Source organism: Streptomyces zaomyceticus (genome assembly GCF_014656215.1).
Lineage (GTDB): Bacteria > Actinomycetota > Actinomycetes > Streptomycetales > Streptomycetaceae > Streptomyces > Streptomyces zaomyceticus.
The window spans coordinates 1-54,594 of record NZ_BNBZ01000006.1 but is presented as its reverse complement, the minus strand read 5'-3'; the positions used below and the strand labels follow the sequence as shown (position 1 = coordinate 54,594).

59 protein-coding genes, 1 rRNA gene and 1 riboswitch (1 of these 61 only partly in view) are annotated in these 54,594 nt (G+C 72.0%); of the genes, 19 read left to right on the top strand and 41 right to left on the bottom strand.

Features of this window, described 5'->3' with window-relative positions:
* Positions 1-362 carry the start of a Gfo/Idh/MocA family protein gene (locus tag IE311_RS10500; protein WP_189831347.1) on the bottom strand. 544 nt of this gene lie to the left of the window's left edge, so the window shows 362 of its 906 coding nt (coding positions 1-362); it begins with the start codon at positions 360-362; the stop codon falls past the left edge of the window.
* Positions 363-421: 59 nt separating this feature from the next.
* Positions 422-1,636 (bottom strand): FAD-dependent monooxygenase, encoded by a 1,215-nt coding sequence (locus tag IE311_RS10495; RefSeq protein WP_189831346.1) that lies wholly within the window; start codon positions 1,634-1,636, stop codon positions 422-424.
* A 92-nt stretch (positions 1,637-1,728) separates the two neighbouring features.
* Here IE311_RS10495 and IE311_RS10490 point away from each other — a divergent pair, with 92 nt between their 5' ends.
* From IE311_RS10490 to IE311_RS10480, 3 genes are all read left to right on the top strand, one after another.
* On the top strand, positions 1,729-2,421 hold the full coding sequence (locus tag IE311_RS10490) for a TetR/AcrR family transcriptional regulator (protein WP_189831345.1): 693 nt from the start codon (positions 1,729-1,731) through the stop codon (positions 2,419-2,421).
* A 59-nt stretch (positions 2,422-2,480) separates the two neighbouring features.
* Complete coding sequence (locus IE311_RS10485; protein WP_189831344.1) at positions 2,481-3,008, top strand: DinB family protein; 528 nt, start codon at positions 2,481-2,483, stop codon at positions 3,006-3,008.
* Between the two features lie 231 nt (positions 3,009-3,239).
* Entirely contained in the window at positions 3,240-3,743 is a 504-nt protein-coding gene (locus IE311_RS10480) for a hypothetical protein (RefSeq protein WP_189831343.1), read from the top strand.
* Positions 3,744-3,809: 66 nt separating this feature from the next.
* Here the strand turns inward: IE311_RS10480 and IE311_RS10475 are convergent, their stop codons facing one another.
* The 7 genes from IE311_RS10475 to IE311_RS10445 form a co-directional block, all read right to left on the bottom strand.
* Complete coding sequence (locus IE311_RS10475; RefSeq protein ID WP_189831342.1) at positions 3,810-4,283, bottom strand: hypothetical protein; 474 nt, start codon at positions 4,281-4,283, stop codon at positions 3,810-3,812.
* A gap of 70 nt (positions 4,284-4,353) precedes the next feature.
* Entirely contained in the window at positions 4,354-5,037 is a 684-nt protein-coding gene (gene ung / locus IE311_RS10470; protein WP_189831341.1) for a uracil-DNA glycosylase, read from the bottom strand.
* A gap of 82 nt (positions 5,038-5,119) precedes the next feature.
* The gene (locus IE311_RS10465) at positions 5,120-6,700 is read right to left on the bottom strand and encodes an ABC transporter substrate-binding protein (RefSeq protein WP_189831340.1); all 1,581 of its coding nucleotides are present in this window, start codon (positions 6,698-6,700) and stop codon (positions 5,120-5,122) included.
* 148 nt (positions 6,701-6,848) lie between these two features.
* The gene (locus IE311_RS10460; RefSeq protein ID WP_189831339.1) at positions 6,849-7,616 is read right to left on the bottom strand and encodes an SDR family oxidoreductase; all 768 of its coding nucleotides are present in this window, start codon (positions 7,614-7,616) and stop codon (positions 6,849-6,851) included.
* Positions 7,617-7,642: 26 nt separating this feature from the next.
* Complete coding sequence (gene fabG, locus IE311_RS10455; protein WP_056555413.1) at positions 7,643-8,404, bottom strand: 3-oxoacyl-ACP reductase FabG; 762 nt, start codon at positions 8,402-8,404, stop codon at positions 7,643-7,645.
* A gap of 193 nt (positions 8,405-8,597) precedes the next feature.
* Entirely contained in the window at positions 8,598-8,981 is a 384-nt protein-coding gene (locus IE311_RS10450) for a DUF3037 domain-containing protein (protein ID WP_189831338.1), read from the bottom strand.
* Entirely contained in the window at positions 8,978-9,823 is an 846-nt protein-coding gene (locus tag IE311_RS10445) for a HipA family kinase (RefSeq protein ID WP_189831337.1), read from the bottom strand. Before IE311_RS10445 ends, IE311_RS10450 begins: the two co-directional genes overlap by 4 nt.
* A 162-nt stretch (positions 9,824-9,985) precedes the next feature.
* Here IE311_RS10445 and IE311_RS10440 point away from each other — a divergent pair, with 162 nt between their 5' ends.
* Positions 9,986-10,444, top strand: a complete 459-nt coding sequence (locus IE311_RS10440; RefSeq protein WP_189831336.1) for a group II truncated hemoglobin — start codon at positions 9,986-9,988, stop codon at positions 10,442-10,444.
* Positions 10,445-10,487: 43 nt separating this feature from the next.
* On the top strand, positions 10,488-11,207 hold the full coding sequence (locus IE311_RS10435) for an adenosylcobinamide amidohydrolase (RefSeq protein ID WP_189831335.1): 720 nt from the start codon (positions 10,488-10,490) through the stop codon (positions 11,205-11,207).
* 104 nt (positions 11,208-11,311) lie between these two features.
* Here the strand turns inward: IE311_RS10435 and IE311_RS10430 are convergent, their stop codons facing one another.
* The 8 genes from IE311_RS10430 to IE311_RS10395 all read right to left on the bottom strand — a co-directional run bounded on the left by IE311_RS10430 (position 11,312) and on the right by IE311_RS10395 (position 17,063).
* Positions 11,312-12,073: a MerR family transcriptional regulator gene (locus tag IE311_RS10430; protein WP_189831334.1), complete on the bottom strand. Its 762-nt coding sequence runs from the start codon at positions 12,071-12,073 to the stop codon at positions 11,312-11,314.
* Positions 12,074-12,226: 153 nt separating this feature from the next.
* Positions 12,227-12,874, bottom strand: coding sequence for an alpha/beta fold hydrolase (locus IE311_RS10425; RefSeq protein ID WP_189831333.1), 648 nt, complete (start codon positions 12,872-12,874; stop codon positions 12,227-12,229).
* Positions 12,875-13,104: 230 nt separating this feature from the next.
* Positions 13,105-13,806 carry a DUF6230 family protein gene (locus IE311_RS10420; protein WP_189831332.1) on the bottom strand — a complete coding sequence of 234 codons (702 nt, stop codon included), beginning with the start codon at positions 13,804-13,806 and terminating at the stop codon, positions 13,105-13,107.
* Positions 13,803-14,384 (bottom strand): hypothetical protein, encoded by a 582-nt coding sequence (locus IE311_RS10415; protein ID WP_189831331.1) that lies wholly within the window; start codon positions 14,382-14,384, stop codon positions 13,803-13,805. The genes IE311_RS10420 and IE311_RS10415 overlap by 4 nt, the downstream gene beginning before the upstream one ends.
* Positions 14,385-14,488: 104 nt before the next feature.
* Positions 14,489-14,887 carry a DUF6114 domain-containing protein gene (locus IE311_RS10410; protein WP_189831330.1) on the bottom strand — a complete coding sequence of 133 codons (399 nt, stop codon included), beginning with the start codon at positions 14,885-14,887 and terminating at the stop codon, positions 14,489-14,491.
* Positions 14,881-15,690 (bottom strand): DUF6230 family protein, encoded by an 810-nt coding sequence (locus IE311_RS10405; protein WP_229901842.1) that lies wholly within the window; start codon positions 15,688-15,690, stop codon positions 14,881-14,883. Before IE311_RS10405 ends, IE311_RS10410 begins: the two co-directional genes overlap by 7 nt.
* The gene (locus tag IE311_RS10400; protein WP_229901841.1) at positions 15,687-16,262 is read right to left on the bottom strand and encodes a DUF6114 domain-containing protein; all 576 of its coding nucleotides are present in this window, start codon (positions 16,260-16,262) and stop codon (positions 15,687-15,689) included. The genes IE311_RS10405 and IE311_RS10400 overlap by 4 nt, the downstream gene beginning before the upstream one ends.
* A 120-nt stretch (positions 16,263-16,382) precedes the next feature.
* Entirely contained in the window at positions 16,383-17,063 is a 681-nt protein-coding gene (locus IE311_RS10395; RefSeq protein ID WP_189831329.1) for a DUF6230 family protein, read from the bottom strand.
* Positions 17,064-17,253: 190 nt separating this feature from the next.
* Here IE311_RS10395 and IE311_RS10390 point away from each other — a divergent pair, with 190 nt between their 5' ends.
* Positions 17,254-17,889, top strand: coding sequence for a TetR family transcriptional regulator (locus IE311_RS10390; protein WP_189831328.1), 636 nt, complete (start codon positions 17,254-17,256; stop codon positions 17,887-17,889).
* A gap of 77 nt (positions 17,890-17,966) precedes the next feature.
* Here the strand turns inward: IE311_RS10390 and lepB are convergent, their stop codons facing one another.
* Both lepB and IE311_RS10380 read right to left on the bottom strand, forming a co-directional pair.
* A complete protein-coding gene (lepB, locus tag IE311_RS10385) occupies positions 17,967-18,575 on the bottom strand; it encodes a signal peptidase I (protein ID WP_189831327.1) in 609 nt (202 codons plus the stop codon).
* 149 nt (positions 18,576-18,724) lie between these two features.
* The gene (locus IE311_RS10380) at positions 18,725-19,822 is read right to left on the bottom strand and encodes an AraC family transcriptional regulator (protein ID WP_189831326.1); all 1,098 of its coding nucleotides are present in this window, start codon (positions 19,820-19,822) and stop codon (positions 18,725-18,727) included.
* A 274-nt stretch (positions 19,823-20,096) separates the two neighbouring features.
* On the opposite strand from IE311_RS10380, the gene IE311_RS10375 reads away from it, so the two are divergent.
* Positions 20,097-20,504, top strand: a complete 408-nt coding sequence (locus IE311_RS10375) for a Rieske (2Fe-2S) protein (RefSeq protein WP_189831325.1) — start codon at positions 20,097-20,099, stop codon at positions 20,502-20,504.
* A 48-nt stretch (positions 20,505-20,552) separates the two neighbouring features.
* On the opposite strand, the gene IE311_RS10370 is transcribed toward IE311_RS10375, so the two are convergent.
* Positions 20,553-21,245: a cysteine hydrolase family protein gene (locus IE311_RS10370; RefSeq protein ID WP_229901840.1), complete on the bottom strand. Its 693-nt coding sequence runs from the start codon at positions 21,243-21,245 to the stop codon at positions 20,553-20,555.
* Between the two features lie 78 nt (positions 21,246-21,323).
* Between IE311_RS10370 and IE311_RS10365 the strand changes: the two genes are divergently transcribed.
* Positions 21,324-21,791, top strand: coding sequence for a pyridoxamine 5'-phosphate oxidase family protein (locus tag IE311_RS10365; RefSeq protein ID WP_189831324.1), 468 nt, complete (start codon positions 21,324-21,326; stop codon positions 21,789-21,791).
* A 96-nt stretch (positions 21,792-21,887) separates the two neighbouring features.
* On the opposite strand, the gene IE311_RS10360 is transcribed toward IE311_RS10365, so the two are convergent.
* Positions 21,888-22,790: a LysR family transcriptional regulator gene (locus IE311_RS10360; protein ID WP_189831323.1), complete on the bottom strand. Its 903-nt coding sequence runs from the start codon at positions 22,788-22,790 to the stop codon at positions 21,888-21,890.
* Between the two features lie 73 nt (positions 22,791-22,863).
* Between IE311_RS10360 and IE311_RS10355 the strand changes: the two genes are divergently transcribed.
* Positions 22,864-23,907: a DMT family transporter gene (locus tag IE311_RS10355; protein WP_229901839.1), complete on the top strand. Its 1,044-nt coding sequence runs from the start codon at positions 22,864-22,866 to the stop codon at positions 23,905-23,907.
* A gap of 135 nt (positions 23,908-24,042) precedes the next feature.
* On the opposite strand, the gene IE311_RS10350 is transcribed toward IE311_RS10355, so the two are convergent.
* Positions 24,043-25,377: an aminotransferase class I/II-fold pyridoxal phosphate-dependent enzyme gene (locus IE311_RS10350; RefSeq protein ID WP_189831322.1), complete on the bottom strand. Its 1,335-nt coding sequence runs from the start codon at positions 25,375-25,377 to the stop codon at positions 24,043-24,045.
* Between the two features lie 35 nt (positions 25,378-25,412).
* Between IE311_RS10350 and IE311_RS10345 the strand changes: the two genes are divergently transcribed.
* Together IE311_RS10345 and IE311_RS10340 are read left to right on the top strand one after the other, a co-directional pair.
* A complete protein-coding gene (locus tag IE311_RS10345; RefSeq protein ID WP_189831321.1) occupies positions 25,413-26,084 on the top strand; it encodes a pyridoxamine 5'-phosphate oxidase family protein in 672 nt (223 codons plus the stop codon).
* A 41-nt stretch (positions 26,085-26,125) separates the two neighbouring features.
* On the top strand, positions 26,126-26,770 hold the full coding sequence (locus tag IE311_RS10340; protein ID WP_189831320.1) for an FMN-binding negative transcriptional regulator: 645 nt from the start codon (positions 26,126-26,128) through the stop codon (positions 26,768-26,770).
* Between the two features lie 156 nt (positions 26,771-26,926).
* On the opposite strand, the gene IE311_RS10335 is transcribed toward IE311_RS10340, so the two are convergent.
* From IE311_RS10335 to IE311_RS10325, 3 genes are all read right to left on the bottom strand, one after another.
* Positions 26,927-27,892 (bottom strand): DMT family transporter, encoded by a 966-nt coding sequence (locus tag IE311_RS10335; protein ID WP_189831319.1) that lies wholly within the window; start codon positions 27,890-27,892, stop codon positions 26,927-26,929.
* Positions 27,893-28,067: 175 nt separating this feature from the next.
* A complete protein-coding gene (locus tag IE311_RS10330; RefSeq protein ID WP_189831318.1) occupies positions 28,068-29,066 on the bottom strand; it encodes an EamA family transporter in 999 nt (332 codons plus the stop codon).
* A gap of 41 nt (positions 29,067-29,107) precedes the next feature.
* Positions 29,108-29,764 carry a Clp protease N-terminal domain-containing protein gene (locus IE311_RS10325; RefSeq protein WP_189831317.1) on the bottom strand — a complete coding sequence of 219 codons (657 nt, stop codon included), beginning with the start codon at positions 29,762-29,764 and terminating at the stop codon, positions 29,108-29,110.
* Between the two features lie 196 nt (positions 29,765-29,960).
* On the opposite strand from IE311_RS10325, the gene IE311_RS10320 reads away from it, so the two are divergent.
* Both IE311_RS10320 and IE311_RS10315 read left to right on the top strand, forming a co-directional pair.
* Positions 29,961-30,185: a hypothetical protein gene (locus IE311_RS10320; RefSeq protein ID WP_189831316.1), complete on the top strand. Its 225-nt coding sequence runs from the start codon at positions 29,961-29,963 to the stop codon at positions 30,183-30,185.
* Between the two features lie 69 nt (positions 30,186-30,254).
* The gene (locus IE311_RS10315) at positions 30,255-30,683 is read left to right on the top strand and encodes a type II toxin-antitoxin system Rv0910 family toxin (RefSeq protein ID WP_189831315.1); all 429 of its coding nucleotides are present in this window, start codon (positions 30,255-30,257) and stop codon (positions 30,681-30,683) included.
* A gap of 79 nt (positions 30,684-30,762) precedes the next feature.
* On the opposite strand, the gene IE311_RS10310 is transcribed toward IE311_RS10315, so the two are convergent.
* Entirely contained in the window at positions 30,763-31,374 is a 612-nt protein-coding gene (locus tag IE311_RS10310) for a PadR family transcriptional regulator (protein ID WP_189831314.1), read from the bottom strand.
* Positions 31,375-31,714: 340 nt separating this feature from the next.
* Between IE311_RS10310 and IE311_RS10305 the strand changes: the two genes are divergently transcribed.
* Positions 31,715-32,116, top strand: coding sequence for an SMI1/KNR4 family protein (locus IE311_RS10305; RefSeq protein WP_189831313.1), 402 nt, complete (start codon positions 31,715-31,717; stop codon positions 32,114-32,116).
* A 35-nt stretch (positions 32,117-32,151) separates the two neighbouring features.
* Here the strand turns inward: IE311_RS10305 and IE311_RS10300 are convergent, their stop codons facing one another.
* Positions 32,152-33,360, bottom strand: a complete 1,209-nt coding sequence (locus IE311_RS10300; RefSeq protein WP_189831312.1) for an MFS transporter — start codon at positions 33,358-33,360, stop codon at positions 32,152-32,154.
* A gap of 417 nt (positions 33,361-33,777) precedes the next feature.
* Between IE311_RS10300 and IE311_RS10295 the strand changes: the two genes are divergently transcribed.
* Both IE311_RS10295 and IE311_RS10290 read left to right on the top strand, forming a co-directional pair.
* Positions 33,778-34,860: an alpha/beta hydrolase family protein gene (locus IE311_RS10295; RefSeq protein ID WP_229901838.1), complete on the top strand. Its 1,083-nt coding sequence runs from the start codon at positions 33,778-33,780 to the stop codon at positions 34,858-34,860.
* 228 nt (positions 34,861-35,088) lie between these two features.
* Positions 35,089-35,898 (top strand): PhzF family phenazine biosynthesis protein, encoded by an 810-nt coding sequence (locus tag IE311_RS10290; protein ID WP_189831310.1) that lies wholly within the window; start codon positions 35,089-35,091, stop codon positions 35,896-35,898.
* 67 nt (positions 35,899-35,965) lie between these two features.
* Here the strand turns inward: IE311_RS10290 and IE311_RS10285 are convergent, their stop codons facing one another.
* Positions 35,966-36,748, bottom strand: a complete 783-nt coding sequence (locus IE311_RS10285) for a CPBP family intramembrane glutamic endopeptidase (protein WP_189831309.1) — start codon at positions 36,746-36,748, stop codon at positions 35,966-35,968.
* A gap of 194 nt (positions 36,749-36,942) precedes the next feature.
* The gene (locus IE311_RS10280) at positions 36,943-38,442 is read right to left on the bottom strand and encodes a glutamate--cysteine ligase (protein ID WP_189831308.1); all 1,500 of its coding nucleotides are present in this window, start codon (positions 38,440-38,442) and stop codon (positions 36,943-36,945) included.
* A gap of 479 nt (positions 38,443-38,921) precedes the next feature.
* Here IE311_RS10280 and IE311_RS10275 point away from each other — a divergent pair, with 479 nt between their 5' ends.
* Positions 38,922-39,518, top strand: a complete 597-nt coding sequence (locus IE311_RS10275) for a hypothetical protein (RefSeq protein ID WP_189831307.1) — start codon at positions 38,922-38,924, stop codon at positions 39,516-39,518.
* A gap of 331 nt (positions 39,519-39,849) precedes the next feature.
* A complete protein-coding gene (locus IE311_RS10270) occupies positions 39,850-40,056 on the top strand; it encodes a DUF5999 family protein (protein ID WP_189831306.1) in 207 nt (68 codons plus the stop codon).
* Between the two features lie 116 nt (positions 40,057-40,172).
* Here the strand turns inward: IE311_RS10270 and gcvP are convergent, their stop codons facing one another.
* On the bottom strand, positions 40,173-43,058 hold the full coding sequence (gene gcvP, locus IE311_RS10265; RefSeq protein ID WP_189831305.1) for an aminomethyl-transferring glycine dehydrogenase: 2,886 nt from the start codon (positions 43,056-43,058) through the stop codon (positions 40,173-40,175).
* Between the two features lie 175 nt (positions 43,059-43,233).
* Positions 43,234-43,333, bottom strand: a riboswitch (glycine riboswitch).
* Between the two features lie 113 nt (positions 43,334-43,446).
* Here gcvP and IE311_RS10260 point away from each other — a divergent pair.
* Positions 43,447-43,821 (top strand): PRC-barrel domain-containing protein, encoded by a 375-nt coding sequence (locus IE311_RS10260; RefSeq protein ID WP_189831304.1) that lies wholly within the window; start codon positions 43,447-43,449, stop codon positions 43,819-43,821.
* A 135-nt stretch (positions 43,822-43,956) separates the two neighbouring features.
* On the opposite strand, the gene IE311_RS10255 is transcribed toward IE311_RS10260, so the two are convergent.
* The 11 genes from IE311_RS10255 to rrf all read right to left on the bottom strand — a co-directional run.
* Positions 43,957-45,336, bottom strand: coding sequence for a DNA polymerase IV (locus IE311_RS10255; RefSeq protein WP_189831303.1), 1,380 nt, complete (start codon positions 45,334-45,336; stop codon positions 43,957-43,959).
* A gap of 155 nt (positions 45,337-45,491) precedes the next feature.
* Positions 45,492-46,157: a MerR family transcriptional regulator gene (locus IE311_RS10250; protein ID WP_189831302.1), complete on the bottom strand. Its 666-nt coding sequence runs from the start codon at positions 46,155-46,157 to the stop codon at positions 45,492-45,494.
* Between the two features lie 192 nt (positions 46,158-46,349).
* A complete protein-coding gene (locus IE311_RS10245; RefSeq protein WP_015032172.1) occupies positions 46,350-46,823 on the bottom strand; it encodes a bifunctional nuclease family protein in 474 nt (157 codons plus the stop codon).
* Between the two features lie 144 nt (positions 46,824-46,967).
* On the bottom strand, positions 46,968-47,708 hold the full coding sequence (ftsR, locus tag IE311_RS10240; protein ID WP_189831301.1) for a transcriptional regulator FtsR: 741 nt from the start codon (positions 47,706-47,708) through the stop codon (positions 46,968-46,970).
* Between the two features lie 29 nt (positions 47,709-47,737).
* Positions 47,738-48,670, bottom strand: a complete 933-nt coding sequence (locus IE311_RS10235; RefSeq protein WP_189831556.1) for an FHA domain-containing protein — start codon at positions 48,668-48,670, stop codon at positions 47,738-47,740.
* A gap of 85 nt (positions 48,671-48,755) precedes the next feature.
* Positions 48,756-49,778: a DUF881 domain-containing protein gene (locus tag IE311_RS10230; protein ID WP_409351066.1), complete on the bottom strand. Its 1,023-nt coding sequence runs from the start codon at positions 49,776-49,778 to the stop codon at positions 48,756-48,758.
* A gap of 5 nt (positions 49,779-49,783) precedes the next feature.
* Positions 49,784-50,116, bottom strand: coding sequence for a small basic family protein (locus IE311_RS10225; protein WP_033211936.1), 333 nt, complete (start codon positions 50,114-50,116; stop codon positions 49,784-49,786).
* Positions 50,113-51,039 (bottom strand): DUF881 domain-containing protein, encoded by a 927-nt coding sequence (locus IE311_RS10220; RefSeq protein WP_229901835.1) that lies wholly within the window; start codon positions 51,037-51,039, stop codon positions 50,113-50,115. Before IE311_RS10220 ends, IE311_RS10225 begins: the two co-directional genes overlap by 4 nt.
* Before the next feature lie 101 nt (positions 51,040-51,140).
* Complete coding sequence (locus IE311_RS10215; RefSeq protein ID WP_189831300.1) at positions 51,141-53,636, bottom strand: mannose-1-phosphate guanyltransferase; 2,496 nt, start codon at positions 53,634-53,636, stop codon at positions 51,141-51,143.
* 116 nt (positions 53,637-53,752) lie between these two features.
* Entirely contained in the window at positions 53,753-54,361 is a 609-nt protein-coding gene (locus IE311_RS10210) for a CDP-alcohol phosphatidyltransferase family protein (protein WP_189831299.1), read from the bottom strand.
* Positions 54,362-54,511: 150 nt separating this feature from the next.
* Positions 54,512-54,594 (bottom strand): 5S ribosomal RNA (gene rrf / locus IE311_RS10205); the annotation flags it as partial.

The window sequence follows — 54,594 nt, the reverse complement described above, 5'->3', positions numbered from 1 at the left end:
AAGCCGACGGCGAGGCCGACCGAACGCTTCTCGGCGAGCTCCACGATCCGCTCGGAGTCGGCGTACTCGTACGCGAGGGGCTTGTCGACGTAGGTGGGGACGCCCGCGTCGAGGAGCCGGCCGACGATCTCCGCGTGGGCGGCGGTCGGGGCGTGGACGAACGCGGCGTCGAGTCCGGCGGAGAGCAGCGAGTCGAGATCGCGGTGGCGCTGCGCGGCGGGCAGGTGGAGGGTGTCGGCGACCTTGTCGAGCGTCGCCGCCGTCCGGGTCTGGAGGTGGAGTTCGACCCCGGGGAGGGTGGCGAGGACGGGCAGGTACGCCTTCTGCGCGATGTCGCCGAGTCCGATGCAGCCAACCTTCACGGGGTCTCCCTTGTCGTCTCCACAGGCCCTGGACGCGTGGGCCGTTCGCGCTGGTCAGCTTACGCGGACCGGGCCGGGGCCACCGGCGGGTGCCAGTCCGCGATGCCGTCGAAGCCGCGGAGGACGAGGCCCGGGCCGAAGCGGGAGACCGCGCCGACGAGCGTGGAGCGCAGGGCGACGGCGGGGCGGGCGGCGAGCATCGTGAGGGCTCCGGTGCGGGCGGCCTTGCGGACGATGGCGGTGGTACGCGGCAGCCGGTCGCCGGTGTAGGCGGCGAGCGCGCGACTCGGGAGGAATCCGGGCGCGGCACGGGTGGGGTGGACGGCGGGTGCGGGGCCGGCGTGATGGGCGAGGACGACGGCGTCCTCGATCGCCTGGTTCCCGCCCTGGCCGAGGCTGGGCATCATCGCGTGCGCGGCGTCGCCGAGCAGGGCGACCCGGCCCCGGTGGAAGGCCGGCAGCGGGTCGGGCAGGTGGTGGACGTCGTGGCGCAGGACCTGGTCGGGGTCGACGGCGGAGAGGATCTCGGGGACGGGGTGGTGCCAGTCGCCGAAGAGGCGCAGGAGTTCGGCCCTCTCGTCGTCGGCGGCTCGACCGCCGGCGGGGGCGGTGGCCATGGCGTACGCGTAGATCCTGCCGTCCTTCAGGGGCTGGGTGCCCCACAGGCGTCCGGCACCCCAGGTCTCGTGCGGGGCGAAGGGGCGCTCGGGGGCGGGGACGACCACCCGCCAGGTGGTGCAGCCCGCGTAACGGAGACCGGGGTGTTCGGGGAAGAGGGTGTGCCTGGTCGCGGAGCGGATGCCGTCGGCAGCGACGACGAGCGCGGCCTCGATCTCGCCGTCGGGGGTGGCGAGCCGGGCGGGGCGCCGGTCGTCGCCGGGGTCGACGATCGTGGCGGCGGCTCCGGTGCGGACGGCGCCGTCGGGGAGGGCCGAGGCGAGGATCTCGACGAGGGTGGCGCGGTGGAGGAGGACGAGCGGTCCGCCGAAGCGCGCGGCGGCGGCCTTGGCGTCGGTACGGGCGAGCCAGCGGCCGCCGGGGGCACGCATCCCGCCGTCGCCCTGCCAGGCCGCGAGATCGCGGACCCGGTCGCCGAGGCCGATGACATCGAGGGCGCGCTGGGAGTTGGGGGCGAGGCCGATGCCGGCTCCGACGGGGGCGAGGTCGGCGGCGCGCTCCAGGACGGTGACCTGCCAGCCCTTCAGGTGGAGGGCGACGGCGGCGGTGAGGCCGCCGATGCCGGCTCCGACGACGACGGCACGGTGCTGTTCCATGGCTGCTCCTCGGATCAGGGAACTACAGGTGTAGTGCGACCGATGTCTTGACCGTACTACAGCCGTAGTCGCCTGCGGAGTAGGTTGTCCCCATGACCGCATCACCCCTCTCCGCCGCCCCGGGCCCGGACGCGCCCCGGCCCTCCCTGTCCCGTGGCGAGCTGATCGGGGACGCCGCCCTGGACCTCCTCGTGGAGCGCGGCATGCGGGGCCTGACCCATCGAGCGGTGGACGAGCGGGCGGGACTGCCGCAGGGGTCGACGTCGAACCACGCGCGCACCCGCCAGGCCCTCCTGGAAACGGCCGTGCGACGCCAGGTCCAGCTGGAGTCACGGGTCCTGACCCCGGACGAACTGCCGGGCGCCCACCCCACCGCGCCGACGGACACCGGCGGACACCGCGGCCCCGACGGACGTGAGGACTCCGCCGGACGCCCGGACACCGGCGCGCTCGTGGACGCGCTCGCCCTCGCCCTGCACCGCTATCTCACCGACCACCGGGCGCTGCTCGTCTCCCGCTACGAACTGGCCCTGGAGGCCACCCGCCGCCCCGAGCTCCGTACCTTCTTCGACGCGGCGGGTTCCGCCTTCCGCGACCCGCTGATCGCGATGACGGCGGCGGCCGGCTCGGCGGAGCCCGAGCGGCACGCGCTCTCGCTGGTCGCCTGGTGCGAGGGGCTGATGTTCTCGTGCGCCGTCGGCTCGTTCCACTCCGCCGTGCCGAGCCTCGATGAACTGCGCACCGGTTTCGACGAATTGCTCCGGGGGATGCTCGGGAGCCGGTGACCACCCGGGCACCCGGCAAAGCGGTGGCGCACATGGCGACCGTGGGGGACGATGCCGCGATGACCACCGAACGCATCGCATCCGTCCCCCGCGTCGACCCGTCCACCACCTCGGGCGAGCGCGAGGCGCTGGAGCAGTGGCTCGACTTCCATCGCGCGACCCTCGCGAGGAAGTGCGAGGGGCTCGACGACGCCCAGCTGCGCACCCCGTCCGCACCGCCCTCGGACCTCACCCTGCTGGGCCTCGTCCGGCACATGGCGGAGGTCGAGAACGGCTGGTTCCGCAACGTCCTGGCCGGCGAGAAGGCGGGCTGGGTGTACTCGACCGAGGAGGACCGCGACCGGGACCTCCACATCACCGACGAGGACACCTACGCGGAGGCGTACGCCACCTGGCAGGCGCAGATCGCGCACGCGCGCACCGTGGCCGCCGGGCGCGGTCTCGACGACCTGGCCACCGGCAGCCACCACAGCGGAAGGCCCTTCAACCTCCGCTGGATCTATCTGCACATGATCGAGGAGTACGCCCGCCACAACGGGCACGCGGACCTCGTTCGGGAGCGGATCGACGGCGCGACCGGCGACTGAACGGGAACCGCCGGAAGACCGACGGGCGGCCGACCGAGCGGCGGCCGGGCCGGTCGACGCCGGCCCCGGGCGGTCGCTACGAGCCGACCGGTGGGCGCGCCGACCGGCGGCGGGCCCGCGGCAGGTCGACGCCGGGCCGGTCAAGGCCGGGGCGGTGGCGGCTCACCCGTGCGGGGCATTCCCCGCCGGTAGGGGCGCGAAGATCGCCACCGGGCCAGCAGAGTTGCGCGGGTGCATGGAACCCGAACCCGAACCACAGCGAAGATCCTGGTCGGGGCGGCCGTGGCCGCCCTCACGGGCTGCGTATCGGTGGACGCCCCGCCGACGGCGCCCGTCTCCGCGCCCGCCGCGGAGACCGTGAGCCCCGCCCGGGACGTCGCCCCTCAGATCGGCGAGGGACCGGCGCTGGAAGCCCTCGAAGCGGCGCTGCCCGCTCCCCCGCCGTCGCCCACGCCCACGCCCCTCACGGCACCCACGCCCGAGTCACACCGAGGGACGCCGGCCCCGCCGCGCGCGAGGGAACCGCGCCCCGAGTCCGCGCCACCGCGGCGTGAAAGCCCGCGTCCGGCGGCCCGACCGGCGCTCCCCGAGCTGCCGACGCTGCCGTTGCCGGCCGATCTGCCGACGAGCCCGCCGGTCTCCCGGGCGGACGTCTGCGACCTCGGTGAGCGGTACGGCGGCTGGGCCCCGGGGAGCGACCGGTCCAGGATCTGTCACGGCACGCACGGCCGCTGAGCCCCACCGGGGCCCGCCGCTCCACCCGGACCCGCCGTCCCACCGGGACGCGTCACCACCGGCCCGTCACTCCGCCCGGAGCCGCAGCTCCAGGCGCTCGATCGCCGCCCGTACCCCGTTCCCGTAGCCGTCGTCGTCGAGGTGGTCCGAAGCGGCGCGGGCCCGGTCCAGATGGACCCGCGCGGCGTCGGGCCGCCGGAGCTTGACGTAGTCGGCGGCCAGGTTGAGATGGAGCGAGGGATAGAGCGCCCGGAGCGCGACCGCCGAGCCGTGCTCGGCGGTCCGTTCCTCGGCGAGGCCCTCCGCCGCGCTGAGGGCCCTGAGGTCCCAGGCCAACTCGGTGTCGGGGTCGTCCTGGGCGTCCGCCATGTAGTGCGCGAGGGTGCACCGGTGCAGTGGGTCCCCGTCGGGGCCGATCTGCTGCCAGAGGAGCCCGAACCGGTTGCGGGCCTCCTCACGGTCGCCGCCGTGCATCAGCATCATGGCCTGCCCGATCCTGGTCATGACCCCGTCGTCCGACACCTGCTGCTGCTCGGTCACCGCGACCTCCACCCGCTCACCCACTGGGAGAGCCGACGCTAGCCGCACCGGGGCCGGATCGGGCCGAGGCTCAGCCGAGGTCCGGGATGCGCCAGTCGATCGGCTCGTGTCCCTGGGCCGCGACGGCCGCGTCGATCTGGGTGAAGGGCTGCGATCCGAAGAACTTCTTCGCCGAGAGGGGCGAGGGGTGGGCGCCCTTCACGACCACGTGCCGCTCCTCGTCGATGAGGGGGAGCTTCTTCTGCGCGTAGTTGCCCCAGAGGACGAAGACTGCGGGGTCGGGCCGCGAGGCGACGGCGGTGATCACCGCGTCCGTGAACTTCTCCCAGCCCTTGCCCTTGTGCGAGTTCGCCTCGCCGGAGCGGACGGTCAGCACGGCGTTGAGCAGGAGGACGCCCTGGTCGGCCCACGGCATCAGATAGCCGTTGTCCGGGACCGGGTGGCCGAGCTCGGCCTGCATCTCCTTGTAGATGTTCCGCAGGGAGGGCGGGGTCTTGACCCCGGGCCGGACCGAGAAGCAGAGGCCGTGGCCCTGGCCCTCGCCGTGGTAGGGGTCCTGACCGAGGATCAGGACCTTCACCTTGTCGTACGGAGTGGCGTCGAGGGCGGCGAACACCTCGTCCTTCGGCGGGAAGACCGGTCCCTTGGCCCGCTCCTCCTCGACGAACTCGGTGAGCTGCGCGAAGTACGGCTTCTGCAGCTCCTCGCCGAGAACACCCCGCCAGGACTCGGGCAGCATGCTGGTGTCGGTCACGGTCAACAACCTCCGGTGGACGTTCCTGTTACTCGTCCAAGAACCTACCGGGGGCCACTGACAGTGGCCCCCGGCAGGACTTCTACCAGCTGGCCCGGCGGTACAGCTCCCAGACCTGCATGACCGTCTGCGGGTCGAGCGCGCGCTCGCCGCCACCGATCTCGTCGCCGGCCGCGATGTACAGCTTGCCCTGCCACAGCGGCAGCAGCCGGACGTCCTGGACCATGATCTCCTGGGCCTCGACGAACTCGTCCGTGACGGTCCCGCGGTCGCTCTCGCGACGGGACTTCGGGAGGAGCTCGCCGGTGATCCTGGGGCTCACGTACGGCGTACCGAGGACGTTCTCCTTGCCGATGAACGGCGCGACGAAGTTGTCCGGATCCGGGAAGTCGGGGAACCAGCCGCGCCCGAAGACCGGGTACTCGCCCTTCTGGTAGCCCTCCTGGAACTCCGTCCACGGCTTGCCGTGGAGGGTGACCTTGAAGAGGCCGGACTCCTCGAGCTGGCGCTTGAGCTCCTTGAACTCGGCGGCGGTGGAGGAGCCGTACCGGTCCGTGGTGTACCAGAAGGTCAGCTCGACGGGATCGGTGATGCCCGCGTCGCGGAGGATCTCCTCGGCCTTCTTCGCGCTCGGCGTGCCGTAGCGGTCGAAGAACTTGGTGGTGTGAGCCGCGATGCCCTTGGGCACCATCGAGTACAGGGGCTCGGCGGTGCCCTGGTAGACCTTGTTGACCAGTTCGTCGCGGTCGACGAGCTGGGCGATGGCCTTGCGAACGGGGAGCTTGGCGACCGTCGGGTCCTGGGCGTTGAAGACCAGGTAGCGGATGTCCGCGCCCGTCGACTCGATGATCTGGAGACCCTTGTTCTCGGGCTTGTCGTCCTGGAGCTCGACGACCTCCTCGGCGGTGAGGCCGCGGTAGGTGGCGTCGATCTCCTTCTTCTTGAGCGCGGCGACGAGCGCCTCGGACTCGTTGAAGTACTTGATCGTGACGCCGCCGTTCTTACGGTCGGCGAAGCCCTTGTAGGTCGGGTTCTTCGTCAGCTCGGCCGTCTTCTTCTCGGTGTACGAGTCGAGGACGTACGGTCCCGAGCCGGTGACCTTGCCGTCCTTGGCGCGAAGCCGGTCGGCCGGGTAGTCGGCCGGGTCCACGATCGACATCGCGGGGGTCGCGAGGACGAAGGGGAAGGTGGCGTCCGACTTGTTGAGCCGGAAGACGATCGTCCGGTCACCCACGGTCTCGATCTTGTCGAGCGAGCCGAGCATCCCGTTGGGGCCACCCTTGTGGTTGATCGTGCGGATGCGCTCGATCGAGTACTGCACGGCCTTCGCGTCCAGCTTGTGCCCGTTGGAGAACGTGAGGCCCTCCACGAGCTTGCACTCGAAGACCCGGCTGGCGGTGTCGGAGAACTTGCATTCGGCGGCATCCGAATCAGGGGTCGTACTGCCCGTCGGGAAACTCACCAGGGTTTGGTAGACATTCCGGAAGAGCTCCCAGGAATTGTCCCAGGCGGCTGCCGGATCAAGCGTGGTGGGAGAGCTCGTCGTGCCGACGACGATTCTCTGATCCCCGGCGGATTCACTGTCCGAGAAGACACTGCATCCGGACACCAGGGATATGGACACAAGGGCTGCAGCGGCCTGCAGACTGGTCCGGTTGAACACGTGCACGCTCCTCGTTCAGCCAGGGGTCGGCCGACGATACCGCAGCACCCCGTCAGGTCAATGTTCGAGCCTGACGGGGCACTTGAGTCATTCGGCGTATAACCGGGTTCAATCCGGACACCAGATCCGGAAAGTGTCCGATTATCGGTCACCCGACTCCGGCGTTCAGGAAAATCCCGCCGTCGACGACGAGCGTCTGGCCGGTGATCCACTCCGACTGCGACGAGGTCAGGAAGGCTGCCGCGCCGCCGATGTCGGAGGGCTCGCCGAGCCGGCCGAGCGGATAGGAGGCAGCCGCCTCCGCTTCCCGGCCCTCGTACAGCGCCTGCGCGAATTTCGTCTTCACCACGGCCGGGGCAATGGAATTGACCCGCACGAGCGGAGCGAATTCATGCGCCAGCTGAAGAGTGAGATTGACCATGGCGGCCTTGCTCATTCCGTATGCGCCGATGAAAGGCGAGGCGGATACGCCGGCGATCGAGGCGATGTTCACGATCGCGCCGCCGTGATCCTTCTGCCAGGCGTGCCAGCTCCGCTGGGCGAAGCCGAGCGCGGAGACCACGTTGGTCTCGAAGACCTTCCGGGCCACCCCGAGATCAAGATCGGCGATGGGGCCGAAGACCGGATTCGTACCGGCGTTGTTGATCAGGAAGTCCAGCCGGCCGAAGCCGTCCATCGCGGCCTCGACGGCGGCGGCCTGGTGGACCTCGTCGTGGGCCTTGCCGGGGACGCCGATCGCCCGGTCGGCGCCGAGTCGCTCGACGGCCTCCTTGAGGGCCTCCTCGCCGCGTCCGGTGATGACGACCCGGTCGCCGCGGGCGACGAGCGCCTCGGCGATGCCGTAGCCGATGCCCCGGCTCGCGCCGGTGACCAGAGCGACCTTGCCGGACAGCTCCGGCCGTGCCTGTGCGGTCATGTGCTTGCTCCTCCCGGTGCCGGTCGTCAGTTGAGGGGGCCGCCGGCCACGTACATGACCTGGCCGGAGACAAAGCCGGCGTCGTCGCCCGCGAAGAAGGCGATCGCGTTGGCGACGTCCTCGGGGCGGCCGACCCGCTGCACCGGGATCATGGACGCCGCGGCGGCCTGGAACTCCTCGAAGCCCATGCCGACGCGCTCGGCGGTCTGCGCGGTCATCTCGGTGACGATGAAGCCCGGGGCGACGGCGTTGGCGGTGATGCCGAACTTTCCGAGCTCCTTGGCGAGGGTCTTGGTGAGGCCCTGCAGTCCGGCCTTCACGGCCGAGTAGTTGGCCTGACCGCGGTTGCCGAGCGCCGAGGAGGAGGAGAGCGAGACGATCCGGCCGAAGCCCGCGTCCACCATGTGCTTCTGGCAGGCCTTCGCCATCAGGAAGGCGCCCTTGAGGTGCACGTTCATGACGAGGTCCCAGTCGGACTCGGACATCTTGAAGAGCAGGTTGTCGCGGAGCACACCCGCGTTGTTGACGAGAATCGTCGGCGCGCCGAGCTCGGCGGCGACGCGCGCGACGGCGGCCTCCACCTGGGCGCTGTCGGAGACGTCGCAGCCGACCGCGAGGGCGGTGCCGCCCGCGGCGGTGATCTTCTCGACGGTGTCCTTGCAGGCCGCCTCGTCGAGGTCGAGTACGGCGACGGCGCGGCCCTCGGCCGCGAGGCGGAGCGCGGTGGCGGCCCCGATACCCCGTGCGGCACCCGTGACGACGGCTACGCGCTGCTCGGTGGTGGACATGCTTGGTTCTCCTCGCCCTTGGATCGTCCCTGGTCGCGGTCGAACCGGTCACCCGCTCCTGCGTCCCGCACATGAGCGACCGCTTAGTATCGTCCGCAGAACGAGACGCTAGAAGCCCTGGCACCCGGTGTCAACGGCCCACCGGGTGCACCCGGTCACTCCCCGTCGCCGGGCGTGTCGGTCCCGGGCGCGCTCAGCGCACCAGCAGGTCGAGCAGCCGCTCCACCTCGGCCTCCGGGTCGGTGGTGAGCCCCGTGTGGACGGGCCCCGGCTGGACGACCGTGGAGCGCGGCGCGATCAGCCAGCGGAAGCGGCGCCCCGCGTCGTCCGGCGCCGCCTGACCGGCGGCGTCGCCCCCGAGGCAGACCCCCTCGACCGCGCGCAGCGCCGCCCGGACGCCGGCCACGTCGGCGGCCGGGTCGAGCACCGACAGCTTCCCCTCGTCCAGATGGGTACGGGCGCCCACGAAGGACCGGGCGCGGCAGTAGACGACCACCCCGGCGTTGAAGCACTCGCCGCGCTCGACCCGCGGCACCACGCGCAGCAGCGCGTACTCGAAGACATCGCGGTCGGTCACGGGGTGGTGTCCTTCTCGGTGGAGTGCGTCCGGGGCGCGAGGCGCTCGGCCAGCCAGCCGGGCGGCTGCTGTGCCCGGGTCTCGGTGCGCGGGCCGAGCGTGACGCGCTCGTGGATGGTGGCGGCGCGCGGGAGCAGCGCCTCGACGTAGGCGGCGCGCACCTCGTCCGTACTGTCGAAGCCGGGCTCGTCGACGAGCCACTCGTCGGGTACGTCGGCGGCGATCCCGTCGAGCAGCTCGCGGGTGACGAGCGGGGCCAGCTCCGCGGCTGCGGCGGCGACGTCGGGCCCGAAGGGGGCGAGCGCGTGGTCGGAGGCGTCGTACGGCTTCGCGGCGGAGGCCTGCGCGCCCTTCCAGTTGTGGTGCCAGATCATGGTGGCGCCGTGGTCGATGAGCCACAGGTCGCCGTGCCAGACGAGCATGTTCGGGTTCCGCCAGGAGCGGTCGACGTTGTTGATGACCGCGTCGAACCAGACGACCTTGCCGGCTTCGGCGGGGTCCACCTCGTACGCCAGCGGGTCGAAGCCGAGCGAGCCGGGCAGGAAGTCCATGCCCAGGTTGAGCCCGCCGCTCGCCTTGAGCAGCTCCTGCACCTCCTGGTCGGGCTCGGAGAGCCCGATGACCGGGTCGAGCTGGATGGTGACGAGTTCCGGCACCCGCAGTCCGAGCCGGCGGGCGAGCTGCCCGCAGATGACCTCGGCGACCAGCGTCTTGCGGCCCTGCCCGGCGCCGGTGAACTTCATGACGTACGTGCCGAGGTCGTCGGCCTCGACGATCCCGGGGAGCGAGCCGCCCTCACGCAAGGGCGTGACATAGCGGGTCGCTGTCACTTCTGTAAGCATTCGCCCAGGCTATCGACTCGCGCGGCCTCTCCATCGAGGGCGCGGAACCCCGGACGGCCCCGGGCGGGGCCGCGTCCCGCCCCGCCGAGAGCGAACATCCCTGGATCCTGGTCCCGTTGTGTGGAAGCTGGGAGCACACATCCCGGATCCCGGAGGCGTTCCATGACCGCCGAGCACGCGAACACCCTGTACGAAGCCGTGGGCGGTGCCGACGCCCTGCGCCGGCTCTCCGAGACGTTCTACGAGGGGGTCCTGGCCGATCCCCTCCTCGCGCCCGTCTTCGCCGACTTCACCGCGGCGCATGTCGAGCACGTGGCCGTGTGGCTGGCGGAGGTCTTCTCGGGACCCGCCGGCTTCACGGCGGAGCTCGGCGGGCATCAGGCCCTGCTCCGCGCCCATCTCGGGCTCGGCATCACGGAGGAACAGCGGCTGCGCTGGATGGAGTTGATGACGGCGGCCGTGGAGAAGGAGCTGCCGGACGACGCACTGCTGCGCCGCCGGGTGGTGGAGTACTTCGCCTGGGGCACGCGGATCGCCAGGGACGTCTCGGCCTCGGCGCCGGGCACGGATCTCGGCGAACCCGGCCCCACCCCGCGCTGGGGCTGGAACGGCCTCGCCTGACCGGCCGGCGCGGGGCCGTTCCCGACACCCCTAGGGTGTGGGGATGCCCTCGCGAACCCTCCTGACCGGCGCTTCTCTCGCCGACGCGGCTCTGCTGACCCATACGGAGCAGGGCCGCGCGTGGCCGGTCCTGGTCTGGGCGCCCGGGCCCGGCGTCCGCATGGTGTCGAGCGCCGTGCTCGGCGGCGGCATCGGCGAGCGCGCGTGGGTGCTCAACGCCCAGGTCCCGCCCGGCTACACCCGGCTCGATCCGGTCGCCCACCTCCGCGACCTGGCGGTCGGTGCGGGGCTGGAGGGCGCGGGGGTGGGGCTCATGACGGCGGCCTCGGTCACGGACCGGTGCCATGCCGTGGACGGCGGTGTGCGGGCCGTGGTCACGGCGGGGATAGGGGTACGGGGCTGGGCCGCCGCACCGGAAGTCGGCGGCGTCCCCGCCCCCCGCCCAGGAACGATCAACATCATCGTGTCGCTGCCCGTGCCGCTCACGGACGCGGCGCTCGTCAACGCGGTCGCCACCGCCACCGAGGCGAAGGTGCAGGCCCTGGTGGAACTCGGCGCGGACGCGTCCGGCACCCCCACCGACGCGGTCTGCGTGGCCGCCCCCGTGGCGACCGCCGGGAACGGCACCGACGCCGAGCCGTTCGCGGGCCCGCGCTCCCTCTGGGGCGGACGCCTGGCCCGCGCGGTCCACACCGCGACACGGGCGGCGTGCGCGGGCCTGATCGCCGCCGAGAACGCGGACCGGACCCGCCGACGCCCGTGAGCGGGCCGCGTACCGACGCCGTGACAGCGCCGTACACGGCCCGCCGCGCACCGGCCGGAACCCGACCGATCCGGCTCGGCCCGAGTCGCCTCGGCACGGCCCGGTCAGCCCAGTCGGCTCGTGACGTACGCGTCGATCGCGTCCCGCTGGTAGGCAGCCAGGCCCGACGCGATCGCCTCGTACGCCGCGCGCCACTGCTCGTTCTCCACACACGACCGCCCGATCGCGCGGAACTCCTCGCCGGACACGGCACGGATCGCGGTCAGCGCCCGGTACTGGGCCTCGATCTCGGCCTGCACCGCACCGCCGTCCACCGGTTCCCCGGCGGCCATCAGTTCCGCGATGCGGATCATCTGTGCCGTGCGCTCGCGGTGCCCCGCCTCGATCCGGTCCTCGCTCAGCGTCGAGCCGTGCCGCTCGACGGCATCGGCGAGCTCCGGGAACTCCCGGAGGTTCTCCCCGTACTGGTCGGGCCGAACGCCTTCGAAGAGGTTCTCCGGCCGGTTGATTCCGCTCATGGATCTGCCGTCCTTCCTGGACTGCTCCAGTTCGGCGATCGTGCGGGAGACGGTGGCGGCCAGGGCGCCGAGCCGGTCGCGCTCGGCGAGCAGGCGGCGGTGATGGCCGCGCAGGGCCTCCACCTCGTCGATCTGCTCGGCCAGGACCTCGCCGATCTCAGGCAGTCCGAGACCCAGCGCCCGCAGCACGAGGATCTGCTGCAGTCGCAGCAGCTGGCCCTCCTCGTAGTAGCGGTGCCCGTTGGCACCGATCCACGCGGGCGGCAGCAGTCCGATCTCGTCGTAGTGCCGCAGGGTCCGGGCCGTCACGCCCGACATACGGGCGACCTCCGCAGTGGGCCAGGCCATCGCCGCCTCCTCTCACGAGTGCGTCGCCGGGCCGGTCGCTCCGGCCCTGTTCGGAACGGTAGGAGCTGCCGTTGCGGCAGCTTCAAGTCCCGCAGCGGGGGTTCCCGCCCGCGGCCCGTCCGCACTCGTACCCGCACCCCGGGGCGACCCGGCTCATCCGTGCGAGAGCAGTGCCGCAGTGAGTTCGGCCGCCCTGCGGTGCCACAGGTGGGCGCCGCGCAGCATGGCGTGCCCTCCCGTCGGCATCGGGATGCCCGCCGCGTCCGCGCCCGCGGCGCGGGCCCTGCGGACGAAGTCCCAGGACGCGCGGGCCGAGGTGACGCGGTCGGTCTCGTCGTGGAGCAGGTACAGCCGCCGGCCGCCGAGGTGGTCCACGGGTTCGTCGGTGGGACACCAGGGCGCGAGGGCGACGACACCGCGGACGGCCGGGTCGGCCGCGGCGCGCAGCGCGGCCCGGCCGCCCATGGAGTGGCCGAGGAGGACGACGGGGACGGGCCCGGCCTGCTCCCGGAGGCGTACGAGAGCGTTCTCGGCGTCTCTGGCGGCGTCGGCGCTCGGACCGTTCCAGCCCCGGTGCCGGTAGCGGACCTCGGCGATCAGCACGTCCCGGCCCCGCACGGCGCGGGTCACGGCGGCGGCGAAGGGGCGCATCCGCAGCGCGGGAAGGTTGAGGGCGGGCGGCGGCTCGACGCCGTCGGCGCGGCCGCCGTGGAGCAGCAGCACCGCCGCGGTGGGCACGGCGGGCGCGCTGCGGACGACGAGGGCTCCGGGATCGGCACGCCGGGTACGGCACAGCGTCATCGGGTGCCCGCCCCGTTCCCACGCCGGCGCGGTGGCCGGCGGGAGCATCCACGCGTGCGGGCCGCGTGTCCGGACTGCTGCGCCATGAGGGCCTCCAGGAGTCGCTTGCCGCCTCCCCGGTGGAGCGGTCCGCTCTCGACACGGAGGAGACGACGGTGAGGCCCCGCAGTCTGCCAGGTCGCACGGGTCGTCAGATACCGACCCCGGAGATCGGGTCGGCACCGAGTCGCTCACGGTGTGCCCGGGGTGCCCGTGGGCGGGGCGGGGGCGGGGCAGGCGACCGTGCCCGGACGTACGGAGAGCTTGAGCCTCGGGGTGGTGAGGAGGCCGGGAATCCGGAGGTCCTGGGCGGTGCCGGCGATCCGGTCGAACTTCGCGTACCGCGCCTGGATGCCGAAGCGGTGCTGCGGGCTGTCGAGCGGGTTCACGACGTACGCGCCGCCGGCGTCCCTGACGGTCTTCACGTCGGCGCCGTTGGTGTTGAGGTCGACGACGCCGTCCATGTCGAGGACCCCGGTGGCGTTCCGCAGGTCGAGGACGGTGTTCTTCGTCCTGATCTCCCACGAGCCGGGGTTGTCGTCGCCGAGGGTGAGGAGCAGCGTGTACGCGGCGCCGCCGATCTGCTGCCGCTGACTGAGGCAGAGGCCGTTGAGCATTCCGTCCGCGAAGCCCATGCGCAGCACCCGTACGGTTCCGGTCGAACCGTCGGCCCGTACGACGGTCTGGTCGACGACGGCGGCACCGTACTGCGTCCCGTACAGACTGCTGGTGGTGAAGTCGACGGGCCGGTCCTGGATCTGGAGGCCGACGGCGAGGGCTCCGCTCGCCATGGCGGAGCCGAGGCCGCCGGCCGCCAGGAGCGAGGGCAGCGCGACGGCGAGCGTGCGACGCCAGTGGGTATGCCCTTCCGGGCCGAGGCCTTCGGTGCTCATGGGGTGGTCACCGTGATCGTTCCGGGGAGGTGGACGGGGTTCTCGGTGGAGTCGAGGGCCGCGTGGTCGTCGACGGTCCGGATCGCGTGGATGTCGCCGACGAAGTCCTCGGCCCCGGCGGTGAGCGGGATGAGCGAGCCGAAGAAGTCGAGGAGGCCCTGGACTCCGCAGATCTTGACGAGGACACGGACGCAGACGTTCGAGATGGTGCCCCACATCGTGGTCGTCTCCGGCCTGCCCGCGCTGTCGTAGCCGCCGAGGGAGCCCTCGTCGGGGACGTCGATGGTGACGGTGTGGCCGGCGGCCCGCTGGGTCACGTTCATGTGCGAGCGGATCTTGAGTTTGGTGAAGGTGTACTGGTTGGTGACGCGGGTCGTGCCGTCGGAGAGCCGGATGGTGACGTTCTTCTCGACCGTCATGGAGACGGCGACCATGCTGGCGATGGTGACGTGCAGCGGGTCCGGGGAGGGCAGGAAGGGCACGCCCATCGGTGCGACGGCGGCGGGCGCCCCCGCGGCACGGCTCGGCTGCCCCGACCAGACGGCGGTCAGGACGGCGAGGACGAGCGCCAGGGACACGGCGAGGGCCTTCTGCCGCGTCCGGGCGGGAGACCGGACGGGGGCCTCGCGCCGGACGCCTTTCGGATCGCCCGGCGGCACCCCGGCTCCCCCGGGAGCCGCCCTCACCCCTCCACCTCCACCGCCGCCGCCCGGCGGCGCGGCCGTTTGGCGCCCCAGCCCACCATCATGGATCCGCCGAGGACACCGAGCGTCATGCCGAGCAGGAAGCCGCCGAGGTTGGAGACGACGAGCGAGACCACCGCGAGGACCACGCCGATCAGCCCGAAGGTGTACCGCTGTCCGGGCAGGGCCATCGGGACGAGTCCGCAGAGGATCATCCCGCCGCCGACGAGGTAGCCGGCCACTCCCCCGAAGCCCGTGCTCACGATCAGCTGCAGGGAGCTGAGGGAGAACTTGAGGACGGTCCAGCCCCCGGCGACCAGCCAGACCCCTCCCCAGAACGGTCGGGTGCGGCGGAAGGCGCGGAACCACCCGTACCCGGCCCTCAGCCGGCTCAGCATGTGGTGGCCGTTCCCGCGACGACCCTGATCTTCAGGTCGGGCAGCACGAGCGCGCCCGCCATCTCGGCGTCGTAGGCGGTGGCGTTCAGTCCGTGCAGCTTGATCGAGCTGCCTCCCTCGCCGCCCGCCGAGCCGAGCCCGAACCCGCCGGGCAGTGCTCCCGTGAGCGGCTTGCCGGCCACGGTGACCTGGTCGGCGGACTGGCCGAGGACCGCGTTCTGGAGGGTGGTGCGGCCGTACGCCTGGAGTTCGGTCGCCTGGATGTAGAGGTTCGAGGCGTCGATGTCGGTGGTGAAGGTGCCGGGCGGGGTGGCCGTCACCTTCTGGCCGCCCGTCAGGAGCAGTGAGTACGGGACGCCCGCGATCGTCTGGTGGACGATGCCGCAGAGCCCGGCGAGCCCGGCGCTCGCGAACCCGACGCGTGCCATGGCGGTGCTGGTGGTCGTGCTGCCGTCCGGGCGGCCGACGGCGGGGGTGTTGACGATGGCGCCGAATCCGCTGCCCTCGACCCCGTTGGACGTCAGGGTGAACGGCTGGCCCGCGACGCTGAAGTTGGCTGCGAGGGCGCCCTGTGCCAGTGCGCTGCCGAGGGCGCCGACGGCGAGGGCGGAGGGGACGAGGGCGAGCGCGCCGCGTCCCCAGCGGGTGCCGCGCCGGGTGCCGTCGGCGGCGTCGGCGAGCATGCGGGCGTTCCAGTCGGTGGCGGCGCGGGCGCCGGTCGTACGCATCCGGGCGAGTGACGGGCGGATGCGTCGCGCGCCGGCGAGGAGGCCCGTACCGGAGAAGGGGTGGTGGTGAGTCATACGGATCCGCTCCCGACGGACATGGGCGGTACGGGGGTTCCGCCGGCCCGCCCGGTACGGCGGAGGCGGCGGCCGCGCCGTGCGGCGGGCTTCTCGGGGAGCCAGGCGAAGGCCATGGATCCGCCGAGGACCGAGAGGACCATCCCGACGAAGAGGCCGCCGAGGTTCGACAGGGGGAAGGAGGCGACTCCCGCGATCACCGCGATGACACCGGCGGTGTGACGCTGACCGGGCAGCAGCAGCATCAGCAGGGCCATCGCCATGAGGACGACTCCGCCCGCCATGCCCGCGATGCCTCCGACGCCGACCTGGAGGATCTTGCCGAGCGGAGCCATCGGCAGGAAGAAGATGACGAATCCGCCGAGGCCGGTCCAGACGGTCGCCCAGAACGGCCGGGTGCGGCGCCAGCGCCGGAAGGCAGCCCGTGCCCCTCGGGACCGCGCGACCCGACCGGCGGCGGACCGGGCGGACTCCGCGGTGGACGGCGTGAGTTCGGCGGTTGGTCCGGCGGTCTCGCCGGCAGGGGGTCCGGCGGACCCGCGGGGCGGCTCGGGCGGCGGATCTGCGCGCATGGGGGCCTCATAGCTGGGTCGGAGGGAGGGGCGGGAGAGGGCCGGGGCCGGTGCGCTCCACGGGGCGCGGGCCCCGGCCCGTGGTGGCGCCGGTGGTGCGGTCGCGCGGGTCCGGCCGGCTCAGCAGCCCTTGTCGCCGTGGGCGATGCCGATGGCGAGGTCCGGCAGGGTGATGGCGCCGGAGATCGTGGCGCCGTTGGCATCGGCGTTGAGGTTCCTGATGTCGGTACGGCCACCGGTGGCGTCCAGGCCGAACTGGCCCGGGGTGCCGTCCGTGATGCCGGTGCCCTTGATCCCGGCGCCGTCGGCGGCCGCACCGATGACGTTCGGGGTGGTGTCGCTCGCGTTGAGCGTGGCCGTGGCCGCCTTGAGGGACTGGGCGTCCAGGACCAGCTTGTTGGCCTGGAGTCCGGCACCCGCGACGAGCTGGTCGCTGGTGAGCGGGGTGGCCGCGGCGGGCGAGGAGATGTTGAGCGACCAGGTGCCGAGGCTGCCGATCACCGGGAGGGCGACGGACTGGACGGCGTGGACGCAGATGCCGTCGAGGCCCGCCTTGGCGATGCCGACCTCGGCGGCGCCCTTGGCACCGCCGGCGTCGATGGTGTGCATGACCGCGCCGATGCCCTGCGGAGCCGCCACCGTCTTGGAGCTGAGGGTGAAGGGGACGCTGGTCAGCGAGAGGTTCGCGGCGAGCGCGCCCTGCACCATGGCCGTGGCCATGGCGGCGACGGCGGCCGTGGCGGGCACGGCGAGGAACGCCGATCTGCGCCAGCGGGTGACGCCTCTGGTCTCGTGCTGCATGTGATCTCCAACCGTCGTCCCGCACAAGCCGCGCGGGTGGGGATGTGAGTACAGCCGTGCGTCTCGCGGCCGGATGGTCGGAGGCGGATGACACTTTGCGGCTGCCTGTTCGAGAATTGGACACTCTCTAACGAAGTGTCAACACTTCGGACAATCCTGGGGAGAATTCCGGCTGGACTAGGCTTGGCCGATGCCACGGTTCAGGGAGACGGTCCGGACACTGCTGCGCGAGCGCCTGCTCGACGCCGCGTACGAGGCGGTCGCGGACCGCGGCTTCGACAAGCTCCGCATGGCACACCTGGCCGGCGCGGTCGGTGTGAGCCGCCAGACGCTGTACTCGGAGTTCCCCTCCAAGGAGGCCGTCGGCGAGGCCCTCTTCCAGCGTGAGCTGGAGCGCTGTCTCGTCGGCATCCAGGCGGGACTGGACGCCCACCGGGACGATCTGCGCGCCGCCGTGGAGGCGGCCGTCGGCTTCACGCTCACGCTGGCCGGCCGGAACCCGCTGATCAAGGCGATGCTGACCAGCACAGGCGAGGACGGACTCCTCTCGTATCTGACGACGCGGTCGGCGGCGGCCTTCGACATGGCGACGGCGATGGCCGGCGCTTATGTCACGGAGGCGTGGCCGACGATCGACCCGGTGGCGCGCGAGCTCGCCGTGGACGCGGCCGTCCGGCTCACGGCGAGCCATATCGTCCAGGCCTCCGCCTCGCCCGAGGCGTCGGCCCGGCGCGTCGCGGACACGGTGGTCAGGATCGCGTTGAGCACGGGCCACGAGCGGATCCCCCCGGCGAACGAGGCCCCGGCCGCGTCCCGACACGCCTAGCCGAGCCGGCACCCTGCCACCCCGGCACCCCGGCACCCCGGCACCCCGGCACCCCGGCACCCCGGCACCCCGGAGCCTCAAGGGCTCGGCCCCCGGTACTCCTCCACGGCCGGCCGGTTGCCGATGTCCGGTGTCGAGGAGACCGGGAAGGCCCGTACGCCGACCCTGCCCTCAATCCGTTCGATCTCTCCCCAGCCGTACGCCCGGGAGTCGTCCGACAGATCGGGGTTGTCCCCCAGATAGAAGAACGCACCCTCGGGCACGGTCCGCAGCTCGGACCGCGCCGACCGCGTCCCGTCCGGTCCGCAGCACGCGCCCGTACGGTGGGCCTGCGACGCCCACTGGGGCGCCACCACCCGACGGACGGGCCCTCGACCGCGCTCCTGGAGAAGCACCTGGAAGGGTTCCTCCGGCGTGGAGACGATCGCGACCCGGTCGCCGGGCAGCCCGATCACCCGTTTGACCAGCAGGGCGTCCTTCGCCGACGCCCGCAGCAGCACCACGTCGAACCGGCGGGCCCGACCCGCCGATCCCGGCGCCACCAGGACGCGGTCCCCCTCGTGGAGCGTCGGGCCCATGCTCGTACCGTCGACCCGTACACCGAGGGCCGTCACGGCCACGGCCGCGACGAGGCAGAGCACGACCCCGGCCCCGAGGACCGCGCCGACGGCCCTGCGCAGGGTCATCGGAGGTGGGTGGGGTCCGGGGGCCACGCGGCGCCGGACCGGTCGATTTCGGTCATGGCGGGACGGTAGGCCGGGCGCCGGGCGGCGACTGTGACCGTACCGCTCAGGGTTGTTGACCGCGGGCCCTCACGACTGCCGGCCGTGAGCCCTCACGACCCTCGTCCGTGACCCCGTTCCTCCGCCTCGGCGGAGGAACGACCGCGCGAGGCGGCCCGAGCCCGGTAGGCGCGGGGCGTCTCCCCCGTCCACCGCCGGAACGCCCGGTGGAACGCGCTGGGTTCGGAGAACCCGAGCCGGCGCGACAGCCGTTCGATCGAGACGCGCCCACCGGCCAGCTCGGCGATGGCGTGGTCGCGCCGCACCTGGTCACGGAGCCGCTGGTACGTGGTTCCCTCGGCGGCCAGTTGGCGGCGCAGGGTCTGCGGGCTGACCGACAGCCGGTCGGCGAGCTGCTCGGGCGTCGGCACCGGCCCGGCGGGCAGGGCCCGTCCGATCAGATGCCGCACCCGGCCGGTCGCCGTACTGCCGTAGTCCGCGCGGACGAGCACATCGACGGGGGCGCGGCGGAGGAAGGCCTTGAGCGCGGCCGCGTCCCGCAGGACCGGTTCGTCGAGGTCCGCCCGGTCGAAGACGGCCGTCGTCCGGGCCGCGCCGAAGACACAGGGCGCCCCGAACAGGAGGGCGTACTCCCGGACGTGCCGGGGCTCGGGGTGGACGAACTCGACCCGGCGCAACCCGATCCGGTGCCGGACGAGCCAACCGGCGAAGCGGTGTGCGACGAGGACGGTGGACTCGGCGCCGAAGTGGAGGGGGTCGTCGTATTCGGAGACGTCGAACTCCAAACGGGCCTCGTCGACGGGGGAGGTCCCTTCCCCTCCGGGCTCCACGAGCTGGAAGCGAGGTCCGCCGGGGAAGAGGGAGTAGAAGGTCTGGGCCCGCCGGAGCGCCTCGCGCAGATCGCGGCTGCCGTGGACCACGACATGGGCCATCATCGCGAAGGTCCCGACCTTGCTCGGTGCGCCACCGAAGCCGATGAGCTCGTCGTCGAGGGTGGCCCACACCATTCTGACGAGCTGTCCGAACTGTTCCGCCGGGACCCGGGCCGCCCGGTCGGGAGCCCCGGGCTCCTCGATCAGCGCCGGGGACAGTCCGGCGCGGGCGAGCAGTGGCACGGCGGCGATCCCTCGCCGCTCGGCAGCCAGCAGCACGGCCCGTACGTGATGGGCGCTCACCGAGCGCGTCAGCATGCGCGTCTCCCCCGTTCCCGGCCGCGTCCCGCTCCGGGATCACCGGAGCGCCGGAGATGGACACTTCCACCGGAGAGTGTCCACGTTCCGACACTCTAATGAGAACTGTAAGGAGGAGAACGTCCGATCCTGTGAACGGGACACAGGTCACAGCCGTACCTTCGGGCAGATACGACAGACAGGGCCGGCGCGGCGGGCACGACGGACGCAACGGGCACGACCGTGCACCCGACGCGCCGAACGCGCCGAACGCATCGAGGAAAAGGGGCAGTACATGAGCGGAGTGGCACGCCGGACGGTGGTCGCGGCGGCGGGTGGCGCGGGCCTCGCGATGGCACTCACCGCGTGCGGCGGCGGGGGCGACGGCGGCACGGACGACGGCGCCGCGGAGGAGGGCGGAACCCTCGCCCGCACCGGGGACATCCCGGTGGGGGGCGGGAAGATCCTCGCCGACAAGGGCCTGGTGATCACCCAGCCCAAGGCCGGCGAGTTCAAGGCCTTCTCCTCGAAGTGCACCCACCAGGGCTGCGCCGTGAGCGGCGTCAAGGACGGAGCCATCGTCTGCCCGTGCCACCAGAGCCACTTCGACATCTCGGACGGCAGCGTGAAGTCCGGCCCGGCCACCGCACCGCTGCCGCCGGAGCCGATCCAGGTGGTGGGTGACGCGATCAGCCTCGGCTGACGGCGGCCCCGGACGGCGGGCCGCGACCGGCGGACCCGCCCCCGGCGGTCAACCCCGGCCGACGGCGCCCCCGGTGGCCCCTGAACGCCGGGGAAGCTTCCAGCACGCCAGAATCTCGTCGGTCGTGGTGATCGTGGCGACGAGCGCGAGGGTGTTCCGGATCATCGCGGGGGTGTAGTCGGCCGGGACCCCCGCGATGGCGTCCCCGGGCACCACCACCGTGTAGCCGAGGTTCACGGCGTCGAAGACGGCGTTGGGCACGGCCACGTTGGCGGAGACGCCGGTGACGATCAGCGTCCGGCAGCCGAGGTTGCGGAGCAGCGGGTCGACATCGGTCCCGGCGAGCGGCGACAGCCCGTGCAGGCGCCGTACGACGAGGTCCTCCTCGGTGACCTGGATCGGTTCGGCGATCCGTACCGCCCTGCTTCCGCTGTACTGCTGGACGGGCAGCCGGGCGGCGGCCCGGAAGAGCCGGGCGTTGCTGTTGGCGCCCCGCCCGTCGGGGCGCCGTTCGGCGACGGCGTGGATCACCTGGACGTCCGCCTCGTGCGCGGCGGCGACGAGTCGCGCGACGTTCCGCAGGGCTCCCGACGCGCGGGCCGCGGCGGCCAGTTCGGGCAGGGCACTGTCCGGCCCGACGACTCCCTGCTGACACTCGACGGTGAGCAGGACGACTCCACCGTCCGGGCGGATCCGCTCTCCGAGCCGTTCCTTGGAATTCGACCCCTGGTCCTGTCCCATGGTCCCTCCCCTTGCACGCGCGCGACTGGCCCCCCATGCTTTCTGACGTCTCATCAGAAATCCAGAAGGGTGCGGACGATGACCGTCGCACAGCGCCGTGGACGCCGGATCATGATGACCCCGGCCGAGCTCGACTCCTTCCTCGCCGAACAGCGCACCTGCCGGGTCGCGACCGTCTCCGCCGACGGCCGCCCGCACGTGAGCGCGCTCTGGTTCGTCTGGGACGGCTCCTCGCTCTGGCTCTACTCGCTGACCCGCAGTCGCCGCTGGGCGGAGCTGCGCGCCGACCCGAGGATCGCCGTGGTGGTGGACGACGGCGAGGAGTACGGCGAGCTCCGCGGAGTGGAGCTGTCCGGCTCGGTCACCTTCGTCGGCGAGGCACCGCGTACGGGCGAGCCCTGCCCCGCACTCGACGTGCCCGAGCAGCTCTTCGCCGCCAAGAACTTCGGCCTGGACGCGATGCCGCACGACGGCCGCCACGCCTGGATGCGGCTGACGCCGGACGCCGTCGCCTCCTGGGACTTCCGCAAACTCGCGGGGCTCTGACACTCACGGGCGCCGACGCTGGCGGGGACTCGGCTCTCGTGGTCCCTGACTCTCGCGGGGCCCTGGCTCTCACGGGGCCCTGACAGCACCCGGACCTCAGTCCGCCAGGGGCTCGGCCGCCGCACGCAGCGCCCCGACGACGGCCCGAACGGAGGGGCGGCGACCCGCGTCGGCGCGCCAGGTGGCATAGATGTGGCGCCGCACCTGCTGCCGGACGGGAACGAAGACGACCCCGTCCGGCACCGGACGGCCGAGCCGGGGCGTGACGCACACGCCGAGTCCGGCCGCGACGAGCGCCAGCTGCGTGTGGTGCTCACCCGCGAGGTGTCCGATGCGGGGCTCGATGCCCTGGGAGCGCAGGGTGAACATGAGCCAGTCGTGGCAGAACTCGCCCTCGGGCCAGGACACCCACTCCTCGTCGGCGAAGTCCACCAGGTCCGCCGCCGCCCGCCCGGCCAGCGGATGCCCGGCGGGGAGGGCCACGTCGGCGGAGTCGTCGAGGAGATGGGCGCGCTCGAGGCCGCCGGGGACCGGCGCCCGCTTGTTGCTCCAGTCCAGGACGAGCGCGAGGTCCGCGTCGCCGCGCAGCACCGCGCGTACCCCCTGCTCGGGCTCCAGTTCGGTCGTGCGGACCCGGAGTTCGGGGTGCCCCTCGCGCAGGGAGGCGAGCGCTGCCGGGAAGAGGCCCCGGGCGGCCGACGGGAAGGCCGCGACCCGCACTTCGCCCACCACCTGGCCGCGCTGGGCCTCGATGTCGGCCTGGGCCATCTGGACCTGGGAGAGGATCCGGGCGGCATGCTCGGCCAGCAGCAGACCGGCGTCGGTGAGCCGCACGCCCCGGCCGTTCTTGGCGAGCAGCTGCTGCCCCACCTCGCGCTCCAGCTTGGACAGCTGCTGGGAGACGGCCGAGGTGGTGACGTGCAGTCCGTCGGCCGCGCCACTGACCGAACCGTGCCGGGCGACGGCGTCGAGGGTGCGCAGGCGCTCCAGATTCAACATGTAAGCGATACTAAGGGAAGGGGTCGAGGAATTCTCGCTTGTCCTAAGAGATCGAGCCGCGCAATCTGAGTGCATGAGCCCCGCAGCCCCGACCTCCCGCTCCCCCCGGCCCTCCCCGGCCTCCACTCCGCCCCGCGCCGGCGGCATCCGCGCCCCGCGCCTGCTCGACTGGCGCGTCCGCTTCGGCGTCCTGGCCCTGATCTGGGGCTTCAGCTTCCTCTTCATCAAGGTCGGCACGGAGGGCTTCGCGCCGTTCCAGGTGACCTTCGGACGTCTGCTCTTCGGTACGGCGGTGCTCGTCGTCGCCCTGGTCGTGAAGCGCGACCGGCTGCCGCGCGGCGCCCGGGTCTGGGGTCATCTGACGGTCGCGGCCCTCCTCCTCAACGCGCTCCCGTTCTCCCTCTTCGCGTACGCGGAGCTGACCATCCCGTCGACCCTGGCGGGCATCTGCAACGCGACGACCCCGTTGTGGGGCATGCTGCTCTCCCTCGTGGCGCTCTCCGAGGACCGCCCTACTCGGGTCCGCGCGGCAGGTCTGGGCCTCGGGTTCATGGGAGTCCTCACCGTCCTCGGCGCATGGCAGGGGTTCTCGGGCCTCGACGTGACCGGTACGGCGATGGCGCTGCTCGCCTCGTTCAGCTACGCGGTCGGCTGGATCTACGTCCGCAGGACCCTGAGCGGCTCCGGCGCCTCGAACCTCTCGCTCGCCGGCTCCCAGGTGGGGCTCGCGACCCTGCAACTGGCGATCGTCACACCGCTGTTCACCTCGGTCCCGGAGTCGGTGGAGATCCTGCCGCTGCTCGCCGTGATCGCGCTCGGCGCACTCGGCACGGGGTACGCGATGCTGCTCCAGTACGGGGTGGTCGAGGAGGTCGGCCCGACGACGGCGGCCATGGTCACCTACTTCATCCCGGTGATCGCCACGGCGGCGGGCGTGGCCGTGCTGAACGAACAGCTCACCTGGAACACTCCGGTCGGCGCCGTCGTGGTCCTGGCGGGCGCGGCACTCACCCAGACCCGCACGTCCCGGCGCAGGCCCGCGAACCCGCCCGTACACCGGGAAAAGGCCGCCGACACGGACACGACATCACGGGATCGGCCCACCGCCCGGGTATGACGGGGATCCGTCCCGGCCCCGGCCGCACCGGGGATCCGTACCCGCCCGGGTACGACCGGGAGGCCGCGCCCGCCCCGGGAACGGCCGGGGGCCGGGACGGACCCGCGAGGTCACAGCCCCCGCAGTGCCCCGCCGCTACCCGTAACTCCGCGCCACCACCGGACCCGCCGCCCGCGCCACGGCATCGGCGAGCGGTTCGACGTCCGCGACGGCGAGACCGGAGACGGTGAGCCGGACGGCCGGACCGGTCTCCATCCGGAAGCGCGCGCCCGGCGCCACGGCCCATCCCGAGGCGAGGAGCCCCGTCACCGCGCCCGTCTCGTCGGCGACCGGGACCCATACGTTCATGCCGCTGCGGCCATGGGCCTCGACACCGCGCCGGGCCAGGGCCCGTACGAGTCCGTCGCGCCGCTTCCCGTACGAGCGCGCGACGACGGCGGGGTCCACCGCCTCCGTGGCCCAGAGGTGCGCGACGGCCCCCTGGAGGAGGCGGCTGACCCACCCGGGGCCGAGCCGCTGCCGCCCGAGCACCCGGTCGACGGTCTCGGCGTCGCCGGTGAAGGCGGCGATCCTCAGGTCGGGCCCGTAGGCCTTGGCCACCGAACGGATCAGCACCCAGTGACCGGTGCCGCCGGCCAGTGGATGGAGCGGCTGCGCGACGATGCCGTGCCCGTGGTCGTCCTCGACGAGCAGCACGCCGGGGTGCCCGGCGAGGACCCGGCGCAGTTCCCGCGCCCGCGCCTCGGACACGCAGGCCCCGGTCGGGTTCTGGGCCCGGTCGGTGATGATCACGGCCCGCGCCCCGTCCTTCCTGACGGCGCGCTCGACCTCCTCGGGCAGCGGCCCCTCGTCGTCGACGGCGATCGGCACCGGGCGCAGCCCGAGCGCGGGCACCAGGTCGAGGAGGCTGCCCCAGCCCGGGTCCTCGACGGCGACGGCGTCGCCGGGCCTGAGGTGGACGGCGAGCACCCGTTCGACGGCGTCGAGGGAGCCCGAGGTGACGCCGACGGGCCCCTCCGGTACGCCGTCCGCGTCGAACGCGGCGCGCGCGAGGCGCCCGAACTCCTCGTCGACGGGGGCCTCCCCGTACATGCCGGGCCGTTCGGCGTATCTCCGCGCGACCTCGGCGAAGGCCTCGCCGAGCGGTGGCAGGAGAACCGGGTCGGGGCTTCCGTTGCTGACGTCGCGGACCCCCGCGGGGGCCTCCACGCGGATGGAGCCGCGCGCGGTCGTGGCGGGGCGGGGGCGCACCCGGCTGCCGCGTCGGCCGTCGGTCTCGATGACCCCGCGCTCGCGCAGGGTGCGGTAGGCGGCGGCGACGGTGTTCGGGTTCACGCCCAGTGTGGCCGCCAACTCACGCATGGGCGGCAGAAGTTGGCCCGGCTGCAGAGCTCCGGCGCCCACCCCTCTCTCCACGCTGGTGGCGATGTCCGATGCGCGACGACCTTCGATCCGATACTCTCCTAGCACAAACAAGAGTATGCACTAGTGCAATGGAGTACGCAATGACCGCCCCCGCCGACACGTACACGCCGACCGACCGGACCGTGCCCACCCGCTCCCGCGCGCGTGCCTCGTACGACAAGGCGCTGGTCCACTCGATACTCGACGAGGCCTACGTCTGCCACCTCGGCTTCGTCCGCGACGGCGCGCCCGTCGTGCTCCCCACGCTCTTCGGCCGCGTCGACGACCGCCTCTACGTCCACGGCTCCACCGGATCGAGGCCGCTGCGCGCGGCCGGCGACGGCGTGGCGGCCCCCGGCCTGCCCGTCTGCCTGACCGTGACACACGTCGACGGCCTGGTCCTCGCCCGCTCCGCCTTCCACCACTCCCTCAACTACCGCTCGGTCGTGGTCCTCGGCACCGCCCACCAGGTCACCGACCCCGAGGAGCTGCGCATCGCCCTCGACGCCCTGGTCGACCAGGTCGTCCCCGGCCGCTCGGCCGACTCGCGCCCGGCGAACGCCAAGGAGCTCGCCGCCACGGCCGTGATCCGCCTCGACCTGAACGAGGTCTCGGCGAAGGTCCGCACCGGCGGTCCCAACGACGACCCCGAGGACCTCGCCCTCCCCCACTGGTCCGGTGTGGTCCCGGTGCACGGCGGCTACGGCGCGCCGGTCCCGGCCGACGACCTCGCCCCGTCCGTCGCGCTGCCCGGCTATCTGGCCACGCTCTGAGACGTACCGGCACTCGAAGACCGACGCAGGACGGAGGCACGATGCTGGTCCACCCCTGGGACGCCGCCCACGACGAGGGAGAGTGGCGCGACTGGCTCTCCCGGCACGACTTCGGACAGCTCGCCGTGAACGGCCTGCCCGGAGAACCGCCGTGGGTACAGCCGACGCACTTCCGGTACGAGGCGGAGCCCGGCCCGTACGGCCGGGTCCTGGCCCACCTGGCCCGCCCCAATCCGTTGTGGCGGGCCCTGGAGGCGAACCCGGCGGTGCTGCTCAGCGTGGTCGACGACTACGTCTTCGTGCCCGGCCCGTGGACGGCCCCGGAGGGCACCCCGACCGCGCACGGCACCCCCACCTCGTACTACGCCGCGGTCCAGCTCCGCTGCACCGCGCACGTGGTCGACGACCCGGCGGAGAAGGCGGAGCTGCTCAACCGCCAGGTCGCCCACTTCCAGCCGGAGGGCGGGACCGCCCCGGCCGTCCCGGGCGAGGCCCCCTTCGGCCGCCTCCTGTCCGGGATCAGGGTGCTGCGCCTGGAGGTGACCGAGGTGCGGGCGAAGTTCAAGTACGCGGGCAACAAACCGCGGGAGGTCCAGGACCGCGTCATGGACCGCCTGGCGGAGCGCCGGGGCCCCGGCGACCTGGCCGCGAGGGACCACCAACTGCGCCGCCGCACCACCGGCTGACACCGGTACGCGGGGTGCGTCCGGAGCGGAAACCGCACCCCACCCCGTACCGAAGGAGGCGGCGCGGGTCCGGCCGGGGCCGTGCCGCCTCCGCCCGGCCCCTGCCTCACCGCCGCCATCCGCCTCCGGCCGCACCACCCCCGTCCCGGCGCGCGGCTACACCGCCACCGGCTCCCGCCTGCGTTCCGCCGCCGCCGTCCGCGCCTCCGCGAAGGCCAGGCCGGTGACCGCGGTGAGCAGCAGCAGCGTGCCGAGCACGATCGCGGCGGTGAGCCGCTCGCCGAGCAGCGAGACGGCGATCACCGCCGCGCTCACCGGCTCGAGGAGCATGATCACGGAGACCGTGGCGGCCCGGACGACCGCCGCCCCGGCGAAGTACAGCGCGTAGGCGAGCGCGGTCGGCACGGCCGCCACGTACACGAGGAGGAGCAGCACGCTCACCGGCGCGTCCGTGTGCGGCACGAGCCCCTCGGCGAGCGCGGCGGGGAACAGCCCGACGGTCCCGATGGCGAACGCCCAGGTGGTGGTGGACAGGGCGTCCGACCCCCCGCCGTCACGGCCGAGCCACCGGGTGAGCAGGGTGATCGCCGCATACCCGGCCGCCGACACGACCGCGAGGACGACGCCCCAGGGCCGCACCTCCGCGGCCCCGCCGCCCAGGACGAGGACGAGGAGCCCGGCGAGTGCCCCGGTGACGGCGGCGACGCCGCCGCGGCCGAGGCGCTCGCCCATGGCCAGCCGGGCGCCGACCGCGATGAGGACGGGTCCGGCGCCCAGGGTGACGACCGTGCCGACCGCCAGGCCGGTGGCCTGGACGGCGGCGAAGTAGGCGCTCTGGAAGATCGTGAGACCGATGCCCGTACCGAGGATGCGGGCCGTCCGGCGACCTCGGGTCTCCCCCGCCGTACGGCCGCCGGGGCGCCGGGGCCGCAGGGCGAGCGCGCCGAGCAGCAGGACGAGGCCGCCGACGCAACGCCAGAAGGAGAGGGCCAGCGGACCCATGTCGCTGACGCGGAAGATCAGCGAGGCGGCGGCACCGGCGGTGCCCCAGGCGATCCCGGCGACGATCAGATAGAGCAGGCTCCGCCCGACGGACAGGGCGGATTCCGAAGTGTTCGACACGTGACTTCTCCGTGGAAGACAGGAGGGAAGGGTGGTCGCTCGGCTCCGCGCGCGGGCAGCGACGAACCGCTCGGGGGCGAGATGTCGCCCGGCCGAGCCCGGTCTTCGTCGAGGAGGTCTCCGCGCGCCTCAGGCGGCGGGAGGCGGAAGCACGGTCGCATGCATGATCGGCACCTTAGGGGCCCGTCCTCCCGGACGACAACTCGGCATCCGGGCCGGCCGCTGCGGCGTCCGCCGCCGATCCGGCCACCGGTCCCGGCACGGGTGCCTTCGGCGTCGAGGACTGGGCGATGAAGGCACCGACCAGGACCACCACGCCGCCGATGATCTGCGGTGCGTCGAGGTGTTCGCCGAGCAGCACCCAGGCGAGGACGGTCGCGATGACGGCCTCGAGGCAGGCCACGACACCGGCCACCTGCGGAGAGAGCCGGCGGACCGAGACGACGCCGGTGACGTAGGCGAGCACGGTGGCGATCAGGACGATCCAGCCGAGCAGGAGCCACGCGGGCACGGCGCTGCCGTCCATCTCGGCGCTGCCGCCGAGGAGCGCCCAGTCCATGCCCCAGGGCCGGGCGACGACCGTCAGGACGAGTGTGCCGACGAGGAGTCCGTAGGCGATGACACCGAGCGGGTCGGCGCGTTCGGCCTCGTCGGAGCCCTGGTCGGAGAGGACGAAGTAGCCGACCTGGCAGCAGGCCGCGGCGAGCGCCAGGAGCAGCCCGACGAGGTCGAAGGTGAGCCCCGACCAGACCTGGACGACACAGGCGAGGCCGCCGACGGCCAGGACGACTCCGAGGGCGGCGGCGCGGGTGACGGGCCGGCGCTGGACGAAGCGGACCCAGCCGAGGACGAGGGCCGGGGCGAGGTACTCGACGAGCAGCGCGACACCCACGGGGATGCGGGAGATCGAGGCGAAGTAGAAGGCCTGGACACCGGCGACGGCGAGCAGGCCGAAGCCCACGAGGAGGGCGGGTTTGCGGCGCAGGAGGTCACGGTGGCGCCAGGCCACCGGGAGCATGACGAGTGCGGCGCCGGCGACCCGGAGCCACACCACATGGAGCGGGTCGAGGCCCGCCTCGATGAGCGGCTTCGCCGCCACTCCTGAACCACCGAATGCGAAGGCCGAGGCCAGGGCTAGTCCCAGGCCGGCGCTTCTCCCCTGAGACGCGTGCATCGGGCCATGATGACAGGACCCGGTCAGGGGCGTAACCCCCGTTACACCTGTTGAGACGGCCTGCCGTCCCGCGGCGGAACGAGCCCTTCCTCCAGGGCGGCGACTTCCGCGCCGGCGTCGCCGTATCCGGCGCCCGCGCCGGTGGACGCACGGTCGGCGGCACGGGCGGCCAGGGCGACCGGGTCGACCCCGGCGCGGCGCAGCACCTCGACGGCCCTGCTCTCGGGGTCGGCGGCGACGACGGCGAGGAGGTCGACGCCGCGCGCCTGGGGCTCACCGCGTTCCGCGGCCCGCCGGAAGGCCTCCTCCAGGGCGGCGGACGCGGCCGGCGACCAGTCGGAGCCCCGGGTGTCCCGGGACGCGGCCCCGCGTGCGGCGGGCAGCAGGCGCCGGGCACCGGAGTCCTCGACCGAGCGCTGCCAGCGCAGGCCGTAGCCGATGGACCGCTGGACGAGGTAGCCGAGGACGCGGGCGAGCTGATGGCCGCCCTCGAAGGCCGCACCGACCTCGGGGTCGGACTCGATGAGCGAGTGCAGAAGGTGTGCGGTGTCGATCTGGCGGTCCCCGTCCCGCAGGGCTCTTCGGCGCGCGCCCGTCACGACCGTGATGAGGGACGGCGTCAGAAAGGACGCGAGCTCCGCGCGCGGGACGACGGGCCCCCGGAGTGGCTGCTGAGGAAATGGGACGGGACTGTGCACCCTCCCACCTCATCAGGCCGGGGCGGCCGGGGCATCGCCGAGGAGAAGCATGTCCGCATCCCACCGGAGTTGGGCACGCGCGCACGGTTCTTCCTCCTTACGGATGAGATCGCGCGCGTTGCCCCCACGGGGCGCGCGCCGCCTTGCTTTGCGCCCCCGACGCAACCACAGGCCCTCGCCCGCACGTCCTCCGGTCGTGTTCTGGATGGTGGCTCTGCTCGCGCTCGACGGGCGGCAGTACGTCTACCGGGTGTACGCGCCCCGGGAGGCGCTGCCGGCCGATCTGTTCTGGGCGGCCTTCCACTGCCACGAGGAGGACGGGGCGCCACGGGCCTCCGACAGCTTCGACGTGGCCGAGATCTGGTGGATCGGGGACGCGGCGGGACCGGCCGCAGCAGAACTGACGGTTCATCAGTATTGAATGTTCGCGTCCACCCGGCTACGTTCCGCGACACCGGAACCCAGTTGGCACGCGTGAAGGGGTGGTCTCATGGCCGAAGTCAGCGCGGAGGCACGGATCGAGGCACCGGCCGGAAAGGTCTGGGCCCAGCTCATGGACTTCCCCTCGTACGGCGAGTGGAACGCCACCCACACCAACTTCCCGAACGGCGGCCCGGACTCCCTGGAGACCGGCGCCACCTTCACCGAGAACATGAAGCTGATGGGCTTCCCCGCCGAAGTGCTCTGGACGGTCGAGGAGCTGGCGTCCGAGCAGGCCCTCGCCATCAAGGGCAAGGGCCCGATGGGCGTCATCGTCACGACGCGGTACTCGCTGGCGGCGGACGGGGACGCGACGACCGTGAGGATCGACGGCACGTTCACCGGCGCGGCGGTCTCCCTGATGGCGGGCAAGCTCAAGGACTCGGCCACGGCGGCGCTGACCGAGTCACTGCGCAAACTCTCGGGCCTGGTCGCCTGAGGCACACCCCCTCGCGCACACACGACGAAGGGCCCCGCGGCTCGCACCACGGGGCCCTTCTCCCGATCCCGGACGCCGGTCAGGCCTCGTCGGCCAGGATCAGGTACAGCTTCTTGCGGGCCTCGTTGATCACACCGACCGCCTTCTGCCGCTGCTCGGCGCTGCCGGTCTTCCAGACCTGCCCGAACGCCTCCATCAGACCGAAGCCGGCCTGACGGATCTCGTTCACGGCTTCCCAGTCGACGCCGCGCCCGGCCTCCTCCCAGGGAGCCTCGGGGCCGTCCTCGGCCTCGGCGCGCCCGGTGTCGGTGAGCGTAAACAGCTTCTTGCCACCCTCGCTCGCGCTGGTGATCAGCCCCTCGTCCTCCAGCAGCTGGAGGGTCGGGTAGACCGAACCGGGACTGGGCTTCCAGGCCCCGTCACTGCGCTCGCCGATCTCCCGGATCATCTCGTAGCCGTGCATCGGGCGGTCCTTGAGGAGCGCCAGGATCGAGGCACGCACGTCACCGCGCCGCGCCCTCCCCCGGCCGCCACCGCGACCGCGGCCGCCCCCGAAGGGCCCGCCACCGAAGCCCGGCCCGAAAGGCCCGAACGCCGCGCGCCGCCCCTCGAAGTCACCCCGAGGGCCGGGGCCGCAGCCTCCACGACCGGCTCCGTGTCCGTTTCCGTACTCGTGTCCATGTGAACGCATCGCAACGCTCCTTCCATCGGGATTCACTCGCTGAACTGTCGCGATGCGTCAACGATATATCGGAACTATTCGGCGAGCAAGCATTCCGACTGCTTCGCCGATGCCCGACTCGGCGGGGTGTCCGTCCGGGTACGGCTGACCTGCGTGGACCGGATCGAGCGAGAGACATGGACTCGGTTCGTCGAGACCGACCAAGCCCGAGCCCCTACCGCGCCAGGCTCCCTTCGGACTGAACGGGGGCGGCCATGGAACGGTGGCCCGAGGGCCCCGGCGCTGATCGATTCCTCCCTGCCGGGACTCCCGTGCGGGCCGGCCCGCGCGGCCTTGGTAGAACAGGCCCATGAGTGCGAACGCCGACAAGATCGCGCAGGCCGAGAGCCATTTCGGAGTCCGATTCCCCGCGGACTATCGGCATTTCCTGGCCACGGAAGGGAGCATGAGCAGGTTCGTTCCTCCCGCGGACGACTTCCTGATGATCAACTCCATCGCCGAGCTCATCGAGGTCAACGAGGCCGGCGAGTTCCAGAAGTACTTCCCCGGGAGCCTTGTCATCGGCGGCGACGGAAGCCGCGAAATGCTCACCTACGACTTCCGGCGGACACCCCCGCCCCTGGTGCTCCTCGACGTCTCCGCTCAGGACTGGTCGTCCGCCGTCCACCAGGCGATGTCGCTCTCCGCCCTGCTCGAACAGTTCCCCGAGACCGGATGGAAGTGGGAGGACACCGATGCATCGCCTTCCTGACCGGTCTCCACGGAGTCGGCGCCGCCGGCTCTCCGTCACGAAGTCGGCCGTCTCGGAGACCGGACACCCGGTGACGAGTCCCGTGGCCCGCTGAGCGCCAGGACCGTCATCGCCGCCGCGGCCCCCGCCGCCACACCGAATCCGCCGTGCGCGCCGCCCTCGTCCACCACCCGCCCCGCGACCGCCGCGGCCCCGGCGATTCCTGCCGCGCTTGCGGAGTTGCCCCAGGTGAACGCCTGGGTGAGGACCGCGCGCGGGACCGACGACTCGGTGAGGACGGTGGTGAGGATCAGGAGGACCGGGACGGCGAGTCCGGTCAGAGCGAGGGTGACGCCGACCGCGAGGGGCGCGTCGAGGACGGTCAGCGGGAGGCACGCGACGGTGAGGCAGGCGGCGGCCGCGGCCTGGTGGCGCCGGGGTGAACCGCCGTGGCGCCGTGCGCCATAGGCCCAGCCCCCCACCAGATGGGTGCAGTTGGAGGCGAGGTGCAGCAGGGCCGCCGCGTCCGGTGTGCCGCGTCCGACGGCGTACGCGGTGACGGACACCTGCATGGCACCGAAGAACACCCCGAGCGTGAGGCCGAACGCGACCTGCCGCAGGAACGCGGCGCGGAGCAGGGCGCCACCGGCGTGCCGGCGTTCGGCGTGGCCGGTGAGGGACGGCGTGGTGCGGCGCTGCACGGCGAGGGCGAGCCCGCCGCCGACGACGAGCGCGGCGGCGAGGAGCACCCCGGCGCCCGGGCGGCCCGCCGCACCGAGGACGCTCACCAGGGCCGGGCCGGCCATGTAGGACAGGCCGTTGACGAGGGCCTCCAAGGCGAAGGCGGTGGGCAGTGCGGCAGCCCGTTCGCCGGACAGCAGGGCGGACCAGCGAGCGGCGGACAGGGCTCCGAGCTGGGGCAGTGTCGCCCCGACGAGTACTCCGGAGACGAGGTCGGAAGCGCCTCCGCTAAGGAGCAGCGCCACGGCCCCGGCATGTGCGCCCAGTGCGCAGGGGAGCACCCGCGCCTGTCCGAACCGGTCGACAAGGCGCCCGATCTGGGGCCCGGCGACGGCGTCCGCGACAGCGAACCCGCCGGTGACGAGACCCGCAGCGGCATACGACCCGGTACGCGCGTGCACCAGCCAGACGATGCCGATACCCGTCATGGCGATGCCCAGACGCCCGACAGCGGCGGGAAGGAAGAAGGCCGCAGCACCCGAAGTGCGCAGCAGATCACGGTAGTTCGCCGAAGCCGAAGGCACGGCGCATCCCTTTCGCCGCCCGGCGGGGCGCACCGACGGGGTCGTCGGCGTCCTGATGTGCCGACCCGCGGCCGCGCCTGAAGCCGTCCAGTGGTGGCGTGGAGCGGGGACGCGCACCCCACGCCGACTCCGTCACCGGGCAGATGTCATGAAGTAGTCGATGACCTCCTGAGCGTAGAGGAACGGCGCCCAGAAACGAACACCCCCAGACGCGAGGGGAACGACCGGATCAGCCGCCTCGGTCTCCTCCCACCCGATGGGCGACCTGCCCACCCGGTCGGCGACCTTCCCGCCTGGTCGGCGACCTGCCCGCCGGGTCTCCACGCACCCCGGAGTCACACATCGGCGCACCCCGGAACAACAAATCGGGGATCTCCCCGATGGCGCGGCCGGGCGCGGCCGACGACGATGCAGCGCATGGCCATCCCCACCCTGCCGACGCCGACCGGCGCGCATCCGGTCGGCACCACGTCGATCCACCTCGAGGATGTCTCCCGCCCGGACCCGTGGGTCGCGGACGCCCCGACGCGCGAGCTGATGATCTCGGTCTGGTACCCGACCGCACGCCCGTCCGGTCCGCGCGCCCGTTATCTGACACGGACCGAGTCGGAAGGACTCCTGGCCGGCCGGCAGGCCGTCCCGCCCGAGACGCTGAGTTCGGTGCGCACCCACGCCTTCCCCGACGCTCCACTCGACCCCGGGCTGAGGGAACTGCCGCTGATCGTTCTCTCGCCCGGCTTCACCCGGCCCCGGGCCTCACTCACCTCGATCGCCGAGGACCTGGCCAGCCACGGTTACGTCGCGGTCGCGATCGACCACACCTACGAGACCGCGGCCACCGCCTTTCCGGACGGCCGGGTGGCCGCCTTCGCCCTCGGCGGCTTCCCACGCACCCCCGAGTTCTGGCGCAAGGTGAAGACGGGGCGGGCCCGCGACGCCTCTTTCGTACTGGACCAGCTGCTCGGCGGCAACCCACCGTGGGCCGGTGCGGCCGGGCTGGCCCCGGACCGTATCGGCATGGCCGGACACTCCGCGGGCGGCGCGGCCACCATCGCGGCGATGCTCGCGGACGAGCGCATCCGCGCGGGCGGCAACGTGGACGGCAGTACCGACCCGCTGATCCCGGACACCGGCCTGGACCGGCCGTTCCTGTTCCTCGGCCGGGACGGCCAGTACTCCCCCGGCGATGGGCCCGCCGCCGACACCTGGGCCCGGGACTGGCCCCTCCTGACCGGCTGGAAACGCTGGCTGGTGGTGGCGGGCGCCAAGCACCCGTCCTACACCGACCTCGGTCTGCTGGCCGACCAGCTCGGTGTGCCGCTCGGCGCGGCCACCTCGGGGTTGCGCACCACGGCGATCACCCGCACGTATCTGCGCGCCTTCTTCGACCGGCACCTGCGCGACGCCGGACACCCACCGTTCGACCATCTGAACGCGGAGCACCCCGAGGTGCGCTCCTGCCTGCCGCCCGTCCGTCCGGCCGGCAGCGGATCGAGGTGAGACCCGATCTCGGTCCGCCGGCCGTCGCGACCGGCTGACACCCAGCCTGTCGGCCCCACGCGGGACGATCGCTCGTCGTCGGCCCGGACGCGCGCATCCCTCAGGGTTCGACGGCGCGCGCCCACGTCCAGTACCGATCCCCGATCGGCCTCCCCCGCCGCAGGAACGGTCCAGTTCCCCGCGATTGGCCTTGGCCCGCCGGATTCCGCCCCCGGTACGGTCGGCGGCATGCGCATCCGAATCGTCGACGCCTTCACCGACCGGCCCTTCTCCGGCAACCCCGCCGGGGTCCTGCTCCTCGACTCCTTCCCCGACGACACCTGGCTCCAGAAGGTCGCCGCGGAGGTCAACCTCTCCGAGACGGCCTTCGCCCACCCGCTGCCCGCCGGCGGCGAGGCGGACTGGGCCCTGCGCTGGTTCACCCCCACCACCGAGGTCGACATGTGCGGCCACGCCACCCTGGCCACCGCCCATGTCCTGCACTCCACCGGCACGGCGAGCGGCGCCGTCCGCTTCGCGGCCCGATGCGGCGTCCTCGGCGCCACCGCCGAGGCGGACGGCACGATCACGATGGACTTCCCGACCTCCTCCCTCACGCAGGTCGCCGTCCCGGTGGGTCTGGAGAAGGCGCTCGGCGCCGAGGTCCTCGCCGTCCACGACACGGCCGAACACATCGGCGATCTCGTCGTCGAGCTGCGCGACGAGTCCACCGTCCGCGCGCTCGCACCGGACTTCGCCGCCCTGAAGGGCCTCTCCTCGCGCGGGATCATCGTGACCGCCGCCGCCGAACGCCCCGACGGGGAGTACGACTTCGTCTCCCGCAGCTTCTTCCCCGGCGTCGGCATCGACGAGGACCCGGTCACCGGCAGCGCCCACACCGCGCTCGCCCCCTACTGGTCGGCCCGGTTCGGCCGCGACGACCTCGTCGGCTTCCAGGGCGGTGCGCGTACCGGCATCGTCCGGACCCGCCTGCGCGGCGACCGCACCCTCCTGAACGGTCACGCGGTCACGGTCGTCGAGGGCGAGCTGCACGCCTGATCCCACGGCCGCGCAACGAGGAAGGGGCGTGACGGAGTCTCCGTCACGCCCCTTCCTCGCCGAGCCCTCACATCGTGGGCAGCCAGCCCACCTTCCCGGCGAGCAGCCCGTACCCGACGAAGGCCACGATGTCGAGCAGCGCGTGCGCCACGACCAGGGGGCCCACCCGCCCCCAGCGCCGGTAGAGCAGCACGAAGACCACGCCCATCACCACATTGCCGACGAAGCCGCCGATCCCCTGGTAGAGGTGGTACGAGCCGCGCAGCACCGAGCTCGCCACCAGCGCGGCCATCGGCGTCCACCCCAACTGCCCGAGTCTGCGCAGCAGATAGCCGACGACGACGACCTCCTCCAGGACGGAGTTCTGGATCGCCGAGAGGATCAGCACCGGGTACTTCCACCACACCTCGGGCAGCGACTCGGGAACCACCGTCAGGTTGAAGCCGGTCGCCCGCGCGGCGAGGTAGAAGGCCAGCCCCGCACTGCCGATGCCGGCCGCGAGCAGCGCCCCGCGCCCCAGGTCGAACAGGGGCCGCGTGCGGTCGAAGCCGATGGCCCGCAGTCCGGCGCCCTCGCGCAGCAGCAGATGGGCCACGAGGACGACGGGGACGAGCGCGGTCGCGATACCGAAGAGCTGCCAGGACAGGTCGAGCCACGGCCGACCCGGCGCGTACGAGCCGTTGAGCGTGGCCGCCTGCTCCTTCAGGGCTCCGGGCCTGGTGAGGGAGCCGATGAAGCTGATGAGGGAGGACACGGCGCTGGCCCCGAGGGAGAGCGCGAGGACGATCAGCGTCTCGGAGCGCAGGATGCGGCGCGGCAGACCCTCGGGGGGCAGGGAAGCGTCACTCACTCGTTGCTCCGACACCACACCTGTCTCCACTTCCCGGTCGCGGACGGACGCCCTTCCGGCGGCGCCCCGACCACTTTGTCATGATCGGCCGCCGCCCCGCCCGCGCCGCCGGCCGCCGCCCGGCCCCGGCCCCCGCCCCCGCCCCCTGCCCGGCCTCCCGGGCCTCGATCGCGGCCCGGCCCGCGCGTGTGCGCTCAGTCGATCCCCACCGGCCAGGTGTGCACCGGCTCCCCCACGTGCATGAGGGTCCGGTAGCGGCGGGTGGTCGCCGCCAGGGCCGCCTCGCGGTCGAGGCCCGACTCCAGGGCTCGATGGAAGGTGTCCGCCTGCCACGAGGCGCCGTTCACCCGCCGCAGACAGCGCTGTTCGATCACTCCGAGGTAGAAGTCGCGGTCGGCGGGCTCGATGTGCCAGGCGTCGAGCCCGGCGGCCGCGAGCGGAAGGAGTTCGTCCAGGACGAGCCGTACGGCGGGGAGGGTCGCGATGCCGCCGCCGCGGCCCGAACGGGGCCAGCGCAGCTCCGCCTCGATCCCGTGGCGGCAGGCGGTGTCGAAGTTGGCCTCGGCGTCCTCGAACGTCATGCGTTTCCAGACCGGCCGGGGTTCGTCGGCGAGCGAACGGACCAGTCCGTAGTAGAAGGCCGCGTTGGCGATCACATCGGTGACGGTCGGCCCGGCCGGCAGTACCCGGTTCTCCACGCGCAGATGCGGGACGCCGTCGACCCAGCCGTACACGGGCCGGTTCCAGCGGTAGACCGTGCCGTTGTGCAGGACGAGTTCCTGGAGGCGCGGCACCCCGCCCCCGTCGAGGACGAGGAGCGGGTCCTCCTCGTCGCAGATGGGCAGCAGCGCGGGGAAGTAGCGCAGATTCTCCTCGAACAGGTCGTACACCGAGTCCACCCACCGCTCCCCGAACCAGGTGCGCGGCCGGACGCCCTGGGCCTGCAGTTCGGGCGGCCGGGTGTCGGTGGCCTGCTGGAAGAGGGGCGGCCGGGACTCGCGCCACACCTCGCGGCCGAAGACGAAGGGGGCGTTGGCGCCCAGCGCTATCTGGACGCCCGACACCGCCTGCGCCGCGTTCCACACGGCGGCGAACCGGTCCGGCGTCACCTGGAGGTGGAGCTGGACCGAGGTGCAGGCCGCCTCGGGAACGATCGACTCCGAGGTGCAGAGCAGTCGTTCGACACCATGGATGTCGAGCGTGAAGTCCTCGCCCCGGGCGGCGAGGATCTGGTCGTTGAGCAGCGCGTAGCGGTCGGCGGCCGACAGGTTCTCGTAGACCAGGTCGTCCTGCGTGAGCGTGGGCAGTATGCCGATCATGACGACGCCGGCGTCGAGTTCACCGGCCTTGCGGTCGGCATATCCGATTCCGGTGCCGATCTCCTCCGCGAGCCGGTCGAATACGCGCCCGCCCAGCTGGTGGGGCGCGATGTTCACTTCGAGGTTGAACATTCCCAGTTCTGTCTGGAAATCGGGGCTCGCGATCTTTTCGAGCACCGGACCGTTCAGCATCCGGGGCAGTCCGTCGGCACCGGCGAGATTGAGTTCGATCTCCACGCCCATGAGATTGCGCGGACGGTCGAACCTCTTCTCCGCCAGGAGCCTCGCGAGCCCCGCCAGGCACTGCTGGAGCTTTCTCCGGTACTGCTGCCGGTCGGACGGGCCGAACCCGTCGGCCACGACCTTCTCCCCCATCGAAGCGTCCCTCCCAAGTGGACGGCCGCCACGACGGCCGCGCGTCTCGGACGATGATGCCCACCCCGCTGATCCACAACGCCTGCGAAGGAGGGCCGTCGGAGGATAGGCTGGATGCAGCGCTCCACCGTCACATCCCGAGGGCACGGAACAATCGACATATTCCATTGTCATATTGCTCCGGAAGCGGTGGGATGAATTCAGCCGTCCAGCTCTGCGAGGAATACGCAGGTGAGAGCGACGGCACTGCGGGATTCCGCTTCTGCGACCCATGTTTTACGGCTTGATGACGCCTTGTCAGGAATATCGGCGACGTCTAGCGGAAACACTCCGTGAACACGTGTCGTATAAACTCCGCGGACGAGGCAGAGTGTTGGCGCCCGGCCATGGCCCCTTGGCCCTCCTCTGGCCCCGCCGCCGACAGCGCCGTCGTACCTGCCCACGCATCACCGTGTCTCCTGAGTGAGAGGCGACCCACCATGCTCCGACCCTCCCCGGCCCCTGCGCCGGCCCTCCGCAGTGTCCTCGCGGCCCTCGGCTCCCCGACCGCCGTCCGTGAGGCGCGAACTCCCGCCCTGCGGGCCGCGCAGGGACCACTGAGCCCCGAACTCCCCCTGCCCGTGCACGTTCTCGGCGTCACCGGCGCACCGGGGCAGCCGCCCCGCACCCGGCTCGCCGGCTGGCGCTTCCTGATCAGGAACGGGGAGCGGGCGATCGCCGCCGCGGACACCATGCTCACCCCGGACGGCTGGTCCTTCTCGCACTTCTTCGAGGGGCCGTACGTCACGTCCACGGAGCGGGCCCTGCTCCAGGCAGAAGCGCTGCCCGTCCCGTACCAGCCGCGTCTGCTCTCCGTGCCGGAGCTCTACATGCTGACGCTCTGGCTGCACGCCGAACCGGAGGCTGACGGCGCCGGCGCGGCCACCGCCCCGGCCGCGGCCGATCTGCTGGTGCCGCTGGCCCCCGCCCCGCCGGGGATCGCGGCCCACCGCCCGTACCAGGTCGCCGATCTCCTGCCCGTGCTCAGTACGCGCCTCGCGCCGCCGCCCCTCCTGGGCTCGGCGGCGCCCGCCTGATCCACCGCGCGAGCGGCGCCGCCCCGTGACCCGGCGGGTCACGGGGCGCACTGCTGTCCGAGAGGCCCGCCCGAACGCTCCGCCCGAACACCCCGCCCATACGGACTAGCCCGCTGGGACCACCCCGAACCACCCGAAGAGATGGTGCAGTTGGCGTGAACCGCCCCTGCGGGTGATGCGTCTTCCCAGGAAAGGACGAGCTGCCGCGAAATCCCTGCGGAAGACCGTCCATGCGGCAAGACTGGGATCGGAACCCAACCGACCGACGGGGGCGGCGATGAGCGCGAACAGCCGCAGGACATCCACCACGACGCAGCGAAAGAACCCACCCATGTGCCAGCACCAGCCTGCCTGTCCCACCGCCGACTCCGCCGACCGGGAGGCGGCCCGACCGACGGCACACCACCCGGAACAGGGCTGGAGCCTGCTGTGCAACGGCGTCCTGCTCTTCGAGGACACCGGTGAACTGCTGCCCGACGGGCAGATCATCGCCCCCCACCGGCCGCTGACGGCGGGGCAGGTGACGACCGCCGCCTGAGGGCGGGGCCGACACCGTACGAGGAGCGGACGCGAGACGCCGAGGGCCGGCCCGGAGAGTTCCTCCGAACCGGCCCTCACATCATGCGCGGCCGCCCGACGCGGCAGCCGTCGTGCTCAGTTGTCGTACTCGTCCAGCGGCGGGCAGGAGCAGACCAGGTTCCGGTCGCCGAAGGCACCGTCGATGCGGCGCACCGGCGGCCAGTACTTGTCGGCGGTGGAGACTCCGGCCGGGAAGACGGCCTCGTCCCGCGTGTACGGGTGGTTCCACTCGCCGCCCAGCGCGGCCGCGGTGTGCGGCGCGTTGTGCAGCGGGTTGTCGTCGCCGGGCCAGTGGCCCGAGGAGACCTTCTCGATCTCGCCGCGGATCGCGATCATCGTGTCGCAGAAGCGGTCGATCTCGACCAGGTCCTCGGACTCGGTCGGCTCGATCATCAGCGTGCCGGCCACCGGGAACGACATCGTCGGCGCGTGGAAGCCGTAGTCGATGAGGCGCTTGGCGATGTCGTCGACCGTGACGCCGGTCGCCTTGGACAGCGGGCGCAGGTCGACGATGCACTCGTGGGCGACCAGACCGGCCGGGCCGGTGTAGAGCACCGGGAAGTGCGGCTCGAGACGCTTGGCGATGTAGTTCGCCGCGAGCACGGCGACCTGGGTGGCGCGCTTGAGGCCCTCGCCGCCCATCAGGCGCACGTACGACCACGAGATCGGCAGGATGCCCGCGGAGCCCCACGGGGCGGCCGAGATCGGGCCGACGCCGGTCTCCGGGCCCGCGGTGGGCTGGAGCGGGTGGTTCGGCAGGTACGGGGCGAGGTGCGCGCGGACACCAACCGGGCCGACGCCCGGACCGCCGCCGCCGTGCGGGATGCAGAAGGTCTTGTGCAGGTTCAGGTGCGAGACGTCGCCGCCGAAGTGGCCCGGCTTGGCCAGACCGACGAGCGCGTTGAGGTTGGCACCGTCGACGTACACCTGGCCGCCTGCGTCGTGCACCTCGGCGCAGATGTCGGCGACGTGCTCCTCGAACACACCGTGCGTCGACGGGTAGGTGATCATCAGCACCGACAGCTCGTCGCGGTACTGGGCGATCTTGGCGCGCAGGTCCTCGACGTCGACCTCGCCGTCGTCGGCGGTCTTGACGACGACGACCTTCATGCCGGCCATCACCGCGGAGGCGGCGTTGGTGCCGTGCGCCGAGGAGGGGATCAGGCAGACCGTGCGCTGCTCGTCGCCGTTGGCGCGGTGGTAGGCGCGGACGGCGAGCAGACCGGCCAGCTCGCCCTGCGAACCGGCGTTCGGCTGGATCGACACCTTGTCGTAGCCGGTGACCTCGGCGAGGCGGTCCTCCAGCTCGGTGATGAGCGTGACGTAGCCCTGGGCCTGCTCGACCGGGGCGAAGGGGTGCATCTGACCGAACTCGGGCCAGGTCACCGCCTCCATCTCGGTCGTCGCGTTCAGCTTCATCGTGCAGGAGCCGAGCGGGATCATGCCGCGGTCGAGCGCGTAGTCGCGGTCGGCCAGCTTGCGCAGGTAGCGCAGCATCGAAGTCTCGGAGCGGTGCGCGTGGAAGACCGGGTGGGTCAGGTACGCGTCGGAGCGCAGCAGACCGGCGGGCAGCGTGTCCTCGGTGGTGGCGTCCAGGGCCTCGACGTCGGCGGTGACGCCGAAGGCGCCCCACACGGCGGCGAGCTGGTCGCGCCCGGTGGTCTCGTCGCACGAGATCGACACGTGGTCGGCGTCGACGCGGTAGAGATTCACACCGGCTTCGCGGGCGGCGGCCACGACCTCGTCGGCCTTGCCGGGCACGCGGGCGGTGAGGGTGTCGAAGAAGGCGCCCTGGGTGAGCTCCACGCCCCCGGCGGTCAGGCCGGCGGCAAGGATCGCGGCGTACCGGTGGGTGCGCTGCGCGATGCCCTTGAGGCCGTCGGGGCCGTGGTAGACGGCGTACATGCCGGCCATGACGGCGAGCAGCACCTGAGCGGTACAGATGTTGCTGGTGGCCTTCTCGCGGCGGATGTGCTGCTCGCGGGTCTGCAGGGCCAGGCGGTACGCGCGGTTCCCGTCGGCGTCGACGGAGACACCCACCAGGCGGCCGGGCAGGGAACGGGCGTGCTTGTCCTGGACGGCCATGTAGCCGGCGTGCGGACCGCCGAAGCCCATGGGAACGCCGAAGCGCTGCGTCGTACCGACGGCGATGTCCGCGCCGAGCTCGCCGGGCGAGGTGAGCAGGGTCAGCGCGAGCAGGTCGGCGGCGACGGTGACGATGGCGCCGAGCTCGTGGGCGGCGTCGATCAGCGGCTTGATGTCGCGGACCGCACCGGAGGCGCCGGGGTACTGCAGGAGCACGCCGAAGACACCGCGCTCGGCGATCTCGGCCGGGATGCCCTCGCTGAGGTCCGCGACGACGACCTCGACACCGGTCGGCTCGGCGCGGGTCTCGATGACGGCGATCGTCTGCGGCAGGGCGTCGGCGTCGATGAGGAAGACACCGTTCTTGACCTTGCCGACGCGCCGCGCGAGCGCCATGGCCTCGGCGGCCGCGGTGCCCTCGTCGAGGAGGGAGGCGCCGGAGGTGGGCAGCCCGGTCAGGTCGGCGACCACGGTCTGGAAGTTCAGCAGCGCCTCCAGGCGCCCCTGGGAGATCTCCGGCTGGTACGGCGTGTAGGCCGTGTACCAGGCGGGGTTCTCCATCACGTTCCGCAGGATCACCGGCGGGGTGAAGGTGCCGTAGTAGCCGAGGCCGATCATCGGCGCGAGGACCTGGTTGCGGTCGGCGAGCGTGCGCAGCTCGGCCAGGACCTCGGCCTCCGTGCGCGCGGACGGGAGGCTCAGCGCCTCGGTGTTCTTGATGACGTCCGGCACCGCGGCGGCGGTGAGCTCGTCGAGAGAGCCGTAACCGACCTGGGCGAGCATCTTGGCACGCGCCTCGGCGTCGGGCCCGATGTGCCGCTGCTCGAACGGGATGCCCTGTTCGAGTTCGGAGAGCGGAATGCGGTTGGCGGTCATTACGGAGGCCTCCTGGTCGTCACGACCTGCGAGGGGCACCACGGCGCGGGTACCCGGACGGCCTCCCCCTCTGTCATCTCAACCTGAGAGTTTCACCGGCATGCCTGTGGCACGCCGGCTTTCACCGTCGGTGAGAGCGCATGCCGTCGGACACCGCTCTGCTTTCCAGAGTGACCTCGTCCGCGCGGTACAGGGGCCTGAGAGATTCCGGGGAGGATTTGCTCCTTCGGCGCCCACCGGAAGTTTTCTCCGGGGGACTCTCCCGCACAGGGTCGACAGCCACAGCCAGCCTACCAGCGAGGTTGCGGCTTCCTTCGCTCAAGTGGCCGACATCCCAGATGTGCACTTTCGTAGGGGTGTAGAGCAGTTGCGACCAGTTGGAGGGACCGTGCAGACCGATATCGATCCGCGCAGCCTGATCGGCCGCAAGGCGTACGACCGGAACGGACACAAGATCGGAACCGTGGACGAGGTGTACCTGGACGACGCGACCGGCATCCCCGAGTGGGCGGCGCTGCGCACGGGCCTGTTCAGCCGGGACGCCTTCGTCCCCCTGGAGCCGAGCGACCTGCTCGACGACGGCCTCCACATCCCGTACGAGAAGGCCCTCATCAAGGACGCCCCCGACTTCGGCGTGGGTCGCCACCTCTCCCCGGAGCAGGAGCTCCAGCTCTACCGCCACTACAGCCTGGCGCTCCCGCCGGCCCCTACGGACACACCGGACACGGACTTCGGCCGCCTGGCGGGCCAGGAGGGCCCGTAGGGGCCCGGCCCTCGCACGAGCGGGCCGAGGTGGAAACCGGGGCCCCGGCCGTAGGCCGGGCGCCCCTCCACCCACCGGCGCCCGCACCTCTCGCCCCACCCGAACCCCACAGCCCGAATCCAGCCGACGCCCCCGCTACCCCCCGCCCACCAGCGGCAGCGCCTCCCCGGGCACAAGATCCGGATCGTCCACCGAGAAGGTCCTGACCCGGCCCGGCTTCGACCCTGGCTCCTCGAACCGCACGGTGACCCGTCCGACCCCGCTCCCCTGCACCCACCCGGCCCCGTACACCGCGTGCCGTACGTCGTGCCCGGGCGCCCAGTGCCGCTCCGCGGGCCGATCGGCCTCGGGCTCGACGGCGGGTACGGCCGCGGGGACGGGAGCATCACCCGCCGGACCGGCGACGGCCTCCGTCGCGCTCCCCGCCGCCTCCGCTTCGGCCCGGGTGGCCTGGGCGAACAGATCCTCCTGCGTGTAGTCCGCGAGCCCGCTCACCCCGACCCCCAGCAGCCGCACGCCCCCCGTCGTGTCGACGGCCTCGAGCAGCCGCCCCGCCGCCTCGCGCACGACTCCCGGGTCGTCCGTGGGCCCCCGGAGCGTCTCGGACCGCGTCAGCGTCGAGAAGTCGAACCGCCGGACCTTCAGGACGATGGTCCGCCCGGAGTGCCCGGAGGCCCGCAGCCGCCCCACACAGCGCTCCGCGAGTCGCTCCACCTCGACCCTGATGCGCACGCGGTCGTGCAGGTCCACATCGAAGGTGTCCTCGACGGACACCGACTTGGCGTCCCGCTCGGCCACCACGGGCCGGTCGTCGTACCCCTGGGCCATCAGGTACAGCGAGGCCCCGTGCGCCCGCCCGAGGAGCCGTACGAGCTCGTCCTCGCCCGCTTCCGCGAGGTCGGACACGGTGGTCATCCCGGCCCGCCGCAGATGCTCCCCGGTGGCCGGCCCGACCCCCGGCAGGATCCGCACGGACCGGGGCCCGAGGAGCTCGCGCTCGGTGCCGGGTTCGATCAGCACCAGACCGTCGGGCTTGGCCTCCTCGGAGGCGATCTTCGCGATCATCTTGGACCCCGCGAGCCCCACGGACCCGGTGAGTCCGGTCGTCGCCAGGATGTCGACCCGCAGCCGCTCCCCGGCGGCGCGGGCGCCCGCGCTGTCCTCGGCCACGCCCCCGGCCTCCAGATCCACGAAGGCCTCGTCGAGACTGAGCGGCTCCACGAGCGGGGAGAGGCCGCCGAGCAGCTCCATGACCTGCTCGCTGATCGAGCGGTAGAAGGCGAAGCGGGGCACGAGGTAGGCGGCGTTCGGCGCGAGGCGCCGCGCCTGACCCATGGGCATCGCCGAGTGCACTCCGAAGCGGCGCGCCTCGTACGAGGCGGTGGCGACCACGCCCCGGGGCCCGAGGCCGCCGACGACCACGGGCTTTCCGCGCAGGCTGGGCTTCGCCGCCTGCTCCGCGGCGGCGAAGAAGGCATCCATGTCGAGATGCAGGATGGTGGGCGCGGCTCTCACACGTCCGATGCTGCCTCACACCACTGACAACGCGGCCTCACCACGGCGCGGGCACCACGGCCCGACCGCACCGAGCGACACGGCACACCGACGGGCCGACGCACCGACGCACCGACGCACCGACGCACCGACGCACCGACGGGCCCAACCGGTCCTCAGACCGCGCGGTCCCGCCGACGCCGTGCCAGCTCGTCCCCCGGGTTGTTCCCCACGAGCGTCTCGCCCGTGTCGACCCGTTCCCCGTGCAGCTGCGAGAGCGCCGCCTCGACGTCCCGCCAGACGACCCCCACGGCGATACCGAAGACACCCTGTCCGCCCTGGAGCAGATCGACGACCTCGTCCGGGGAGGAGCACTCGTACACCGTGGCTCCGTCGCTCATGAGCGTCATCCGCTCCAGGTCGCGAAAGCCCCGCGCCCGCAGGTGCTGCACCGCGGCCCGGATGTTCTGCAGGGCCACCCCGGTGTCGAGGAAGCGCTTGACGATCTTCAGTACGACGACGTCGCGGAAGCTGTAGAGCCGCTGGGTCCCCGACCCGTACGCGGGCCGCACACTCGGCTCCACGAGCCCGGTGCGCGCCCAGTAGTCCAATTGGCGATAGGTGATCCCGGCCGCCGCACAGGCCGTCGGACCGCGGTAGCCGATCGCATCGCCCGCCGAGCCCGGGCCCGCGTCGGTTCCGGACCCCGGACCGCCTGCCGGCCCCGTGCCCGGACCGGTGCCCGTACCGAAGTCGCCCACACTGCCGTGAAGCGGATACGGACCGCTCTCTCCGGACACGCGTCCGAGCGAGCTCCCTGCCGTACCGTCCGCGCTGCTCATCACGCCGACCCTCCGTCCTTGACCTGCCCACACGAAGGTAGGCAGTCACTCGGGGTGCGTCAACGATCGCCACACTCGGCACGCCGAGTGATAATCACCCTGAGAGTGGTTTCCCGTCTCTCTCTCCGGGGAAAGGCTACTCGAATGCGCTGACAGCACCCCGCGAACGGCCCCTGGCCGCGCCGCGTCGACTCACTGGCTGTTGGTCCCGAAATCCTCCGGTGAGATCTGGTCGAGGAACTCGCGGAACTTCTCCACCTCGTCCTCCTGCTCGTCCGGAATCGCGATACCGGCGTCGTCCAGCACACCGTCACTGCCGTAGATCGGCGTCCCGGTCCGGAGGGCCAGTGCTATCGCGTCCGACGGCCGCGCGCTCACCTCGACGCCGCTGGCGAAGACCAGCTCGGCGTAGAAGACCCCGTCACGCAGATCCGTGATGCGGACTTCGGTGAGTTCCTGTCCCACGGCCTCCAGCACGTCCTTGAACAGGTCGTGCGTCAGCGGCCGCGGAGGCGCCATCCCCTGCTGGGCGAAGGCGATCGCGGTCGCCTCCCCCGGTCCGATCCAGATGGGGAGGTACCGATCGCCTCCCACTTCACGCAGGAGCACGATCGGCTGGTTGGAGGGCATTTCCACCCGGACACCCACAACGTCGAGCTCGTTCACACAGCAACCCTAGGACGTGCCCGGCCGGTTTGGATAGTCGGGCCCTCCCCAGGCACTCGCCGAGGCCCCCTCCGAGACCCGCCGCGAGGCCCTCCCGGGACCGCTCCGAGCCGTCCGGAGCGCCGTCCGGGGCCGCTCAGGAGCTCACTGGAGCCGAATGCCCAGCGCGGTCTGCACCAGGGCCGCGTGCAGCCTCACCGACTGGGCGGCGAGCTCCTGCGCGGTGGCCTCCGCATGCGCTCTGGTCTGCGGATTACGGTGCCGCCGCAGCGGCGCCACGACCTGCTCGATCAGCCCGGCCTCCCGGTCCGCGGCGGCCTTCACGGCCCGCAGGTGCCTGGGTTCCAGACCGAATCGCCCCAGATCCGCGACGAGCCGCGCGACGGTGACGGTCTCGGCGTCGTACCCGCCGCCCTCCGTCTCGGAGATGAGGCCGTACGACTCCCACGCGACGAGCTCGGTCTCCGTCACCTCGGCCGCGGCGAGCAGTTCGGCCCGCCCGATCCGCGCGGCGGTGGGCGGCTCCGTCTCCTGCTCCCAGGCGCCTTCGGTCAGGTCCCGCCGCCGTCCGGGTGCCGGAAGCGTGACCTGCTCCCCGCGGGCGAGGGCGTCGAGATGCTCACGGATGACCTTCAGCGGAAGATAGTGGTCCCGCTGCATCCGCAGGATCTGAGCGAGCCGCTCCACATCCTGCGGGCTGAACTTCCGGTACCCGGAGGCCGTACGCCGGGGCTCCACGAGCCCCTCGGCCTCCAGGAACCGGATCTTGGAGATCGTCACTTCGGGAAATTCGTCGCGCAGCTGGTTCAGCACCGTGCCGATGCTGACCAGCCGGTCGCCCGCGGCGGTGCCGGATCCGGCACCGCCCGTCGGTGTTCGCAGCATGGACCTTCCCTGAAGGCTTCTCCGAGGCGTCACACGCCCCGCTGGCTCGAGTAGAAGACCAGCCGGTACTTGCCGATCTGCACCTCGTCGCCATTGGACAGAACGACCGAGTCGATCGGCTCACGGTTGACGTACGTGCCGTTGAGACTGCCGACATCGGAGACGGTGAAGCTGCCGTCCTGGCCCCGCCGGAATTCGACATGCCTCCGGGAGACCGTGAAGTCGTCCAGGAAGATGTCGCTCTGGGGGTGACGGCCGGCCGTGGTCAGCTCACCGTCGAGCAGGAACCGGCTGCCGGAGTTCGGCCCGCGGCGCACCACGAGGAGCGCGGAGCCCAGCGGCAGCGCCTCCACGGCCGCCAGCGCCTCGGGAGAGAGCGAAGGCAGTTGCGTCTGGCCGGTGACCTCCGCGTCATAGGCCTCGAGGCCCGAGATGGAGATCGTGGACGTCGTCTCGGAGGCCCGCTCGGGTGCGACTCCACCCCGCAGCGGCGTGCCGCAGTGGGAGCAGAAACGACTGTCGGCCGCGTTGCGGTGACCGCACCTCGTACACACCGGCATGGACGCATCCTCCTGCCGCGGCTGCCCCGCCGAGGTCTGTGTCGCGTACGGATCGGGGGCAAACCCTCCACCCGTACTTGAGGTTGATGGTTCTCCGAAACCTATGCGGGCGGCCCCTGCGGGGTCAACAGACGACGCGCCGTACGCGTCACCACCCTGGCCACCGACCTCGTCGCGGAAGAGCGGGCGTTCGCCGCCCTGCTCCTCGCTCTGGGCATGGCGCGACGCGCGGTGCTTGGCGTTACCGCCGTCCTCACGTCCGCTCTTGCCGAACAACTTCGCAAAAAAACTCACGGGCGATTCCCCTTGACCGAAACAGACCCGCCCGTGGGGCAGGACGAACCGAGATCCATCACACCTGCCGACCCGGACACCTTCACAACGTCCGTATCCTCCGGACAGTTTCCACCACGCACCACCGTTGTGGTGCGCCGACCCCCCGCAACGTCGTGCCCATGTCGCGGGACCCCCCCTTGTCCCCCTCTCCCTACGAGGACGACTGAGCGTAGTCAGGCCGCTTCGCGGGTCGCAAGGCGTCGACGACGATCTTCGCCGACCGCTCCACCGTGGCCGTGGCCTGCTCCTTCTCCAGGGTCTGGACGACACCGCCGGGGATGTTGAGCGCGGGCTCGAGATCCTCCGGCTTGCCGATGACCTTGAAGACGTACGGAGCGGTCACCTTCGTTCCATCGATCCGCATGTCATCACCGCCACCGGTGAAATAACTGTCCGCGACCACCCGCACACCGTTGACCTGGATCGCCTCGGCGCCGGCGGCGCGCAGCTCCTGGATGGCGTCGAGGAGCATGTCCGACTCGACGGCCCCGCTGGGGTCGCCGACGGTCAGGGTGATGCCCGGGCCCTCGGCGGCGACCGTGCCGGCCAGGATGCCGAGCTGCTGCTCCTTCTCCTGGGTCTGCTTGCGCGCCTCCTCGGCCTGGTCGGAGCTGGACTCCAGCTCCGTCCGCTGCTTCTCCAGCCGGGACTTCTCGTCCTCCAGGCGCTGCGTACGGTCGTCCAGCTCGTCGAGGATCCGCACCAGGTCCTCCTGGCGTGCCCCGCGCAGGGCGCTGTTGTCGCTGGTCGAGGAGACCTGGATGGCCAGGCCGAGACCGAGGACGAACAGCAACAGCGCGACGATGAGCTGCGCGCGGGACGCCCGGGGCGGCCAGAACGCGGCGGCGAGCCGCCGGCGTCCGCTCTGCTCGGGCGCGGGGGCGGCCGGCGGCACGGGCACCCGGACGTCGTGGTCCGCGGTCGTGTCGTGGACGGAGTCCGTGGACTCCTCGGGCTCTCCCGGGGCACCGCCGCTCTCCGGCTCCCCGGCGCTCTCCGGTTTCCCGACGCTCCCCGGCGCTCCGGCGCCGTCAGGCTTCCCGGCACCGTCCGGCGTGCCGACGCTCCCGGGCTCCCGCTCGATCTCGGGACTCCCCGAGTTCTCGTGCTTCCGAGGATCCTGGGGGTTCTGGGGGCTCTGGGGGCTCTGGGGGTTCTGAGGGTTCTCGCTCATCCGCGTCACGCCCGGAAGACATGGCGCCGGATGGCGGCCGCGTTGGAGAAGATCCGGATGCCGAGCACGACGACCACACCCGTCGACAGCTGCGCGCCCACGCCGAGCTTGTCGCCGAGGAAGACGATCAGCGCGGCCACGACCACGTTCGACAGGAACGAGACGACGAAGACCTTGTCGACGAAGATGCCGTCGAGCATGGCCCGGAAACCGCCGAAGACCGCGTCGAGGGCGGCGACCACGGCGATCGGAAGATAGGGCTCGACCACCGCCGGGACTTCGGGGCGGACCAACAGTCCGACCACGACTCCGACGATCAGGCCCAGTACGGCGATCACGATGTGCCCTTCCCTGTGTCGGCCGTGGCCCGCCCGGACGGCGTCGCCCCGGCCCCCCTCGGCTCTGCGGTACGTACGGTCAGGCTCGGAGCGGCCGGCAGGCGTACGTCGCCCTCGGCGGTGATACCGCTCCTGATCCCGAAGTTCTCCACCAGCGCGTGCAGATACTGCCCGTCGGCGCTGTCCTGGAACGCTGTGCTCAGCCGCTGCCCGTCCCCGATCGCGAGGATGGTGTACGGCGGCACCAGCGGCTTGTTGTCGACCAGTATGGCGTCGCCCGCGGCCCGGATCGCGGACAGCGACGTCAGCCGCTGACCGTTGATGGCGACCGCCTCGGCACCCGACTCCCACAGCCCGTTGATGATGCGCTGCATGTCCCGGTCGCGTACCCGGCCCGTGTCGGAGAAGCCACTGCTCTCCCGCGGACCGCCGCCCCCGGAGTCGGTGCCCTTGGCATCGTTGACGACGAGCTTCACCCCGGGGCCGTGCACGGGCGTCGCGCCCGAGAGCAGCCCCACGAGCTCGGCCTGGTCACCGCCGTGCTGCTGAAGTGCCTGGCGCTGGCGTTCGCCGACCTCGGACCGGATCCGCTCGACGTCCTCTTCCAGCTGTTCGGCCGCCGAGGTCTCCGCCTCGATCCGGTCGATGAGCTCCTGGCGCTCCTTGGCCACGACCGGCGCGGAGATCCGCGCCTCGGCCGCGCCGACGGTCACCACGGCGGCGGCGAGCAGGAGGCCGGCGGCGACACCGAGCTTGGCCCGCAGGCTGCGGGGCAGTCCACCGCCCTCGGCGGCACGCCGGGCGGTCGCCTCCGCGTAGCCGTCGTCGAGCGCGTGGTCGATCACGTTGTTCAGCAGCGACATGGACGCGTCCGGGCGCGGCGGCGGTGATCCGGTGCTCCGAACGGGGGGCTGCTGCGACATGCCGCACATCGTCGCACGTCGCACGGCCTACCGCCGAATGGCCCCTCCGCGCTGCGGGGAGGCACCCCTGGGGCACCTCCCCGCAGCACCGGTCCATCCGGTCAGCTACCTGCGCCGTCGACCACCTCGGCCCATTCGTCGAGCAGTGCCTGTGCGGAGGCGTCGTCGGGGCCCTCGGCCCACAGATGGGTGACGGCCTCGGCGGGGTCGGGCAGCACCATCACCCACCGACCGTCGGCCTCGACCACCCGCACTCCGTCGGTGGTGTCCACGGAGCGGCTGCCCGCGGCCTCCACCACCCGGCGCATCACCAGCCCCTTCACGGCCCACGGCGTCGCGATGTCCTTCTTGAGGACGTGCGCCCGCGGAATCCGCGCGTCGATCTGGCTCAGCGTGAGCTGTGTCCGTGCGACGAGCCCGATCAGCCGCACGAAGGCGGCGGCGCCGTCGAAGACGCTGCTGAACTCGGGCACGATGAACCCGCCGCGCCCGTCGCCGCCGAAGATCGTCGACTCCTCGCGCCCGACCCTCGTGAGGTCGTCCGGCGAGGTGGTCGTCCACTCGACCTGCGTGCCGTGGTACGCGGCGACCTGCTCGGCGATGCGGGTGGTCGTCACCGGCAGCGCGACCCGCCCCGAGCGCCGCTCGGCCGCCACCAGGTCCAGCATCACAAGCAGCGCCCGGTCGTCCTCGATGATCCGCCCCCGCTCGTCCACGAGCGAGAGCCGCTCGCCGACGGGGTCGAACCGCACTCCGAAGGCCGCCCTGGCCGAGGCCACGATCTCTCCGAGCCGCACGAGCCCGGCACGCCGGCTCTCGGCCGACTCGGTGGGTCTGGATTCGTCGAGTCCGGGGTTGATCGTCAGCGAATCGACCTGGAGCCGCCCCAGGAGGCTGGGCAGGACGAGCCCGGCACTGCCGTTGGAGGCGTCCACGACCACCTTCAGGCCCGCTTCCGCGATCCCGGTGGTGTCGACGTTCCGCAGCAGCGAGCCGGTGTACGAGTCGAAGACGCTCGCCGGGAAGGAGAGGTCGCCGATCTCGCCGGGGAAGGCCCGCCGGTACTCCTGCCGGGCGAACACCCGGTCGAGCTTGCGCTGCCCGCCCTGGGAGAGATCCGCCCCGCGTTCGTCGAAGAACATGATGTCCACGGAGTCGGGCACCCCGGGCGAGGTCCGCACCATGATGCCGCCGGCGCTTCCCCGAGCGGTCTGCTGCCGCGCCACGGGCAGCGGTACGTTCTCGAGGTCCCGTACGTCGATGGCGCTGGCCTGCAGTGCCGAGATCACCGCCCGTTTCAGCGCTCGCGCACCCCTGGAGTGGTCACGGGCCGTGGTGACGGTCGCGCCCTTCTTCAAGGTCGTGGCGTACGCCCCCGCCAGGCGGACGGCCAGCTCCGGGGTGATCTCCACGTTGAGGATGCCGGAGACCCCTCGTGCCCCGAAGAGATGGGCCTGCCCGCGGGACTCCCAGATGACCGAGGTGTTGACGAAGGCACCGGCCTCGATGGTCTTGAACGGATAGACCCGGACGTTGCCCTGCACGATCGATTCCTCACCGACCAGGCACTCGTCCCCGATGACGGCTCCGTCCTCGATCCGGGCCGCCCGCATGATGTCGGTGTTCTTGCCGATCACACATCCCCGCAGATTGCTCTGCGGACCGATGTAGACGTTGTCGTGCACGACGGCCTTGTGCAGGAAGGCCCCGCTCTTGACGACCACGTTCGAGCCGATGACGGTGTGCTCACGGATCTCGGCGTCGGCCTCGACCTTGGCGTAGTCGCCGATGTAGAGCGGTCCGCGCAGCACGGCGTCGTGGTGCACCTCGGCACCCTCGGCGACCCACACTCCCGGCGAGATCTCGAAGCCGTCGATGTCGACCTGGACCTTGCCCTCCAGGACGTCCGCCTGGGCCTTCACATAGCTCTCATGCGTGCCCACGTCCTCCCAGTAGCCCTCGGCGACATAGCCGTAGATCGGCTTGCCCTCCTTCATGAGCTGGGGGAAGACATCACCCGACCAGTCGACCGAGGCATCGGCCTCGACGTAGTCGAAGACCTCGGGCTCCATCACGTAGATGCCCGTGTTCACGGTGTCCGAGAAGACCTGGCCCCAGGTGGGCTTCTCCAGGAAGCGCTCGACCTTTCCTTCTTCGTCGACGATCGTGATGCCGAATTCCAGCGGGTTCGGCACCCGGGTCAGGCAGACCGTGACGAGGCCGCCCTTCTCCTTGTGAAAGGCGATGAGATCGGAGAGGTCGAAATCGGTGAGCGCGTCCCCCGAGATGACGAGGAAGGTGTCGTCCTTCAACGCCTCCTCGGCGTTCTTCACACTTCCCGCTGTACCGAGTGGCTTCTCCTCGTTGGCATACGTGAGCTCCATACCGAGCTCCTCGCCGTCGCCGAAGTAGTTCCTGACGAGAGAGGCAAGAAATTGCACGGTCACGACGGTCTCGTTGAGACCGTGCCTCTTGAGCAGTCGTAGGACGTGCTCCATGATCGGCCGGTTCACCACCGGCAGTAGAGGCTTGGGCATGCTCGAGGTCATCGGGCGAAGGCGTGTTCCTTCGCCACCGGCCATCACAACGGCCTTCATGTCGGAAGCGTCCTCCTTGAAGAGACGACGGTCCTGCCGACTTCACCTGTCCGCTCAGTAGCCCTCGGACGTCCTCGTTGTTGCCGGCGACGCTGCTCGGCACAGGACGGACGGGCTCAATCGGCCGCGGTATCCGCCTTCACGAGTCGACGGACCTGGACCACGTAGAGGATCCCTGCCCACCAATACAGAGTTGTACCCCATCCGGCGAAGGCCCACCCGAAAACTTCAGCGAGTGACGAAAGCCAGCCCGTTCCGTCACTGAGAAGCAGCAACGGGAACGCGTACATCAAGTTGAATGTCGCAGCTTTGCCGAGGAAGTTCACCTGCGGCGGCGGGTAGCCGTGCCGACGGAGGATTCCCACCATCACCAGCAGCATGGCCTCGCGCGCCAGAAGGGCGGCGGTCAGCCACCACGGCAGGATCTCGCGCCAGGTGAGACCCACGAGCGTGGACAGGATGTACAGGCGGTCGGCGGCGGGATCGAGCAGCCGGCCGAGGTTGCTGATCTGATTCCAGCGCCGGGCCAGTTTTCCGTCGAGATAGTCGCTGACACCACTGAGCATCAGGACGAGAAGCGCCCAGCCGTCACTGTTGGGCCCGCCGAACTCCGGTCGGAGAATCAGCCACAGAAACAGCGGCACGCCGGCGAGACGCGCCATGCTGAGAATGTTGGGGATGGTGAGGACCCGGTCGGTCTGAACGCGGGTCTCCTGGACCTCCACCCGGGGGCCTCCTGCTGGGAACGTACGGACGATGCCCCCTGACCTTACCCGCAGCCATGACGCCGCCGCGCACAGGGGGCACCCGCACCGCACCAGAACGCAAAAATGCCTCAACCCCCGGACAGAGTCCGGGGGTTGAGGCTAAAAATTGTTCGGCGGCGTCCTACTCTCCCACAGGGTCCCCCCTGCAGTACCATCGGCGCTGAAAGGCTTAGCTTCCGGGTTCGGAATGT

Coding starts and splice junctions, on each gene's coding strand:
- IE311_RS10370 (WP_229901840.1), bottom strand. CDS start 21,245: ATGGGACAGGACCAGGGGTCGAATTCCAAGGAACGGCTCGGAGAGCGG.
- IE311_RS10430 (WP_189831334.1), bottom strand. CDS start 12,073: ATGGCCTGGCCCACTGCGGAGGTCGCCCGTATGTCGGGCGTGACGGCC.
- fabG (WP_056555413.1), bottom strand. CDS start 8,404: ATGTCCACCACCGAGCAGCGCGTAGCCGTCGTCACGGGTGCCGCACGG.
- gcvP (WP_189831305.1), bottom strand. CDS start 43,058: ATGACCGCCAACCGCATTCCGCTCTCCGAACTCGAACAGGGCATCCCG.
- IE311_RS10275 (WP_189831307.1), top strand. CDS start 38,922: ATGCTCCGACCCTCCCCGGCCCCTGCGCCGGCCCTCCGCAGTGTCCTC.
- IE311_RS10375 (WP_189831325.1), top strand. CDS start 20,097: ATGAGCGGAGTGGCACGCCGGACGGTGGTCGCGGCGGCGGGTGGCGCG.
- IE311_RS10390 (WP_189831328.1), top strand. CDS start 17,254: ATGCCACGGTTCAGGGAGACGGTCCGGACACTGCTGCGCGAGCGCCTG.
- IE311_RS10400 (WP_229901841.1), bottom strand. CDS start 16,262: ATGCGCGCAGATCCGCCGCCCGAGCCGCCCCGCGGGTCCGCCGGACCC.
- IE311_RS10315 (WP_189831315.1), top strand. CDS start 30,255: ATGGCCGAAGTCAGCGCGGAGGCACGGATCGAGGCACCGGCCGGAAAG.
- IE311_RS10305 (WP_189831313.1), top strand. CDS start 31,715: ATGAGTGCGAACGCCGACAAGATCGCGCAGGCCGAGAGCCATTTCGGA.
- IE311_RS10220 (WP_229901835.1), bottom strand. CDS start 51,039: ATGTCGCAGCAGCCCCCCGTTCGGAGCACCGGATCACCGCCGCCGCGC.
- ftsR (WP_189831301.1), bottom strand. CDS start 47,708: ATGCTGCGAACACCGACGGGCGGTGCCGGATCCGGCACCGCCGCGGGC.
- IE311_RS10215 (WP_189831300.1), bottom strand. CDS start 53,636: ATGAAGGCCGTTGTGATGGCCGGTGGCGAAGGAACACGCCTTCGCCCG.
- IE311_RS10445 (WP_189831337.1), bottom strand. CDS start 9,823: ATGCTTACAGAAGTGACAGCGACCCGCTATGTCACGCCCTTGCGTGAG.
- IE311_RS10405 (WP_229901842.1), bottom strand. CDS start 15,690: ATGACTCACCACCACCCCTTCTCCGGTACGGGCCTCCTCGCCGGCGCG.
- IE311_RS10425 (WP_189831333.1), bottom strand. CDS start 12,874: ATGACGCTGTGCCGTACCCGGCGTGCCGATCCCGGAGCCCTCGTCGTC.
- IE311_RS10460 (WP_189831339.1), bottom strand. CDS start 7,616: ATGACCGCACAGGCACGGCCGGAGCTGTCCGGCAAGGTCGCTCTGGTC.
- IE311_RS10250 (WP_189831302.1), bottom strand. CDS start 46,157: ATGAGCAGCGCGGACGGTACGGCAGGGAGCTCGCTCGGACGCGTGTCC.
- IE311_RS10485 (WP_189831344.1), top strand. CDS start 2,481: ATGACCACCGAACGCATCGCATCCGTCCCCCGCGTCGACCCGTCCACC.
- IE311_RS10310 (WP_189831314.1), bottom strand. CDS start 31,374: ATGCGTTCACATGGACACGAGTACGGAAACGGACACGGAGCCGGTCGT.
- IE311_RS10490 (WP_189831345.1), top strand. CDS start 1,729: ATGACCGCATCACCCCTCTCCGCCGCCCCGGGCCCGGACGCGCCCCGG.
- IE311_RS10495 (WP_189831346.1), bottom strand. CDS start 1,636: ATGGAACAGCACCGTGCCGTCGTCGTCGGAGCCGGCATCGGCGGCCTC.
- IE311_RS10420 (WP_189831332.1), bottom strand. CDS start 13,806: ATGAGCACCGAAGGCCTCGGCCCGGAAGGGCATACCCACTGGCGTCGC.
- IE311_RS10360 (WP_189831323.1), bottom strand. CDS start 22,790: ATGTTGAATCTGGAGCGCCTGCGCACCCTCGACGCCGTCGCCCGGCAC.
- IE311_RS10395 (WP_189831329.1), bottom strand. CDS start 17,063: ATGCAGCACGAGACCAGAGGCGTCACCCGCTGGCGCAGATCGGCGTTC.
- IE311_RS10380 (WP_189831326.1), bottom strand. CDS start 19,822: ATGCTGACGCGCTCGGTGAGCGCCCATCACGTACGGGCCGTGCTGCTG.
- IE311_RS10365 (WP_189831324.1), top strand. CDS start 21,324: ATGACCGTCGCACAGCGCCGTGGACGCCGGATCATGATGACCCCGGCC.
- IE311_RS10230 (WP_409351066.1), bottom strand. CDS start 49,778: ATGAGCGAGAACCCTCAGAACCCCCAGAGCCCCCAGAGCCCCCAGAAC.
- IE311_RS10330 (WP_189831318.1), bottom strand. CDS start 29,066: ATGCACGCGTCTCAGGGGAGAAGCGCCGGCCTGGGACTAGCCCTGGCC.
- IE311_RS10280 (WP_189831308.1), bottom strand. CDS start 38,442: ATGGGGGAGAAGGTCGTGGCCGACGGGTTCGGCCCGTCCGACCGGCAG.
- IE311_RS10410 (WP_189831330.1), bottom strand. CDS start 14,887: ATGCTGAGCCGGCTGAGGGCCGGGTACGGGTGGTTCCGCGCCTTCCGC.
- IE311_RS10440 (WP_189831336.1), top strand. CDS start 9,986: ATGACCGCCGAGCACGCGAACACCCTGTACGAAGCCGTGGGCGGTGCC.
- IE311_RS10290 (WP_189831310.1), top strand. CDS start 35,089: ATGCGCATCCGAATCGTCGACGCCTTCACCGACCGGCCCTTCTCCGGC.
- IE311_RS10435 (WP_189831335.1), top strand. CDS start 10,488: ATGCCCTCGCGAACCCTCCTGACCGGCGCTTCTCTCGCCGACGCGGCT.
- IE311_RS10345 (WP_189831321.1), top strand. CDS start 25,413: ATGACCGCCCCCGCCGACACGTACACGCCGACCGACCGGACCGTGCCC.
- IE311_RS10355 (WP_229901839.1), top strand. CDS start 22,864: ATGAGCCCCGCAGCCCCGACCTCCCGCTCCCCCCGGCCCTCCCCGGCC.
- IE311_RS10340 (WP_189831320.1), top strand. CDS start 26,126: ATGCTGGTCCACCCCTGGGACGCCGCCCACGACGAGGGAGAGTGGCGC.
- IE311_RS10270 (WP_189831306.1), top strand. CDS start 39,850: ATGTGCCAGCACCAGCCTGCCTGTCCCACCGCCGACTCCGCCGACCGG.
- IE311_RS10295 (WP_229901838.1), top strand. CDS start 33,778: ATGGCCATCCCCACCCTGCCGACGCCGACCGGCGCGCATCCGGTCGGC.
- lepB (WP_189831327.1), bottom strand. CDS start 18,575: ATGACCCTGCGCAGGGCCGTCGGCGCGGTCCTCGGGGCCGGGGTCGTG.